Here is a 53,427-nt window from a genome sequence, read left to right on the forward strand (position 1 = left end):
GGAGGTCCCGCCCGTGGTGACGGAGAAGAGGTCAGCCGGGTTCGTGACGTTTTCGCGCGCGACAAGGTTCTGACGGCCCATCGCGTTGAGCGCCGCGACCGCTTCCAACTTCTGCGAGGTCGAGACGGCCGCTGCGGTCTCGGCCGCCGTCTTGAAGCCGCCAGCCTGCGAGGCGGACGTGGCGCTGGCGCCGGAGGCGGCCACGGAGTCCTGCTTGGCCGAAATGGCGTCCGCCTTCGCCAGGATCGCGTCCGCTCTCGCAGAAACCGCGCCGTCCTTGGCGATGATCGCATCCGCCTTGGCCTGGATCACCGCCGCCTTGTCAGCCGCGACCTGGGCCGCATTGGCCGCCGAACTGGCCGTGTCGCCGTAGACGGTTTCAAGGTCCGCCACCGCCGCCGCGTTCGCCGCGCTGACCTGCTCGACGCCTTGAAGGCGGTCGGTGATCTCCGTCACCGCGATCCGAACCGGGCTCTCGGGGGACAGGTCGCCGGCGATGATGGTGGACGTCGAAACGGTGATCCAGTTGGACGGCAGGACCGGCCGCGAGGGATCGCCGATCGGAACCAGACGGCACTCCAGCGCCTGATCGGGGCCGACGCCGTTGGTCACATTCGCCTGACCTCTGGCGGCATCATCGATGCGGGTCGGCGCGGCGTCAGTTTCGCCGACGCGGCGAACTTCGGCGCGGATCGCCGTCATCGCCGTATCGGCCGTCGTGACATCCCAGCTGAAACGGACCGCTGGAAGCGTGGACGTGTCGCCCGCTAGCGTGATCGCTTCCGCCTGGACGCCGAACAGCTGCAGGGCGTCGATCGGCGTAGGCGCCGGCGGCGGCAGGGTGCGATCCTCGACCGGGTCCGGCACGCCGTAGACGGACGATGCGATCTCTTCCAGCACAAGGCTGTTCTGCCATTCGGCGTTCAGCGAGAAGCTGACGATGCGGTAGCGAACGGTTGCGCCACCATGACGCCGATCGCTCTTCCAGGCGATCCAGTCGCCCTCTTCCAGCCCTGCAAAACGAGGCGGCAGCGTCACCGTCGCCCGTCGCTCTAGCGCGGCCTTGCGCAGGGCGATCGCACCATTGCCGTTGGCCTGTGACGCCCGGATCACCAGCGCCAGCGCCAGGGTCATCTCGCGCGGCCCGCCGTCGCCGATCGGCGCAGGCGCCATGCGCGACAGATCGCGGATCACGGGCGCCGCGTGATCGAGCCAGCCTTGCGTCGGTTCGACATAGCGCGGGACGATGGTGTTGATCCGTCCGCCGTCGGAATCCGGCAGGAAGGGCGTCGCGCCGATCGGTTTGCCGATGACCAGATCGCCATCGGTGATCGTGACAACCGCCGCCTTGGCCTGGCCCGGCTCGATCTCGACGCCGCCTTCGCGCTGCACGATCACGCCGGCCATCGCGGCGGCGAACAGTTCCTCGACTTCGATAAAGGCCTGGTTGGCCGCGATTACGCCGTCGGCCGTGTAGCGGATTTCGCCATCGACGGCTTCATCACAAAGGTTCGCCGCCGCGATGATCCGCGCGGGCGGCGCTTCCTCCGCCGACAAACCGCGCCCGATCAACAGGTGCTGCGGCTCGCCCTGATGGCCCGTCGCATAGATTCCGCGCGTGTAGGCGTAGCGCAGCAGGGCGGCGTTGCGGCTGAAGGTGTGCGTGGAAGTGTCCGCCCAGGTCTGGGGATCGGGTCCGGTATAGCCCAGCGCCGGATCGCGGCGAGGATCATAGACGCGCAGACCCCGGACAACGAACTTCAGGCGCGGATGCCCTTGGGTCCAGACCGCCTCGTCAAACCGCGTATCCACGACCACATGGGCGACGCCGGCCAGCACGTCGTTCGCGGTCCACCCGCCGTTCTGCTGCACATGCAGCGGCGGCACGTTGCCGCCTGCAAACCCGTTCTTGAACTCGATGCTCAGCTTGCCGTTGAAGCCCGGCTGAACGCCGTTGTTAGTCCAGTTGTAGAAGACGTCATCCACGTAGTAGCCGACGATCCCATCCAGCAGATGATCCGCCAGAGCGATCACGCGTGTGACCGTGTCGGTCCCGTATTTTCCGCCGAAGTTGAACGCGTCCAGCAGCGAGCCGCCGGTGCAGGCCATGCCAAGGATCGCCTCGCGCGGCACCTCGCCGAGCGACAGCTGGGTAACGCTGGCCTGACGTTCCTGGACCGACTGTTTGGACAGCCCCAGCGCCTTGGCGGCCTTGCTCAGGGCCACCGTCGCGGCGACCTGAAGCACCGTCTTGACGACGAACGCGGTCACCGCCTTGACGGTGATCGTTTTAGCCACCCAAGCGGCGGCGACGGCAACGACTTGAGGCATTACTCGGCACTCCAGGCGATCGCCAGTTCTTCACGCGGCAGCCGGCGCCAGCCGATTTCAGCTGGTCCGACTAGGGTCTCGCCTTCGATCAGGACCAGGGCGCCGTCACGCGTCAGACCGGCGTCGCCGCGCTGGGCCGCCGGCAGATCCACGCGGGTCATGACCGTGTCGACGGCGGCGGCCAGACCGCCATAGCGACGGATGACCCGAAGCGCGCCGCGCCGCGTGCTCCATTCGCTGGCGAAGCGATCCAGAGGGGCCTTTCCCGTCTGCGCCTTAATGCCGTCGCTCATGGCACGCGCGCAGTCGTGCGTGCTGGGCGTTTTTTCGTAACCGAACCGCCAGTCTTCCCGGCTTTCCAGAAACGCGATCAAGGCGGCGGCGTCGCGGCTCATCGGGCGACCATGGCGGCGGCGGCGATGAGCAGATTGCCGCGTGGGAAGGTCCCGCCCATCGCCGATCCGGCCGTCTGTGGCGGCTTGCCGCCCCAGTAGATGGCTTTCTCGCCAGCATAGGCGACGCGCCGCATGCCGCCGTCGTTCGGATTGATCAGGCGCTGATCGGCATCCGTCCGCATCCGTTCAGAACGACGGCCCAAGCCCCGCGCAGCACCCTCGACCACAAGCGTCAGACTGGCCGTGCCGCCCGGCGTCTCGCTGATCTGGACCTGATCGACCCGCCCGCGCAGATAGACGGCGGCGTGAAGCAGGCGCGAACCCGACCCGTCAAACACAAGGCGGCGGATGACGACCGGCGCACCGCGCAGCTGACGCAGGTCGGACTCCGGCAGCAGAGCGGATTCGACGCCGTCCAACGTGATCTGCGCCGGCGACTCCGCGCCGCCCAGTGATCCCGCCGAAACGGAGACTAGGCCGCGACTGCCGACGCCCTGATAGGCCTCGCCGTCGATCACCAGGGCGCCGTGACCGCCCCAAAGGCGGATGGGATCGGCCGTGCTGATCTGCACGGCTCCGGACACGATGACGTCGCCGCTGGCCAGGGCGGCCAGCGCCTCTGCGCTGAACGATTTCATGGGAGTGTCCTTGTTAGGGGAGCAGGACCTGGATCGCGGCGATTGTGCCGCCGATCCGAAGGGTCCGGGTCTTCTCGCCCAGTTTCGTCTCTTCCGAGATCTGCTTCATGACGCAGGTCGGTTCTTTCATGTCCGCGACCGCCGTGCCCGGCGTCAGCGTCGGCAACGGCGGCTCGACAATCACCGTCACCACGCCAGAGCCGTTGGCGATCGCGGGCCTGACGGCGCGGCACAACGCACGACGCTGGACCCCGCCCGTCACCCAGCGCCACATGATCAGGTCGCCGACGCTGACGACGAAGCCCGGCGGGAAGCCGTTGAGCGTCGGCTCATCTCGATCGGCGTTGACCGACCAGCTGGATGCCGAGCCATCGAAAGCGCCACCGCCCGCCCGCGTCAGTCCGGCGAACCCGGCGGGGGCCGATAGCGGATAACGCCGCCCCTGGTCATAACCCAGGAAGGTCCGCTGTTGGCCGCGCAGCACCGCCACGAACGCCCGCCATTCTTCCGAAGTCGCCCGGCTGATCGACTGGCCAAGCGTCCAGCGCGCCCGCCACAGAGGGAAGCCCAGCGTGACCCCGCCAACGGCGCCGTCCGTCGTCGGCGAGATCGCGTCCACCCGTTCGGGTTCGAAATACTCGCTCGCCACGCCCTGGGGCATGGCGATGGGAAAGACCAGACTGCTCACGAGGCGATCTGCCGGCGCGCGATGGCGTCGTTGACCGTCGCGATCGTGCGGCCTTCGAACTCGGCCCGGTCCTGGGCGAGCAGGCCTTCCAACCGTTCGGTGTCCACACCGCTGATCGTGTGAGACGGCGCATAGACCGCCTTGATCACAAGCGGCTGCGCGGTCCCTGTGGTCGCCCGTCGAACCATATCCATCGACCTCGCGCTTTCGATGACCCGCGACCCGCGCGGCAGATCGAGCAGTTCCGGACCTCGCTCGCCCACCCAGGTCGGCCCTCCGGTCCAGAAGTCCGTGCCCTCGGCGTTGCGCCCAAACAGGAAGTCCACGCCTTTTGAGATCCAGCTGCTGACGCCCTTTCCAGACCCGCCGCTGAAGTCGAAATCCAGGAAGCCGTCGATCAACTTGTTCAGCAGCCGATCCGCCGCGTTATCGAACTGGTTGGCTAGGGCGTCCCGGATGCCGCCGCTGCGTAGGTCGGCGATCATGCCCTTGATCCCATCGCGGAACGCCCCGGTCGTTTGAGCGCGCATCAGCTGGCCATATTCGGCAGCGGCCTGCTCTCGACCTTCCCCAGAATTTAGCGGGTTCAGAGGATTCTTCTCAATCTCTTCAGCTCGGCTCGCAATCCAACTCTCGCGATTCAAATCCCGCATCGCACCACGGTCGCCCGAGGCCTGAGCCAAGACGGCTTTCCATTCCCGTTCGCGAGCCTTCGCGCTGCGCTCAAGCGCTTGAGCCCGCGCCTCGTCGTAGTCTTTGATTTCTGACTCTACCAGGTTGCGCGCAGTCGCTGTGTCTAGGCCCTTCTTTTCGTAAGCCAGGATGCGGGCGGCGATATCCAGCGCCCGCTCCCGCGATTGGACAAACCGATCCTCACCGGCCAGACGCATGATCTCGATATCGCGCTGCTGACCCATGTCCCGAATCTCTCGGGTTTGTTGGTCAGCGCGGGCGTCGATCAAACGCTGTTGCTCCTCAAGCGCTTTCGTCCGCGCCGCCTCGGCGGCCGTGCCATCGTCGATCAACTGGCGTTCACGCATGCGAGCGGCGTTCGCATCCTCGATCCGCTGAACTTCCGGATAGTCCTGACGGGCGCGCGCCACCTCCAGGTCAAGGGTGCTGACGCGGTCTTCCTCGCGGCGGCTCCGTTGAAGCGCTTCCTTTCGCTCCCGCTCAGCCTCGCGAGCCTCGCGTGCGGCGGCGGCACGGGCTGACCGTGCGGCCGCCGCCCCCTTTTTCTCGCGAGCCTCCCGAGCGACACGATCTCGCTCGGCCTGCTGGTTTGCGGCCGCTTCCGAGGCCACACCGGCGTCCAGCATCTCGCGGATGCCCTTTTGGCGCTCTTCGACCCACAGCTGGCTTTCAAAGCGGCGCCGCGCCATTGGCGTCGCCGCCGCGCCAACTAGGGTTCGAAGATTTTGGATGCGCTCATCCTGCGTCGTGTGCAGGAACTCGTCCAGCATATCGATCGCATTGGAGATGGATCGCCCGATGTCGTTCCAGACGTCCGTGATCTCCCGAGCGCGGTCAGCATGGCCGGACACCGCGCTTGTCAGTTCGTTCATCAACATGATCTGAGCGCCGCGCAGGTTTCCCTGCTCAATCATGTTGTCGATATCGCGCAGTTGCGCTTGGTCGAGCAGCCCGAACTGCTCGGTCATGGCATGCGCGGCCTTCTTCGGGTCCTCCATGGCCTTTGCCAGGTTTTTTGTCGCTTGCTCAGCATCGACGCCGGTGAACGACGCATAATCTCGCGTCATCGAGATCAGGCCACCCAAAACCTCCTTACCTACCGCGCCGGTCGCCAAGTATTCCGTGGCCATTTCGCGGGCCGCCTTGCGCGAAATCTCACCGTTGTCAGCAGCGGCGACGCTCAGGTCTCTCAGCTGGCCAGCGGTTAGTCCCGCAGTCCGGCCGATGCCCGTGGCGGCGCTTTCGTACTCGGCCGCAGCCTGTTCGCCTTTGACCCAAGCTGCCCCCAAAAGGATGACGCCAGCTGCTGCGACCGAAAGCCCAGCGCCGATGGCGATCATTGAAGCGCTCGCCTTGAACCCGCTGGTCGCCAGGGCGTCCAGAATCTGCGGCCCCTGCTGAATCGCGATCATGGCGGGGTTCATGCCCATGGCGGCGGTCACGAACACGTCGGAGGCCTGACGGGTAAGGTTCAGTCGAGACGCCAACGCCAATCGGGTCAGGCCTTTTTCGTTGCGGGCGATGGCCGCTGTCGTCTCGTCGAACCGGACCCGCGCCTGACCCTGCAACTGCGCCAGTTCGCCGGTCGTGATCTTCCCGGCGTTGGCGAGGGTCTGATATTCCTTGAGTTCATGGTTCAGCTTGTTCTGGGCGGCCGTCAGGGGGTCGATCGACGCCCGCAGCGCTTCGACCCTGCGCAGGTCGGTGTCGTCCTGCATGAACACGCTGGCGGAGGCTGCCGCCGAGCCACGGGCGTCCCGGTTCAGGCCCGGCGCGTAGCCGGCGTTGACGGCGAACTGGGATCGCTGCGCCTGCGCCGAATCCTGCGCCGCCTGCGCCATGGCGCGATACTTCTTCTCCAGCCGATCGGCCGCTGCCGTCGCCTGCGCCGCGCCCTGTTCGGCGGCGGCGTAGGTTTCCTTGAAGCCCTGCGCCACCTCCTGCTGGTCGCGTCGCAGTTCGGTCTTACCCTCAGCCTTCAGGCGATAGGCGATCTGGCGCGTCGTCATTCGTCACTCTCCTTGCGCAAGCCCTTCAGCACCGCGCCCTCGATCTCAGGAAGGCAGGCTGACAACAGGTCGGCCGTGGCCGCATCCATCGGAGTCAATCCGGCAAAGGCGATCCAGGCCGGATAATCCAGCCCGATCACCCCGTTCATGCCGACCCTCAGTTGGCCGGCGCAGCTTTCGACGATCGACCAGACCTTTTGGCCGGCCGCGCTGCGCGGCTCGTTTTCGCGATAGGGGCATTCGGCGCAGTCGCCGCAGGCGTCGCAAAAGGCGGGACCTCCGTCGAAGTGCCAGTCGGCGAGCGCCCCGATCCTTTTTTTTCGGCGGCGGCGTCCACGATCGACTGGACGTAGGTTCGGTCCAGCTTGTCATAGACATCGGGACGCTGACGCAGCAGGGCGACGATATTGTCGGCCGTAAGATCCGCGACCCCGTCCCCGTCTGCGGCGCCGACGCCCTCCCATTCCACAAGACCCCAGATGACGCAGCCGGTGACGAAGGCGAACTCCGGATCGCTCCGATCGTCCTGCTCCATCACCATGCGCAGGTGGCGCCGAGCCGATACGATGGCTTCCGACGGGCCGTGGCGGAACAGCCCCCGGATGCCGGGGGCCAGGTCGATCCATTTCGGCGGGATCGACGCCGCGATCTGGAACATCAGGCGGCCGCCGGGACGACGTATTCGGCGACGTCGTTGTCCAGAACGAAGGTGACCAGGCGGCCGGTCGCGGGGTCCTGCGCGCCCTGCCAGTTGTAGTCGGCCTGGATGGCGCCCGGCCCCGTGATCGGACGTTTGGCCTTCGGCAGATAGACGGCGTGCGCGATGTGGCGCAGCGCAAAGGTCGAGCCGGGGATAGCCCAGCTGAACGCCAGTTCGCAGGCCTCTCCGTTCTCGGCCTGGGTCTGCATGTCCGTTGAATCGTAGCGGATGCCGACCGAGCCGGTCACGCCAGCCATGCCTTCATCCACCCCGCCGATCCGGCCGTCGCCGCGCCCAACCGTCGGCACCGGGTCCGCGCCGTTCGAATAGTTGAACTGACCGCTGACCAGGGACGGCCCGAACGGCATGCCGTTGCGACGGGCCGTGCCCGAGAAGGCCGAGAACTTGCGCATCACCAAGACGGTCGGATCGGCCTTGATCGTCTCCGCCGCCACCGGCGTCTCGCCTTGGGCGATGGCGCCGATGGTGGCGTTCAAGTTGCCGCTGCGCTGAAGCGGCACCCCGTAGGTGTTGGCCTTCAGTCCGTAGTTTTGCGTGAAGCTCGGCACTTCAGGCATGCCGACCTCGGCCGTCGCGGAAGGCGTCGTCAGGGACGTGGCGTCCACCTTCCAGGTGTGGCGATAGCCGCCCGTCGCGGCGCCGCCCGTCAGGGTCGCGCCGGACGCCGTCACGGCCGCAGAACTGGCGGCCAGGGCGAAGCTGTTACCGACGACGCCGACAGCATCGTGCAGCACATAGATTTTCCGAGCGGCGTCATCCCCCCAGTAGGAAGCCGCAGCGACGCCGGGAACCGCACTGGCGTTCAGCGCCCGCACGGCGTTCGCAATGGTCGCCTTCAACGTCGGCCCGATCTTGATCTGGTTCGCGCCGGCCGCGCCCGTGGTGAAGGTGAACACCTGACCGCCGACGGTGATCGTCCCGTTATTCGCGGGCTGGGCCGAGAAGGTCAGGTCGCCCGTCGCCGCGACACCCGCCGCAGTGGATGGCGCGCCGAACAGCAGGGTGTACCAAAGACCGATGTTGCGGGCGCACAGCGGCACGACGACGTCACCGGCGTTGTTGACCGCATCGCGGCCGGGTTTCTGCGGCATGCGGCCGAAGCCCAGAACGTCGCTTTCGACCAGACCCTGTTCGTCGCCGATATTGGCGCTGACGAACGGAACTTGGAACCAGGACAGAACGGACAGCAGCGCCCCATAGGACGCCTCCATGCCCAACAGGAAGCGCGCATTGGCGCCGCGAGCGCGACCACCAGCCATATCAGTTCTCCATGAAAAGGGGTCGCTGGGTCAGCCCAGGCGACGGGTTGTGGTGTACTCAGCCGTCAAGGTCAGGATCGCCGCCCTGACCGGCCCAGCCGAAGCAGAGGCGATGTCGTCCGGCGACGGAGCGTCGATCTCGGACCACATGCAAAGGCCGCCAAGACTGATGTCTTGGGTGTGGGTCTCGGACAGGGCGGTCAGCATCGCGTCCAGCGCCGCGAAGCGGTCCACGGCCCCCTCTGGGGCGAAAACCTCGATCGGGATGGTGTGCCGGTAAGTGAAGGCGTGGGGAGAGAAACATTCCTCCGGTTCGCCGGGCTCGCCGTCCTGAACGATTACCTTTCCGCCGCTGCCGACGCGCTCCGGCCATGGCGCGCCGCGCTCAGGCTTGGAGGCTGGCAGGGCCGCTACAGCCATGGCGACCACGGCCTGCACCACCATTTCGCCGTGACGGGCCATCCTACCTCCAGTGCTTGTTCAGCAGATTGGGGAAGCGCGCCTCCGACGCCGCGCGGATCGCGTCGAGATCCAGCAGCTTCTTCTTCTTCACCATCGGCACGAGGGTGAACATGATGACGAACTGGCGCGTGGTCTCGCGATAGGACCTATGGTCCTTATTCAGCTGGTTGGGCGTGGCATTGCGCCACCGACCGCTGGACTTGCGGATCACCAGGCCGTCGAAGCCCGCGTAAGCTACGCCGCGCTTCATGGCGGTCGTGGTGGTCTTCGTGCGCCAGTGACCGGGATTGATCACTACCATCTTCCGACCGAACCTGGCCTCGACCTCTCGGGGATCGAGAGCGCGGCCGTTGCGCTTCTTCGGCACTTCGTCCGTGGGAATCCACAAATAGCGGCCGCCGTTCGCAGGCCGGATGGTGGCCCCCAGCCCGTAGCTTTCGATAATGCCCGGCGCCTTGGTCCAGATCAGCGCCGCCGCGTCCAGACTGGTCTGGGCGCGGGGATAGACCTCATTTCGGATGGTCAGGGCCAACTTCTGGCCCAGACCGGCGTCCAATATCGCGTCGCGCCAATCTTCCTTCAGTTCCTCCGCACCATCCTTGATGGCGGCGGTCATGAAACCGGCGATCTCGTCTTCCAGGCCGCGCTCAAGCCCATCCAGACTGTCGCGGCCGCCGACGGAATGCCGCATCAGACCGTCAGCAGCTGCACGACGCAGCGCCACTCCAAGCCTTCGGGCTCCAGCCTCGGATCGGACAGGACGCGGTAGGAGAACAAGGCTCCGCTCGGGCGTGTCACCTCGACCAGATCACCTTGTCCAGGGTCGGTAGGTCTCTGCTCATCCGACGCGCGCCAGAACAGCACCTCGGAACGCATCAGAATTTCGCTCTGGCCAAGCCCGGCGACGTCATCTTGGGTCTGATAACGGACCACGGGCGTGGTGACCGGACCCGCAGCTGCCGGCGTCCAGAGGGCTTGCAGCCCATAGACCCGGTAGATGGCGTCCAGCATCCGCGCCTCGCGGTCCGCCATCGTCATTGGACGGTCGGGATCAGCTTGACCAGGGACACGGCGTCCCCCGAGGCCTTGCCCAGCGGTCCGCTGTGACCGCACTTCGTGTTGCTGGTCGCCGTGGTGGTGAACACCTTGGCGGTGTCATCCCAATACACGGTGACCAGGGCGCCCCAGGCCTGGCCGGTGGCGGCGGCGACGTTCCAGACGCCGGTCGTCTTGGCGGCGAAAACGGCGCCTTCGGGGGCCGACACCTGCGGCACCACGACCTGAGTGCCGATCTTGACCGGCTTGCCCGAGACGACGCCGCCCGCCGGGGCGATGCAGTCCAGGGTGTCGCCGTGCTGTTCGTAGTTCTTGGACATGATGATGATCCTTCAGAACGCCGCTGGCCGGGCGACGAAAAGGGACGGGGCCGCATCCGTGGACGCGGCCCCGTCAGGCCGGGAGGGATGGGATCAGTTACCCGCGTTGCGGTAACCGAAGCGGAAGTCCTGGGCGCCACAGCCGAAGTCATGCTCCAGCGAGATCTTGACGCCCTGCTGACCGAACACGTTCTCGACCCGCAGACGCGGAGCGGTGAATCCGTCCAGCAGGCCCCAGGTCCAGTTCGCCCCGAACGCCTGGTCGGCGTACAGTTCCCAGCTGTTGCCCGTCAGCTGACCCGCCACGACGGTCCGCAGCTTGCCTTCAAACGGGTTGTACTCACCGTTGGGGCGGGCGGCGACCGCCTTGTCGGCCTCGGTTTCCTTGTCAGGCGACACCAGCAGGATCGAGGGCGGCGTACCCATGACCGCGCCTGCCGGCGTCTTCTGCTTGCGGATCGCCGCGCGACCGGCGGACAGTGCGGCTTCGGTGATCGCCGTGCCCGTTCCGGCCTTGTTGTTGTGGTCAGCGTGGAAGACGGATTTGCCGTCTTCCAGCAGGTTCGGACCATCGCCCGAGTTGACGGCCTTCATGGCGAAGAAGGTCAACTCTTCGAACAGGGCGATCATATTGCCCTGGCTGGCCAGCACGCGGTCGATGGCGCCGATGTGGTCGTTGATCATCAGCTGACGCGACAGACCGAACTGGATGCCATAGGCGCCGACCGCAACGCGCTCGCGACCCTCGCCGAAGGTGCCGAACTTGATCTCGCCGGCTTCATTGACCGGCTTCAAGGTCGGGAAGTCTCCCGGACGCAGCACTTCGTGCGGACGGAAGTCCACGAAGGTCATTTGCTGTGCGATGCTGCGATAGATGGGCTGGGCGACCCGGTACTGTTCAGCCAAGCGCTGGTTGAGAGCGCCGGAAAGCAGGATCGGGAAGTCCGACGTGGTGTGGAACGCCCGCTCATACAGTTCGATACGCTCGGCCGTCGATCGGGGCGCGGTACGCTCGCCCAAGCAGACCATGGCAAGGTCCGACAGATTATGCCGCGCATACGGCTGGGCCTCGGCCGGCAGTTCGGCCTGACCGCCGTTCCCGGTGCGCAGGCCGTGCAGGATGGCGGCGCGAATGCCGCTACGCTGCGTGTCGACTTCGTCGGTCACGATCGAGGCGCGCGACCCGCCGGTCGGCAGGTTATGGGTATTGGCGGCCTGACGCGCGGCGGCGGCCTCAAGGATGGCGCGCGAGACCGACCCATAGTCCGCGCCCGTCGCTTCAAAGGCGGCGCGAACATTGCTCTCGACGCCCAGGCTGCGGGCCTGGTCCTGAAGCTGGAGCATTTCGGCAGGCGACAGGCTGCGGGCGGCCTCGGGGGCGGCCTGCGCGGCGGGAGCGACCGGGGCTGCGGGCGCCGGCGGGGTGGGAGCCGCCCGAGTTTCCGGCGGCGCCGGAGGCGTGGGTGCAGCAGGGGCGGCGGGCGCACCGCCACCCTGATCGGTGTTGGGTTGGAACAGGGCGCGCGCTGCGCCGAAGGCGGCCAGCATGCCGCCCGCCATAAGGGATCGTCTCATGTCATCCTCGGAAGGTTGGGGAGCGGCGGAACCGCTGGGATTGCCGGGGTTTAGGGACCGAACCCCGGCGTTCGGATCGGCTGGCACGGAGACGAGGGAGGCTTCCAGAAGCTCCCATTCCGTGGCCCGCCAGATTTCGTGGTCGTTCTCAAGGACCTCGACCAGCTTCCAGTTGCGAACCTGGTAGCCAATGGAGATCCCGGTCAGTTCGCTGCGCTGGACCATGCCCGCGAACTCGCGGCCGCGCGGCGTATCGGCGAACCGGATGACGGCGCACAAGGCGGCGCCTTCCATCCAAATCCGCTCGACGACGCCGATGACGTCGTTCGAGTTATGGTTGAACAGGAAGCGCACCTGGTTCTGGTTGACGCGGGCGAGGTCGATCGCCCCGGCGCCCATGTCCAGTTCCTCGGACCACCACAGCCGCTTAACCCGCGCGCCGGTTGCCAAGACGGCCTCGACCGTGCGGGTTTCGGCGTTGTAGCTGCCGCCCGTGAAGGCAACGTAGCGGCTTTGCTGGGCGGCTGGCGCGCCACCGCGACGTTCCTGGATCGGTACGGGTTCGTCGCGGACAAGGGTGCGCGGCCCGCCGACGCGGGATGCGAGAACATTGTGCATGTCGGGTTCCTCTCAGTCCTCGATCAGGCCGAGGGCTTGGCTCAACAGTGAGCGAAGGGCTTGGTCGCCGTCGCCCTTGGGTCTCAGATATCCGGCCGCCGGTTGCAGCGATCCGCTGCCATTCACGCGTCGGGGATCGGTGTCGATGGCGATGCCATACTTGTCGATCAGGGCGTTGATCTCGGCTTGGGCCTTCATGGCCCCCTCCATGTCCAGACCGTAGGCCGACAAGAGGCGCGCCATGGCGCCAGGGATGGCGCGGGCCTCGATCACCTTGGCCATGATCTCTTTCAACGGATCGGTCAGGGCGCGCGGCGGCGCCAGGACTTCGTATCGAACCTTGGCCAGTTCCGCGTCGCCCTCCAGCACGCCCAGTCGCATCACGCGCCGGAACGCCGGCCCGATGAACGACGGGTCCAGAGTGTGCTGGGTCCAGTCGTCGAGCCGCGCGTGATAGGCGATGTTTTCGCTGCGCATGCTGGTGAAGTTCGACTGGCTGTAGTCGCCGGTTCCCAGATGGTAGGGGACGCCGATCCCGGCGCAGACCTGCATGGCCTCCGTGCGCAGGAATCCATCACCATCGCCAGACGACGACGGAGCGATGGCCGTGGGCGCCTCTTCGCCCGGCTGACCGTAGATGATCATGCCGGGGCGCAGCTGCTCCTGATACTGGCCGCTGGCGCGCTTTTCCTGCTCGCCCCACGCAAACGCTTCGCCGCCATCGCCGGGTCGGCGGAACAGGGCCAGACAGGCCTCGATCCGCTTCTTGACGCGGATGGCGCGCTTTGTCTCCGACCGTTCGTGTTCGGTCTCGAGACTGGCGTGCATCAAAGGCACGCCGCGTGTCATGCCCGGCTCCAGCCGTTCATAGACCAGGTCCACATCGCGGGCATCGACCCGGCGGCGCTTGCCTGCATTGGCCATGATCAGGTCGCCGGGATGATCCTCCCAGATGTGATAGGCGACGACGCGGTTGCTGCGGTCGAACTCGACGCCCATGACGATCTTGGCCCCGCCATTCAGGGTCTGGGTCAGGGTGTGATCCAGATAGTCGCCCGAGATGACCATGACGCGCTGATCGGGCTTGCCGTCCTCCGGCATCCAAACCAGCAGGCAGTCGGCGTCGATCAGACCCGACGCGGCCTGGCGCTGGATTCCGTAGAAATCGTCTCGACCATCCAGCGGTCGGGCGCAAAACTCATCCCAACGACGTTGAGCCCTCTCCCGAACGGCCGGATCGTCGTGCAGCACCCGAACCGTGATCCCGTCGCCGATCAGGCCGACGATCAGGTTCCGCTTCAGCGCCGCCAGCAGCGGATTGCTGCGGACCATCCGGCGTTGCCGCCCGCGCATCAGACCCAGATCGCCCGAAATGGCGGCGTCCGGCGACCGGGCATCGCCGCGCCAATCGCGGTTCAACCGGCCTCGGTCGCCTGCGGCATAGGACCTCTGACGACGCAGATCATCTAGGCCGACCCGGTAGGCTTCCCGCTGGTAGCCAAGGCGCGGCGAGACGGCGGAGATTAGACGATCAAACATCAGTCGTCTCCGAAGGTGGCGACCGTGGCGCCATATCGACGCAGACCGGTGACGCCCGACGCCGCCTGCGCCCGTGTCAGGATCGCGATACGCTTCTCGATCTCTTCCGCCGTGTGGAAGGTTGTGTCCTTGTCACCGACCTTCACACGCAGCGTGTCATTGGCTAGGGCGGCGTAGAGGGCCGCGATCTCGGCCGAATAGTCGGTCATGCGATCCAGTCCTCTCCGGCGCCTATGCCGATCCAGTCGTTGTCGTCGCCGCCGCTGATCCCAGCCTCGGTGCTGGGTTGAGTAGGCGGATTGGCCGGTGCTTCCTCGGCGGTGCGAGCGGCGCTCGCGTCGGCGGAAGTCGTCGCCATCATCAGGTCTTCCAGGTCCAACTGACCGGTCTCGGGCGGACAATCCCGCTCGGCCTCTAGCTGATCCCAGGTCCGATCCGGCAGGCTGCGGACCCCCAAGCGGATTGCAGCGGCCTCGGCTTGAAGGTGTGTGTCTAGGCCTTCGTTCGCCTGCGAGGGGTCCTTGACCCATTGATACACGGTGAAGCCGTCGCGGCGCTTGATCGGCTTGCGCCGCTCGGCCGTCAGTTGACGGAAGAACTCGTCATCCAACCCTTTGGGCAGGCCGATAAACCCGCGCCCTTGCGGGTCCAGGCGGCTCAGGTTGCGATAGAGCGCCATCTTCAGCGTGGACGTGCCGAAGTTGTAGAACCGGCGGCTATACTTCAGCAGCTTGCCCGCCCGGTTCCGTTCCTTGCGAACCCGTTCCAGCAGCGGCGCATTCTCTGAGTTAGCGCCCCGCACCATGATGACGCGCCCCGCAGGGTGGCGTTTCGCGAAGCTCCAAACGTCCTCGGTCCAGGCGTTGCCGTCTATGGCCAGCAGATCAACCCCGAGACGCCGCCTGTGAGCGTTCAACCATGTCTGCTCCAGCAGGCCGTCCAGCAGCTTCTGGCACTTCGCGTCGCTGATGTGTCCGGGGAATACGCCCACATCCACGATCCAGCGGCGGAAGTCCCGTCCGAACGCCACCACCTGCCACTCGACCCGGTCGCCCTGGCAGTCCACCCCCACGGTGACCAGCAGCCCGCCGGCCGGTATCCGGCCGCGCACATAGTCGCTTTCGGATGCCCGGTCCCGCAGGACCTCCCAATCCACGGCTTCGTCGGCCGACCGATACGGCAGGCCGGCGACGTCGTTCATGAACACCTGTTCGCCAGCGGCGTCGCCCTTGGCGGCGAACCAGCGGCGCGCGATGCCTTCCCAGCTCTGAAGCGGAAAATAGGCGCACCACAGCCAGAACGACCGGTGCTGGCGCATCATGTGCGGCCGTCGCGCTACCCAGCGAACACGCGCCACCATGGCGGCGCGGTGATGCTCGTGAATCTCGCAGCCGCACTCGACGCAGGTGAAGTGCGCCTTCTCCGGCGCGGCCTCGTCCAGCTGGGCCAGCATATTGGCCCATTCCAGAACCTGATAGGCGTCACAGTGAGGGCAGGGCACCTCGGGATATTCCTGGCTCCCCGCCTCCAGGTTCTTCGTGATCCGGCACCCCGGCATCACCAGAGGCGTCGAGACCTTGAAGATCTTGGCGAACTCGAAGCCCCAGGACCGAGTGTCGCCCTGCGTCTCGGGATCGCCAGCCGAGTTCATCTCCCACTTGGCCAGATCGTCCTGCACCTGGCGGGGCATGGACACCTGCGACAGCCCGGCCGGGGAGTTGGCCCCGGCGATCTGGATGGCGCCCTTGCGGTCGATCCGTTCCTTGAACAGGACCGAGTTTGCGCCGTCGCGCGACTTCTCTGGAAACAACCGCCGCGCCGCCGCCAGCCCCCGGATCATCGGGGACAGCTTCATCTTCGACCAGCGCGACCCGTTCTCTTCGGTCGGGTGGATGTAGAGGAAATCGCCCGTGTCCAGGATCATCGATCCCAGCGTGAAGATGTTAGCCAGGACCGTTCCGCCGACTTGGGCCGACTTGGACAGGCTGACGATCCGGCAGGGGTCGTCGGGGCCGAATGCGCCCAAGATTGCGTCGAACAGTGGAAACTGCGCCCGGCTGTAGGGACCGGGCAGGGGGCTTTCCCGCTTGGAGAACACGATGTTCTCTTCCGCGAACGCCAAGTAGTCGATGACCGGCGGCGGCTCCAAGGCGTCGCCCATCGCCGTCCAGGCCAGCGCCGCCGTGTTGGCGACATGAATGTTCATCACGCCGCCTCGGCCGAGGCGCTGGCGTCGTCCTCGATCGCCGCCGGCAACTCCGACCCGGCCCGCCGTGCCGCCTGCGCCGCACTGGCGCGGACCTTGCGGAACTCGCCGCGCAGCAGATGCAGCACGTCGCGCTGCGGGACCTCGAAACGGGCGGCAATGGCTTGAGCGAAATCGGTCAGCGCGCCCTCGAACACGTTGACCATGCCCAAGGCGACCTGGTCGTACCCAACGCGGACGTCGATCGTGCGGCAATACTCGCCCCGGCTGGCCAGTTCCTTTTTCAGGGCCTCCCGGTTTTTGAACTCGATCTCGCGCAGCTTTTCGCGCTTGATTTGCTCTTCGACCGTATCGACCAGCGGCGCCATCGGAGCCTGCGTTGCCCCGGCGGGTTCGTTGGCGTGCCGCGCGAGCGGCGCTCGCAGCCGGGTCTTCAGTCCGTTGCCGAACCGCTGCCCGATATCGATCCGGGATCGCAGCTGGGCCTGGGCGATGTCGACTCGGACCCTGGCGCGCGGCCCGACGCCGTCCAGCGCCTCCTCGGTCATTTTTCCTTCCGAGATCCACTGGGACACGCGCCCCGGCGAAACTCCGCAAAGCGCCGCGAACTCGCCCTTAGAGACGGTTTCGGCGGCCGCCCCTTGAGCGTCGGTCAAAGCTAAACCTCCGTCCTTTAGGGTGGGCTTGAGTTTTAGGCTTTCGAAAGTGGCCCAGGCTGCTGAATGATTGCGCTCAGCCCCACCGCATAGGGGTGGCCCTGGGGAGGACCCGCGACCCCGACCCTAAGTCATTGATCGGGCACGAAAAACCCGCCGAGCCGGAAGGGCTGGCGGGTCAAGGGCGCAACATTGAGCGCATCCCTTTAATGCCTCAATCCGTGCCCGATTCGCAAGTGGGTCGGGGCTTGCGTTCGACGATAAGCACCGGCCGGGCCGCATCCAGCGCGACCACAAGGGCGGCCGCGTTGGCTTTGCGGGGGTTGCTCCCGGCCCCGAGGGAACGCAGCGTCCGACCCTCGCCAGCGACAGCCCGCAGCACCCGCAGCGCCCGCTGGGTCGGGTCGGCCTTCAACACCAGGGCCTCGGCCGTGGTCAATCGCACACCGGCATAGGCGCGGAACAGGCCACGGGCCGCAGCCCCGTCCGATGACGACGCCTTAATCGACGCCTCATTCACCCGTCCCAGCTGCGATCCCAGCTGCGACGCGCCAACGGTTTCGAACAGCAGGCGATAGGCCAGACCCGTGGCGGCCTGATCGTCGTTGATGTCCTCCGCCTGCTGGGCGGACCACAAGCCGTCACGCGATCCAAGCCGCAGCGCACCAGCGTCGTTGTAGGTGGCCACGTCCTCGCCGACGGCATGGGCCTGATCAATGATCTCATCCATCCCGGCCCGCAGTTCGCGGTTCACGGCGTCGGCGATGCGGCCTGCATCGATACGATCCTGGCGGCCCTCGACCGTGGCGCTGTGCGGCGCCTGGTGGCCACGAACGCAGAGGGCTGCGGCATGGCGCAGGCGTCGGCGTTGGCTGACATCGCAGCCGATCACATCGGCGTTTCGATAGAGGTGCAGGGCGAGTGGTTCGCCCTGTTCTCTTTCGATGAAGTTTTCTGGATTGTTTCTCATCTCACCAAATCCAAACCCAAAGGGATCACCACACCGACCCCGCAAATCCCGCTCACAACAGACGGACGATCGCTTACCCGTTCACGCCGCTCCGCCCGCACACCCGGCTTATGGAAGCCAACCCCGCCGCATCGTCCGTATCGTCCGTCATCGTCCGTTCTCCCCGCCACGACTGGCTTTGCGGGCCGGATGATCGACGGAGGGACAGAGGTTCGAAGGTCCGGCGAGGTCGCGCGCGGTGATCAGACCCGGACCCTGATCGTCCGTTCGTCCGTCATCGTCCGTCATCGTCGCCCTCCCAATCCGTCTCGGGGGGCAAGAACGCGCCGTCGTCCGGCTCGCTGGAGACGCCGCCAGATTCGTACCCGCCGGGGCCAGACCCGGTATCGGCCGCGCGCGCGGGCGAGGCCTCGACCGAACCGCCCGCCGGGGCATCCTGCGGCGTGCGCAGACGCGCGCCCATGCGGGTGATCTTGCCGTCGGTATCCTTGGACCCCAGCCCGATCTGAAGGTCGCTCAGCGTGCCCCCGAACGCCTTCTGGCTCATCGCCTTGTCGTGACCGTTCTCGGTCATCCACGCCTGGTAATCCTTGAACAGCACGGTCGCGCCGATGCGCGCGCCGTCCTCCCGGATCACCCGATCCTCGAACCACTGGACGAAGGGATTGGCCCCCTTGCGATAGTCCTCCAGCGCCTCTTTCAGGTCCGGTACGTCTTTCAGGCCCTCGCCCATCCAGGCCAGCACGCCCTCGATCAGCCAGTTCAGGATGCCGTCCGCTTCCCGCTTCAGCTTCTTCGGCAGGTCGTGGTCGATCTGATCTTCGGGCACGACCTTCAGCCAGCGCATGATCTTCAGGCGGCGCCAGATGCCGTTGTCGGTGTCGTTGATCGTCGGCTTGCGGTTGCACTCGATCACCACCTTGCCGACGGGTTCGAACTCGAACAGCGCCTCGCGCAGTTCCCGCGCCTTGATCTTCCCGCCGCCTGTGAACCGCTTGATCTCGCCGGTGGCCAGCTTGGACCCGCTGGGCGGCTCCCCGGCGCACAGCATGCGGCTGTCCCCGGCCAGGGCGGCGATATCGGGCGAGGCCTCGGACCCGCGCTTGACGCCCGTGTCCAGAAAGGTTTCGACCCCCACAGTCGTGGCGTAGGTGCCCAGGGCATGCGCCGTGGCGTTCACTACGGTCGATTTTCCGTCGCCGCCCTTGCCCTGGTACACGATGAAGACCTGCTCGCCGGTCTCGCCCGTGGCCATGTAGCCGTGCGCCTTCTGGATCCAGTGGCGGTTCTCGGCCTTCGGGATCGCGTACTTCAGCACCCCGTCGAACAACGGCCGCGCGGCCTCGGGGCGATAGGCCGCCTCGCACAGCCGCGTCATTCGATCGGCGGCGCGGTGCCCCTCGGTCCAGACCACATGAGGCCCGACCACATCATCACCCTTTGCGTTGCGATGCGGACCGTTGCGGAAGCGGATCACGCCGTTCTGGACGTTCAGCGCCAGCGGATCGGGATCGAAGGCGTCCATGTCGACGTCCATGTACGACGCCGCCAGGTTCAGCATATTGCCGATCCGGCTGGCGTTCCCGGCCGAAACGCCGAAGTCGCGCACCGCCTGGATCGATTTGGAGGCGTAGTTCTTGGCCTCCATTTCGGCCGCCCGGATCTCCATCTGGGCATGCATCGACCGGGCGACCTTGATGGCGTGCCGCTTGGCGCGGGCCTCGCCGGTCTCCAGATCCCAGAACGTGCCGTTGAAGACGATCCAGCCGCGCTTGCGCAGGTACAGCACCGTCGCCTCGCTCAGGTCGATCTCGCCGTCGGGCTGGATGATCCCCCCGGCCATGCGGATGAACCGCAGCGCATTGCCGTCGTCGTTCAGGTCGAACCGCGACATTTCATCGGTCGAAGGGGCCGCCGGCGCTGGACGTCCCCCGACGTCGTCGAAACCACTCACTGACGCACTCCATTGTCGGCCGCGCCGGAAACGCCCGCTGCGGCCCTCTGCTGTTGATCGTGGAAGCTGACGCCCATGGTCGCCGTCAGCGGCCTAAGCCGCAGCGACACGCCCTCGGGCAGCGCCAACCGCTCCCAGGCCTGGACGGTCAGGCTGGTGAAATAGGCGGCGGCTTCGTCACCCCTCAGACGCGTCTCTGCCGTGCCGCCGACAACGCCTCGGAACTTCAGCGGAGCGGTGATCAGGTCCCGGCGGACGGCGAACCCAACCTCGGTCACGCCCTGATCGAGAAAGGCGAGCGGAATGCGCCACGGCGCGCGCTCCGGGTCGGCCCGAGGCGACACGGGATCGACCCGTCCGAACCGATCCATCATCACCCCGCCGCTGAAGGCCGTCAGGTTCAGACAGGCGACGGCCCGCACGCGGCCGCTGCGGGCCATGCTGCTGGCCACCACCCAGGCGTCGGCGAAATCCAACCCCACGACGATCGGTCCCGGCCCGTCGAGCGCGGTCAGCGCCAGGGCGCGACCATGCAGGGCCTGACCCATGAAGCCGCAGACGCGCGTTTCGCGCTGCGTCAGATCGAACAGCGCCAGGACATCGACCGGCCCGCCGCCATCAACCGTCATCGGCGCCAGCAGCATGGGCTTCAGTTCGCCGTCGCGGTCCGGCGCCTCAGGGTGAAATCGCATCCGGCCAAGCGCGCCCGGTACGCCGTCCGGGTCCAACGCGAGATCACGCATCCAGCGCCGCACCATGGCCGTGTCGGCCGACGAAGCCTCCGCCCAATAGGCGGCGGCGTCCAAGGCGCGCTGCGCCGCATGATGGCCGCGCACCGGCAGGTCCGCTCGGCGCTCGCGCGTCTCGCCCGTTCGGCGCGAAGGGTCCGCCTTGCGGGGGTACTGCGCGCCCCAAGCCATGGCCCGATCCACCTGGCGGATCAGCTGCGCCTCGGTCATGGCGTCCGGCACATGCACCCGTCCGGCGTTCTCCAATGCCGCACGGCCATAGGCGTCCTCGATCTCGCCGCCGGCCACCAGCGCGCCGATGCCGACCGACTCGCGGAACAGCACCGTGTCCCGTGTTCCGACGCGGGCCGAGGCGATGGCGGCGCACACGCGGTCCAGGATGATTTCCCCGAACCGCGACGCGCGACCGGCCGCCGGCGCACGGGGCGTCATCGGTTTCACGGGCGCGGGCGGCGCGGGCTTCACCAGCAGGATCAGCCAGTCGGGGGCGACCGCGAAGGGCAGGTCCTCGGGCGAACGCCCCTCGGCCCAGCGATAGACATAGCCCGGCGCCACGCCCTTCTCGGCATCGCCGGGATGGATGCTGGGCGGGGCCAGGATGTAACCGTCCTGCCCGCGTACATCGACCGGCGCCTTGTCGAGACGCGACCGGTTGCGGATGATCGGTTCCGACGACGACTTGGGGCACCAGGCGAAGCACCGATGCTCGCCCCGCGCCGTCAACGACGTCGGCGTGATCGGTAGCGGTCCATGTTCGGCTTCTTTCGCCGCCAGCCAGGCCATGGCCTCCGGCCCATCCAGGTCCAGCACCCAAAAGCCCGCCGGGGCTCCGGTCGCGATGGCCACATTAGAATGCGCCCCGGCCGTCACGGGCCGCAACAGTTCGGCGTCCGTCGGCGTCCGCCCGCCCTTGCGGGCATCCTCTCGCAACGCCTCGATCGGCTTCAGTGGCAGCTGCGCCGTCCCGGCCCAGCGCGAGGCGGTCAGCACGGGATCGTGCGACGCCATGTGCAGCCCCACGGTGCGGCCATAGGGCGCCTTCGACTTCGCCCGCAGCGGAAACACCGCGATCTTCGCCTTGGCATAGGCCTGGGCGGCTGCGGTCAGGGACAGGCCGCGCACGGTCATGGGCGACGACCCAGCGCAACGACATTGTCGCCCGATTGCGCGGGCGTTTCCGCAACGGCTTCCATCGCCGGGAGATCCGCAATCTTCGGCAGCGGCCAGGGCATGACGTTGACGGCGTGATCGGCGGCGCCCAGCGACCAGAGGCGTGGCTTGCCAAGGTCCGGGTGCGGGTGACAGCTGGTCAAGAGGCGGTCGATCACCGCGCCCTTGGCCATATCCAGATTGAGCTTCGGCCCGACGATGATCTGACGCTTCAAGTTCTCGCAGAACTGGCGAATGAGCGCGGGCGACGCCTCACCCAGCGCCTCGGCCATCGTCTTCAGCGCCGCCGAGGGCAAGCCGAACGGGTCCAGATATCGTGCCAGGATACGTTCCCGCTCACCCTGACCGGGGAGGGTCAGGGTGATGTGCATGTCGAAACGCCGCCAGATCGCCGGGTCGATCTGGCGGCCATGGTTCGTGGCCGCGATCAGGAAGCCAGCGTGCTGCTCAATGCGCTGCAACAGGGTATTGACCTGCTGGTTCCGCTGATCGTCGGCGGCCTGGGTGGCGCTGCGGCGTTCGCCGGCCAGGGCGTCGATCTCGTCCATGAACAGGACGATCGGCACGACGCCGTTGTCGCCTTCCATCCCCGCCGCAGCCGCGTCGAACAGTTCACCGATCTGCTCGGTGGACTGGTTGACATACTTCGACAGAAGCCGGTCAGGCCGCACCGCCAGCATCGGCAGACCCAGACGCGCCGCGAGGTGATGCGCCAGAGTCGTTTTGCCCACGCCGGGCGGCCCGTCGAAGATCGCCCGGCGGCGCGGCTTCACGCCGACGGCCGCCAGTTCGTTTTCCGCGAAGATCTCGACCAGCCATTCGGTCAGCGCGCCCCGCACGGGTCGTGACAGGATCGGCTCGCTGGCCTCTTCAGGCATGAACAGGTCGCCCCACTGTTCGATGCCGCCCTGCTTGGACTTGGGTAAGCGTCGCATCAGTCGTCGCCGTTGTCCGGCCCCATGCCGTCGGTGCCGCTCTCGGCCCGCCAGCCGGCGTCCCAGCGCCCGCGACGGCTATCGCCGAACGGGAAGGGATTGCGGATAACGGGCTCATTCGCCTTGAAGGCTTCGCGCCCCAGCGCTTCCGCCCCGGCGTCGTCCGTCTCCGGGACCTCGGTCGATTTGGAGCCCGACCCTCTCTTGGGCGCCGGGGCGGCCGCCGGGCGAGCCCCAGAGGCATCGGGCCAAGGCGTCGCCAGATCCCGAGACGTCACCTCGCCATCGCCGTCGCGCGTCAGCTTTACGCCCTTTCCGCCGGCCTCGATGATGATCGAGCCATTCGAAGGCACGAATCGCTTCATCGCCTCCGCGACCTGGTCGCGGCTGGCGATATCCACGGCCATCTGGTTGACGTGCCGGAACAGCGGCGCCTCGGACTCTTCGCCGATCGCATGCATGTAGGTGGCGATGATCGCCTCGGACTCTTGCCGATCGTGCGGCTTCATCGCCCGTACCTTGATGACGTGGCGAATAGCCTTCGGCACGAAGCCTCGGAACTTGGCCTCCGCCAGAATCGCGGCGATGTCGTCGGACATCGTCTGTTTGGCGGCCATCACCGACTCAACCCGTTCGATGATCGAGATCAGCTCTTTGCCGACAGCCGTGTTGCGTCCCACGTTCATGACGCGGTTCCTTTCAGGTCAGAGGAGAGGGCAGGGAGACGCAGCGCAGCGCCGAAGCGGGCGGCGTCGTCGGGCCGGGTCAGACGCGCTTGCGTTCCCGGCGGAATGTCGAAGATGACCGCCCGGCGGCGACCCAGCACGACCGGCAAGCGCGGCCCGACGCCGGGCTTGCACCAGATGAACCAAGCATAGTCGGTGGCGGTCGTGCGGGTCGGGTCCCAGAACCCTCGGTGCATGGGCAGGCGTTCGCTGAACGGCGCGAACACCGTCAGCTGCATACCGTCGGGACCTTCGCCGTGCAGCAACCGATGGCGCGCCTGCCCCGACAGGCAGACCAGCCGCAACAGCATGGCCACGCCCCGCCGGGCACGCTTCCACGCTTGCTGGATGAAGACCTCGACGTCGTCGAACGGCGGGTTGCTGATGATCCAGTCGGCGGCGAACGGATCGGGATCGCCGGCCGTGAAATCGTGCGCGACCCAACCCCGTGCGGCATACAGCGCGGGGTCATAGATGCAGATGTCGGACCCGTGGACGACGGGGAAATAATCGTCCAGGCCGTGCGCCATCATGCCGACGCCGACCGCGCATTCCCATGCGCTGCGGGCGCGCGGGTCGATCTGGCGGATGATCTCGCCGCCCGCGCGCGATCCCCAGGGCCGCGTCGGGAAGAAATCGACGTCGTCGCCCGCTTCGGTCTCGCGCGTGTTCATCACCGCACGGGCGTTGGACGGCAGCATGTGGGGGGCGTTGCCGCGCGTCATCGCCCCCCCGATATCGGTTGGGGTGCGAGCGCCGCTCGCAAGATCACGGGCGACGTCATGCCGCCACTCCGAACAGATCGGTCGGGCCGCCTAGGCAATGCGGGCTGAACCACAGGCGTTCGCGCACCGCGTTGTCACGCCCCCGGCCTTCGCCCTGCGATCCGTACCCACCCCGCGCCTTCCACGCCTCAACCCACCATCCGGCGGCCTCCAGCACGTCATGCTCGCCAGCGTATCCCGCCAGCACGACCCGCAATGCCGGATCGGAGCCGTTGGCCAGGCACCACGCCCGAACCGCCCCGGCTACTTTCGACTCCATCGCATAGACATCCGCCCGCTCTCCCTGGTCATAGGGCGGGTCCAGAAACACGCCGCACACGCCACCTCCTGCGCGCAGGACCGAAGACCCGACGACTCGCGACCAGTCTCCACAACTTACCCGCACGCCCCTCAGCCGATCCGCCAGCGCATGGAACCACGCCTCCACGCCCTGCCCGGCGTTGCCCAGGTGCGGCAGCTGGCGGTTCACGCCCTGCCCGGCGTCGCCCATGTGCGGAAGCTGGCGGTTCACGCCCCGCCCGGCGTCGCCCAGGTGCGGAAGCTTGCGGTTCACGCCCCGCCCGGCGTCGCCCAGGTGCGGAAGCTTGCGGACATCCGTCATCCGCCCGTCGATCAACCGCCATGGGCCGTTGCCCGAGCACCAGCCCGATCCGATCCAAGCGCACAGTCCCCAAACCCACCATCCCGCAGCCTGAACATCGCACCAGTCCGGGTCGGACATCAGCGCCTCGGTCAGAGCCTCTCGGCGACCGACAAGCCAAAGATGCCGTGCATGAAGATCAGCCTCGTTCACGGGCCAGTCGGCGTGCGCCGCCACGGCGGTGGGATCGATCCGCACCGCCCGCCAGAAGTTGGCCAGCAGCCCGTCCGCATCATTGACCGTCTCAACCCCCGCCGCATGCGGCCGCCGCAGCAGCACCGCACCCGAGCCGAAGAACGGCTCGACATAATGATCGATCTTGCCCAGGCCGATCCACACCCGATCCGCCACGGCCTTCTTGCCGCCGAACCAGGGAAAGGGCGCGTCCACTCCCCTCAACGTCATGCCGCGCGCTCCACCCGCAACAGGGCTTCGGCCTCGCCGAACTCGACGTCGGCGAATGCGCGGAAGGCGTCGGCCCGCGCCTGGGCCATGGTGGCGTCTTGGCGCGTGATCGGGATGCCGCGCGGAATGCGCCGTGCGCAGAAGGCGGCCGTGGCGGACCGCAACTGTTCGTCGCGCGGCCTCATCCGAAGATATCCTTGCGCGGCTCGACCGGCCGCACGTCCGTGACGGGCGCGGTCTGGAACAGGGGACGGCATGTCTCGACCAGGCGCGGGATATCCCGCGCGGCGTCGCGCCGCTGATCCGGCGACTGCGTGGCGAAGGCCTTGCCCAGGCGGACCAGGGTGATCAGGTCCGCGCCGTTGTCGGTCTGGCTGGCGGGCAGGGGCTGTTTGCCCGCCTTGTGCGCGGCGCGCGCGAACGAGGCGCCATGCCCTTCGGGATCACGCGCGGCCTTCTCGGCATGACGCAGGAAGCGCAGCCAGCCGCCGACCTGATCCGGCGTCAGGGCGCGGTGACGGCGCGGACCGCGCGCGACGGCGAACGAAGCGGTCATCCGCGCTCTCCTTCGATCACGGCTCTGAGATTGCCGAAGTTTGCGACCAGACGGCTCGCGGCCGGATCGGTCAGCACCGCCAGCGGGCCGTCCATCCACGTCACGAACCGGGCGTCGAACCCGCCGAATACGGCTGACGCAGGCCTCGTCGGCGGCGCGGTTTCCCGCCCCGCCGACTCGCCTTCTCCTGCGGGTTCCACGCACGCAGGAGAAACTTGATGGCCGCTCGCGACATCGACGAACTGTTCCAGTTCGCCCTCACGTGCCCCGGCACGGCCGAGGTCAAGGTATTCCCGGAGGGTCGTCCGCCCCCGCGCGTCCCGCTCACACGCCGCGTCCGGGTACGCCATGTCCATGCCGACACGACCTTCGAGGCGAGCTTCGACATCCTGGCCACGCGCGGAGAGCCGAACGTGGACGTAGCCCGGCGCGCACTCGCCGGTCTGGAACTGTGCATTGGCCGCCTCAAAGGCAGTCGCGTCCTCGGATGACACGAGCGGCACCATGCGCAGACCGTCGCGCGGCGGCTCTGTCAGCCAGCGCGTGAACAGACGACCCACGACCGCGCCGCCGAAGGTCAGGTCCAGCGTCCGGCCCTCGGCGGTGAACCGCAGGGTGAAAGCCACGCCGTCCGTGGCGTACACAGTCTCGATGTCGGCGCTCTCGCGCGGCGCGGCGAGCGGGGCGGTCATTGAACGTCCTCACGCGCACGGACATGGTCTGCTCGATCCGACGGGATTTCGAAGAACCAGTCGGCGCTGAAGTCGGGATTGAGCCTTCGGCCTTCAGCGCGAACACGCTGCATGAAGTCAAACGGAGGGTCGCCTTCACCGTTTTCGTATCGAGAGACGCGTGGCCGGCTAACGCCGCCGATCTCAGCAAGCGTGTCTTGGGTGACACCAAAGACGGTCTTTCGGACCCAGCGGAGAGGCGAATCACTTTCCATGGCGCAGTTAGTGCGTGATTCGCACAAACTATGCATCTACTAAGTGCGTCTAATGAACGTGCACAACGCGCACATTTTGGGGATAGGCGTCGGGATGACTTCCCGTCCGCCCTCTCGTGCGCGCCCAGGCCGTCCTGATCTGCCCGTCGATGAAATGACGCCGGGCGGTCGGCTAAAGGCTTTGCGTCTAGGCGCAAAAATGGGTCAGGAAGATCTCGCCCAGGTTTTGGGTGTTCAGCGCCCGCAAGTCTCGCGTTACGAAAACAACGCCAACGACATGCCCGACTATGTCATTGAGCGCGCTTCACAGCACTTCGGCGTAACTGCAGCCTTCATCCGCTATGGCGACACAGACGCCAGCATGGCCAAGGTCGTCGGCATGGTCGGTGCCGGCGGTCATGTGGAAGCGGTCGAAGCTCCGCCTTGGCGCTACATCGAAGTCCCGGCCAGCTGGCACGACGCGATTGCGCTGGAAGTTTCTGGAACCTCCTGCTGGCCCATCTATGAGGACGGAGACACTCTGGCGATCCGAGGCGAGCGACGCTTGGATGAAGGCGAGATCCTCGGCCGCATGTGTGTAGTCGAGACCATGGATGGATTGGGCCTGGTCAAGCGGATACGCAAAGGCAGCGCGCCTGGCCTCTATACGCTGGAAAGCCCTAATGCCCCTCCGATTGAGGACGTGATGCTGGCCAGCGCCCGGCCGGTGAGGATGCACGTCAGTCGCTAAGGCGTGAGATCAACGCAAGACATATCCACGCGCCGGCATCGCTCGAATACGATCAGCGGGTCCGCTTCAACGCCGCCCGTCCTGATCATCGGACATGACAGAACGCGCGGTGGCCCGACCACCCGCACTTCCGGCGCAAAGATTGATGGGGTCCTGCCATCAGATACGCCCTGATCCATCGCTTTCAGCCACGCTATGTTGCAGGTCTGATTGCCTTCTAGCCCGGCTAATCGCATGGCCAGATTGTCACGTTCATAAAGAGCTTCACCGTTGTTTCGGGCAAGCACCAGGACAAGCGCGACCAGCCCGACCAAGATAATCCCGACGATAGCTCCGATTGGTCGGCGTCCGCCCGTGCGCTTGCGGACAGCACTCGACTGTCTCTGCCCGTCCGTTTCGGGCGATTCGAGCTTTGCAAGACGCGCCTTGAGTGCGGCCAATTCGTTTGGTTCGTCCGCCATGGGGCCTCCTGTTCCCTGGAAAAAGGTGCGATGCGCCGCACATTTACAAGACATTTCAACAACTAGAGCGCCGCTACATCACAAGTAAGTGCGCGATACGCACAAACTTCTTGACCGAAGACGTGCGTGATGCGCACTTATTCCTGACTGTCTTTCGGACACGCCAGGAACAGCCATGCTCTTTCACCCCTCTACGCCAGAATCGGTCGCCACGCCGCTTCGCGCGGGCGCTTCGATCCTTCCCTTCAAACGTCCGGCCCGGCCCGCTGATCCGGACGCCGTGGCCAGCGTCATTTTGGCGATGGAAGGCGGCCCGGCCGCACCGATCATCATGGCGGCCACGGGCCTCGACGGCGCCCATTATGTCGGGGTCTCGGTCGCCGCCCAAGCGCATCGGCTGACGCCTTCTGAGGCGTGCCTCGCGGCCGACTGTCTGATGTGCGACCCGTCCGTCCTGGGCTTCGCCGACATTGCCCAGCGGCTTCGCGACGCGGCCTACGCCGCCAGCCGCGCCTACCTGCGGAGCGGCCGCGGATGACTGGCGCGACCGCCCATGCGAGCGCCGCTCGCCCGGTTCCGGCGACCTTGCCCGACACCCTGTTCGAGATCGCCTATCGCCAGCCGAACCCCGTTCCGGCGGACTTCCCCCTGCGCCAGACCATGGCCGGCTACACCGAGACCCAGGCCGTTGCGGTCATGGTCGAAACCCTGGCGGTCAAGCCGGGCCTTCTGACCGCCCTAGAAGAGCCGGACGCCCGCCGCTGCTGGATCGCCCTCGCGCCGAACGGACGGCGCCTGGCGCGCTTCGCCGGCCTCGACGCCGCCGCCGTCAACCTCGCCCTCGCCAGCCTGGAGGCCAACGGCTTCCAAAGGATCGCCGCATGACCGCCGCCCTGACCTTGCCCCACGGCCTCAGCAACGCCGCCCTGAACGGCGAGGACCTGCTGCGCGCCCTGTCGGACCGCCCGATCGGATCACCCTTCGCCAACCAGACCGAGATCGCCAAGGCGACGAACCGGGCGCCCAAGAACATCGGGCGCGACCTGTCCCAGCTGGAGGCGGCGAAACTGATCCGAGCGCCTGGCGTGGACCATGGCGAATGGTCGGCCGCCGCCCTGACCGACGCCGGTTGGGACGCCCTGTCGGCGCTGGAGCGCGCCGCCGGCATGGCGGACGGCGGCGGCCTGATCTTTGAGTCGCCGGGCCAGCTGGACGACAATCCGCTGAACCCGCGCAAGACCTATGACGCGGACTCGCTGGCGACCCTGGCGGACACGATCGAGGCGGATGGCCAGATCATCGAACCGTTGTCGGTGTCGCCGGTCCGCGCGAATGGCCGTCGGGTCGTCTGGGCTGGTCACCGCCGCAAGCGCGCCGCCCTGATCGTGGAAGCCCGCTTCGCCGCACGGGGCGAGACCCTGCCGCCTGGACTGGTCCGGGGCGTGCCCTGCGTCGAACGCGACGCCACCCCGGCCGAAAGCCTGTTCATCGCCGTGGTCGAGAACAGCCAGCGCGAAAACCTTCCGCCTTGGGAAGACGCCCAGGCGCTGGCCGCCCTGGCCAGCGAGACGGGCTGGTCCGGCCGCGAACTGGCCCGACGCACGGGGCGCGCGCCCAAGCTGGACCAGGGCGACGAAGAGGGCGTCCGCGACGTCCAGGAAAAGATCAAGGTGGTGAAGACCGCGCCGGCCGAACTGGTCGAGGCGCACGAAGCCGGGGCCATCACCTGGGAACAGCTGCGGGGCGCCATGCGCAACGGCGGCCTGCCGACTCCAGCCCGGTCCGCCACGCCGGCCGACGACGTCTTTCCGCCCTCGGCTGGCGAACTGCGACAGGACGCTGACTCCACGCCCCATGACCAGACATCCGGCCCTGCGACTGGCGCTCCGACGCCCGAGCCCGCGCCTGAACCGACCATCGAACTGGACGCCGTTCAGCGCCTGACCCTGCTGGAGATCCTTCATGCGGTCCGCCACGCCCCCGATCGGCTGGTCGTGGGAGACGAGGACGACGGCGTCGCCTATGCGCCGACCGGCAAATATTGGCTCGATCTGGTCGCCTCGACGCTCCAGACGCTGCGGCTGATCGACTTCAAACACCACGGCCGACCCTATGTCCGGGCGACCCCTGCCGGCCACCGCTGGCTTGAAGACGTCTATGGCCCCGAAATCCACAGCGCCGACCCTGAGACGGCCTTCCACGCCCTGGTCAAGGCGCTGGCGGAAACCTACGCCGTGTTCAACGACGCGGCCTGGGCGCTGGCCCAGGCGCACGCCGTCTTCAACGAGACCCCTTCCGAGCGTCCGGCCTATTCCACGGACTGGCTGAACCCGCCCGCCCAGCCGGAACCGGCCGCCCAGCCGACCCCTCCCGCTACGACGGACGATGCGCACCAGGTGGACGTCGAAGACGCCGTCGCCGCCCAGCTGCTGATCGACGCCCGTGCCCTGGTCGATCTCGAAGAACCGGGATCGACCTCGGTCCGCAACATCCTGGCGCGCGCGGGCCTTTGCGGCCCCTTCACGGCTTCGGACGCCGACCCCGGCGTGGTCGTGGACGGCGACGGCGCCACGACCCTGGTCACGGACGTGGACAACCAGCTGACCGACGACGTGGCCAAGGCCCGCGCCCTGGTCATGGCCGCCGCCCTCAATCGCTTCTGCGCCATCGACCCCAAGGAGGTCCTGTGATGCCGACGCCATCCCCCGACGATTACGCCGCCGCCGTCCAGATCGTGACGACGGAGGCCAATGCTTCGGTCAGCTTTCTCCAGCGTCGCATGGGCATCAGCTATTCCGAGGCCGCTTCGCTGATCACGCGCATGGAACGGTCCGGCGTGGTCAGTCCCCGCCCGGCGACCCGGCCGCGCGAGATCCTGACGCCGCCCGCACCGCGCACGCCGGAAGACGGCCGCACCATTCAGACACCCGAGGACGGCCGCCCCGTCCACACTCGCTGAGGATCACCGCCATGCTGCAAACCGCAACCGCAACGTCCCATAAGCCCAGCCCCTCAGAAGGCACCACATTCGTGGCGTATGACGCACTCGACGTCATGGTGGACCTTGAAACCCTGGGGCAGGGACCGGGCTGCGCGATCCTGTCGATTGGCGCAACCGCCTTCGATCTGAAGACTGGCTTCATCGGCTCTGACTTCTATCGCGTCGTCTCGACGCCGTCCTGCCGGGCACTTGGCCTGCGGGAGGACATCAGCACCGTCGAATGGTGGGGCAAGCAATCGCCCGAGGCTAAGCAGGTCCTGTCCGACGCCGAGGCCTCGCCTCACACGGTTTCGAACGCCCTCGACGCCTTCGCCGACTATCTGGAGGGGCACGGCGGACCGCGTATCGTCCGCGTATGGGGCAACGGCGCCGACTTCGACAACGCCATTCTGGCCAGCTTGTACCAGCGGCTCGATAAGGCGCAGCCTTGGGCCTTCTGGAACAGCCGGTGCTTTCGGACTCTCAAGAACCTTCGCCGGGTACCTGAGCCGCCCCGCGCAGGCGTCCACCACAACGCCCTGGACGATGCTCGCCACCAAGCGGCGCACGCGATCCTGATCCATCAGGCGCTCCAAGCGGGCGTGTCGTGAACCGCCCCTGGTTCGAAGCCGTCCCCGCCCTCGCGGCCGCTGGCGTCCCCGACGACCGCATCCCCGTCACCCCTATGAAGGCCAACCTGATGTCCGCCGACTACGCCCTGTTGCCCCGCATCGACACGGTCGCCAAGCCCCGCGTGTTCCCCGACCTCGCCGCGCTCGCCGCCTCGATCGAGCGCCAGCGCCAGGGGCAAGGCCTGATCCTTGAAGAGGTCCAGGACCTCCAGCCGCTCGGCTCTCCGGACCAAGTCCGCGCCGTCAAGGTCTGGACCACGGACTTCGACGGCCGCCAGGACCGCATGATCGGCTTCGCCTACCTCAAGGGGGCGGGGCGTGAACTGCTGGAATGGGCGCTGCGCCTCGCACGCCGGCCGGCCGCCGCCTGATGACCCTTCTCCGTCTGCATCGGCTGGTTCTCTGGCTGATCGGCCGGAAACGCCTGCTCTGACCACCTACCAACCGAAAGCCTGACCTTCATGACCCTCGACCTGTCCACCGCCATCGACCCGACCGACCTGGCGATCGGCGCACGCATCCGCAGCCGCCGCGAGGCCCTGCGGATCACCCAGGCCCAGCTGGCCGCCGGCTCCGCCGTCACCTTCCAGCAGATCCAGAAGTACGAACGCGGCGTCAACCGCGTCTCGGCCGCCCGCCTGCTCCAGATCGCGACCGTCCTGAAGACGACCGGCGCGGACCTGCTGGGAGAACTGGAGACCGGCGCCGACGACCTGGCGCTGGCCACCCCCGGCGCTGTTGCTCTGCTGACGGCCTTCCGCCGGATCGAGAGCGGCGAGACCCGCGATGCGGTGCTGGCCATCGTTCAATCGCTCGCCGCCGCCGATGCGCCCGCGCTCGGCCGCATCCCGTTCGATGACGGCCGCAACTTCGAACGCATGGTCGCCAACTGATGCGCGCGCCCGATCACCTGCGTCTGGAAAACCAGACCCGCGACGCCGCCGCCCGCCTTCACCGGACCACGAGCCTTCCGGCTCTGACGGCGACCCTGCGCGAGGTCGAAGGCGACGGCGTCGGCTGCGCCTGGGCGGCCGAGAACATGACCCTAGGCCAGATCGAGTTCATCGCCTTCGTCCTGTTGGATCAGCTGACCGGCAAGCTCGCCGAAGGCGCGGCGGGCGGCTGCGAGAACTGCGCCGCAGGCCACGAACGCGTAACCGCCGCCGTCGCCATCCTGCGGCCCGGCCTGCGCCCTGGCGGCGACGTGGCGGGGCACTGCTGATGCCCAAAGTCGCAACCATCAACTACGGATGGGGCATCGCCCAGCTCTGGGGAGACTTCACCGCGCAGACCGTCGAAAAGGTTTTCTACGAACACGCCAATCAGTGCTTTGGCATTCGGAAATCCATCACAGGCTGCATCGTCACCTCGATCAAGGATGAAGAGTTTCCGAAGGTGTTCGGCGTCAAGCCCGACCGCATCGCCGTCGTGCTGATGCATAGCGGCGATACGATCGTCTGGGGCCGCAGCGGCAAGAAGATCAAGTCGGAGTTCGACTGATGGTCGCCTATTCCTTCAAAGGCCGGTTCGAGCCCCGCATCCAGGCCCGCACGAAGCAACAGACGATCCGCGAAGTCGGCAGGAAGCGTCACACCCGGCCGGGCGAGCGCATGACCCTGACGACGGGCGACCGCTACCACCCCCGCCTGATCGGCGAGGCAGTCTGCCAATCGGTCGTTCCGATCCAGATGGACCTCGCCGTCGGGTCGGTCATGCTGGACACGGCCTTCGCACATCCGCCGCGCCTGATCACGGCCGCTGTCGATCTTGACGCCTTCGCCGTCCTGGACGGTTTCGACGACTGGACCGATCTGGTCGCGTTCTGGAAACAGACGCATCCGACCGCGCATCACAGCTTCGCCGGCCTGTGCATTAGCTGGGGCGAAACCTTCAAGGTGGCGTCATGATCGCCCTATCGACCCATCCAGTCATGCGGGCCGGTTCGCCGCCGCGTGGGAGCAGGAACGCGGGGCCGATCCTCCGGGATCTCATTCACCATCTGATGCAGGCGGGGTCCAGTCGCGGTCAGGCTCATCATGTACAGCTGCTTGCAATTGTCGCATTTGCCGTAGTGGGCGACGTATCCGCGCATGTCGCGGGTCTCGGTCACCCCGACGCGACCCTTGCCGCAGGCCGGGCAACGCGGCCGGACATCGCTGTCCAGCCATTTGCGAACGGCCTTCGTGAGGCCCCCCCAGGCTGTGCGGACGGGGTTGAACAGGGATGTGGGCTCCATAGACCTGACGTTGCCATAACGGCGGCAGTCGCGCCATGACCCAGCAGGATCGAACGACAACGCGCGGCGCCTATGACCGCATGGTCAGGGCCTGGTCCCCGCCCAAGGCCAAGCGCGCCTGCGCCCGCGACCCCAAGGCCGGACCGGGCTCATGCGGCTACTGGTGGGAAGGATGCCCCAAGGCCGAAAAGCGCGGGTGTTTCCTCGCCCATATGAAGGCCTGGGCCGCCGGTCCACGTCGAGGTGCGGCATCATGAGTAAGATCGAATGGACCGAACGGTCCTGGAACCCAATCATCGGCTGCGCCATCGTCTCGCCGGGCTGCACTAACTGCTACGCCATGCGGATGGCGCATCGTCTCGGTCAGAATCCGATGACGCCGGACTACGCCGGCCTGACCCGCGTCGTGAACGACAAGCCCGTCTGGACGGGCGAGGTCCGCCTCGCAGGCCATGACGCCCTCACGGCGCCGATGAAGCGCAGGACGCCGACCATTTGGTTCGTCAACTCCATGTCCGACCTATTCGCGGACGCCGTCGAGGACGCCTGGATTGACGCCGTCTTCGCCGTCATGGCCCTGACCCCCCAGCACACCTATCAGGTCCTGACCAAGCGGCCCGACAGGATGCGGGACTATGCCTCGCACGTCAGCTTGGAGCGGCTGGCCACGGCCTTTGGGCAGGGCGCGCTGCCGATCACGCGGAACGACGTCTACCGGGCCTTTGGCATGGCCGAAAAGTTCTCTTACGATCCGCCGACCCCGCGCCTGCCGCTGCGCAACGTTTGGCTGGGCGTGTCCGCCGAAGACCAGCGGCGCGCGGATGAACGCATTCCGATCCTGCTGGACACCCCCGCCCAGACCCGGTTCGTCTCGATCGAGCCGATGCTGGGGCGGATCAGCCTGGTCAGCGACCTCGGCGGCATCCAGTGGATGGGAGGGCAACGCGGCTGCGGGGGAACGCACGTCGGCACGGGCGCGACAGGCTGCCCGCGAACCCCGCATCATCATCACGACGCCCGCTGCCGACCCGGTCTCGACTGGGTCATCGTGGGCGGCGAGAGCGGACCAGGCGCGCGGCCTATGCACCCGGACTGGGCGCGTCAGCTTCGAAACGAATGCTCCGCCGCCGGCGTGCCCTTCTTCTTCAAACAGTGGGGCGAATGGGAACCGCGCGGAACATGGGAGCCTGGGCCGCGCCGCCAGCGCGCGATCATGCTCGACGGCGCACCCGTGCCGGATGACATTACGCCCCAGGACGTCGGCGGACATCGCTTTGTCCGCACCGGCAAAAAAGCCGCTGGCCGCCTTCTGGACGGCGTTCAGCACGACTGCATGCCGGGATGACAAGCCGCGTCGCCTTCACCGCAGCGGACATCAAACGCGCCATGGGCGTGATGGAGAAGTGCGGCCATCAGGTCGCCGCCGTTGACTTCCCAAAGGAAGGCGGCTTTCGCTTGGTGTTGGGCGACAGGATGGAGGTCGCCGCAGCAAAGGCGACCGGGCGGAACGAGTGGGATGACGTTCTGCCCCAATGAACGACATGGCGACCATCGATCTGGCCTATGTCCAGCGGTTCAAGGATCGCCATGGACGCATCCGCCACTACTACCGGCGCAAGGGGTACGCGACCGTCGGCTTGCCCGGCGATCCAGGCTCGGCCGAGTTCATGGCCGCCTATGCCCAGGCTCACGGCCGCGCGCCCAAGGCTGATCCCGCGACGAAGGTCCAGCCGCGTTCCATCAACCACCTGATGGTCGAATACTATCGCTCGGCCGATTTCCTTGATCTGGAGCCCCAGACCCAGAAGACCTATCGCCAGATCCTGGATCGCTTCCGAGCCGGGGCCTGGGGCGGCCGCTCCGCCGTCTCGATCGAGCCGCAACACCTGAACGGCATCTTTCACCAGATGGCCGACAGACCCGGCGCCCAGCGCAATCTGCGCAAGCGCCTGATGAAGGCCTTCGCCGTCGCCGTCGAACTGGGCTGGCGCAAGGATAACCCCGTGCGCGAGACCAAGGCCAGGAAGCGGAAGTCCAAGGGGTTCATCCCGTGGTCCGAGGCCGAAATCGCGGCGTTCGAAGCCAAGTGGGGAGAGGGCACGCGCGAACGCCTGGCGCTCTATCTGCTGCTTTACACCGGCGTGCGTCGGTCCGACGTCGTCGGCATGGGCCAGCAGCACGTCAAGAACGGCCGGATCGCCGTGACCCAGGACAAGACGGATGTGCCGATCTGGATTCCGGTCCATCCGCGCCTGAAAGCCGAGATCGCCCGCCATGGCGCCGGGATGACCTTTATCCTGACCCAGTACGGCAAACCCTTTTCCCCCGCCGGCTTCACCAGCTGGTTCGTGGAGCGAGCGGCGCTCGCAGGCGTGCAGGGCCGAACCCCTCACGGCCTGCGAAAGGCGGCGGGCCGTCGGCTGGCCGAGGCAGGCGCAACAACGAAGGAAATCGCCGCCGTTCTGGGTCACACCAGCCTGGATGAGGTCGAAACCTACACCCGCTCGGCCGACCAGGCGAAGCTGGCCGACACGGCTATCGCCAAACTCGAAAAGGCCGAAAAGAGAACACCCCGTGTCAAACCCTGAGTGTCAAACCTTCTAAACCCCTTGTTTTCATTGTCGAAAACGTAGGGGGTGGTAGGCCCGGAGGGACTCGAACCCCCAACCAGACCGTTATGAGCGGTCGGCTCTAACCATTGAGCTACGGGCCCCCAGGGCGCGCCTCGGCGGACAGGCGTTCGCCTAGCAGGCGCGGGCGCGCCTTGCCAAGCGGGGTCGGACCAGAAGGCGATCTTTCGTCGATTTCACAAAGATGAACGGAAACTGCCAGGGGGGTGCGGGCGTTCGTTCAGGCGAGAACGGCCAAGGTCGTTGCAACGGATCGACGACGCCCGTCGCTCCTGGATCGAATACGGAGACGAACCGCATGACCCGCACCCTGACGGCCCCCGCCCAGCGCCTGAAGACCCCGGCCTTGAAGACCCTGGCCCTGGGGGGCGCGGTGGCCGCCGCCGCCTTCATGGCCGCCGCAACCCCGCGCGCCATGGCCCAGACGCCTGAACCCTCCATGGGAGCCATGCACATGATGCAGCCTGCGCCGTCGCTGAACCTGTCGGCCTATGGCGAGGTCAAGGCCGCGCCCGACATGGCCACCATCACCTTCGGCGTCCAGACCGAGGCCTCCGCCGCCCAGGCGGCTATGCGCGACAATGCGGCCCAGATGACGCGCGTGGTCGCGGCCCTGCGTCGCGCCGGGGTGGCCGAGCGCGACATCCAGACCTCGGGTCTGAACCTGTCGGCCCAATACGACTATCAGCAGAACGAACCGCCCAAGCTGCGCGGCTATCAGGCGGTCAACCGCGTCACCGTGGTCATCAACGACCTGACCAAGGTCGGCGCGACCGCCGACGCCGTGGTCGCCGCCGGCGTCAACCAGATCGACGGCATCGGCTTCGGCCTCAAAGACCCGACCGCCGCCGAGAACCAGGCGCGTCAGCTGGCCGTGCGCAACCTGCAGGCCAAGGCCCAGCTGTACGCCCAGTCGCTGAACGTCCAGCTGTCGGGCATCCGCACCCTGAGCGAAGGCGGCGGCTATGCGCCCCAGCCGCCGACGCCGATGTTCGCCGCCCGCGCCATGGCCGTGCGCGAGGACAGCACCCCGGTCGCGGCCGGAGAACTGACGGTGCGGATCGACATCACCGGCGTCTACGACATCGCCCGCTGATCCCGCCCGGCGTAACGAAGAAAGGCCCGCCGTCGCCGGCGGGCCTTTTTTCGACGGCTCTGCAGCTATCGATCAGACGTGTTTGATCGCGTTGGCGTCGTCCAGCAGCACCACGTTCGGCGTCCACTGGCGGGCTTCCTCCTGAGGCATCTGGCCGTAGGTGACGACGATGACCTTGTCGTTCTTCTGCACCAGGCGGGCGGCGGCGCCGTTGACGCCGATCACGCGCGAGCCGCGCGGGGCCTGGATGGCGTAGGTGGTGAAGCGCGCGCCGTTGGTGATGTTCAGCACATCGACCTGTTCGTGCGGATAGATGCCCGCGGCGTCCAGCAGGTCCATGTCGATCGCGATCGACCCCTCGTAGTCGAGGTCGGCCTGAGTCACCGTGGCCCGGTGCAGCTTGGACTTCATCAGGGTGACCAGCATCGCCCGGTCTCCTCGTAATAGACGCGCGTTTCGATCCGCGCCGACAGGCGGCTCATATAGGGATTTCCGCCGTCGGCATCAATCGCCGCCGCTGCATCGCAACATTTGACGGCGGCGGCGCGCCCCCTATGCTGGCCCGGCCATTTTCGGCCTGCGAACGCGCGTTTTCCTTCCCATGAAGCAATTCTTCCTGACGGTCCTTGGTGTCTTCACCGGGTTGATCCTGTTCGTCGTGGTGATTCCGGTGGTGTTGTTGACGGTCGCCGTCGCCTCCACGGCCAAGCCGACGACCCCGGCCAATACGGTGCTGGAGCTGGACCTGCGCGACGGGATCAGCGACCAGCCTTCGACCAATCCGTTCGCCGCCTTCGGCGGATCGGGCCTGGCCCTGACCCAGGTGGTCGACGGCCTGCACCAGGCGCAAGGGGACGCCAGCGTCAAGGCCGTGCTGATCCGCCTGCCCGAAGGGGGAATGACCCCCGCCGTCGCCGACGAACTGCGCCAGGCCGTCCATCGCTTCCGCGCCTCGGGCAAGCCGGTCTTCGCCCACAGCCAGGGCTTCGCGCCCACGGGGGCGGTGATGTCCACCTATATGGTCGGGGCTTCGGCGTCCGAACTGTGGATGCAGAACACCGCCGGCTTCCAGGCCACCGGCTTCTCGGCCGACAGCCTGTTCCTGGGCCGCGCCTTCCAGAAATACGGCGTGAAGGCCGATTTCGAGCAGCGTTACGAATACAAGAACGCCGTCAACGAATACACCCAAAGCGACTACACCGGCCCGCACCGCGAGGCCATGACGGCCTGGATGAGCTCCATCTACGACAGCGCCCTGGGCCAGGCCGCGCGGGATCGAAAGACCACGGCCCCGGCGCTGAGGAGCCTGATCGAGGCCGGTCCCTATACGGCCGAACAGGCCCTGGCCAACCGCCTGATCGACAAGGTCGGCCAGGTCGAGGAGGCCGAGACCGCCGCCAAGTCCCGCGCCGGCAAGGGCGCCGAGATCGTCGAGTTCGGCGAATATCTGAGCCAGAAGGGCGAACGCACCGGATCGGGACGCAGCGCCATCGCCATCGTGGGCGGAGAGGGGGCCATCGTCACCGGCCGCGGTGGGGCCGGAAGCTTCGGCGGCGGCTCCTCCATCCACTCTGACGACACGGCCGAGGCCATCTACGACGCCATCGAGGACAGGGACGTGAAGGCCATCGTCTTCCGCGTCTCCTCGCCCGGCGGCTCGCCCGAGGCGTCCGAACAGATTCTGGCCGCCGTGCGGGCGGCCCGCGCGGCGGGCAAGCCGGTGGTGGTGTCGATGGGCGCCTATGCGGCCTCGGGCGGCTATTGGGTCAGTTCGCAGGCCGACTGGATCGTGGCCCAGCCCACCACCCTGACCGGCTCCATCGGCGTGTTCGGCGGCAAGTTCGTGCTGGCCGACGCCCTGGGGCGGTTCGGCGTGGACATGCGCGGCCTGACGGTGGGCGGGGAATACGCCGACGCCTTCTCGCCCAGCCAGAGCTTCACCCCGGCCCAGCGCGCGGCCTTCGCCGGTTCGATGGACCGCATCTACGACGACTTCATCGGCCGCGTGGCGACGGGGCGGAAACTGCCGGTCGAACGGGTGCGCGAGATCGCCAGGGGCCGCGTCTGGACTGGCGCCCAGGCCCTGCCGCTGGGCCTGGTCGACCAGCTTGGCGGCCTTACCGAGGCCGTGGCCAAGGCCAGGGAACTGGCCAGGATTCCGGCCGACCAGTCCGTGCGCTTCAAGCGTTTCCCCAAGGAGAAGTCCCCCTGGGAGGCGATCTCCGAAATGTTCGGCGTCCAGACGGAGGCCGCCAGGACCCTGATCATGCTGGGCGGGGTCATGGCCGATCCTCAGGCGCAGGCGGTGATGCAGCGGGTGAACGGCGAGCGGATGCGCAGCCAGGGCGCCGTCGTCCTGGCCGATCAGCCGATGTTCTGAACAGGATGTGAGCGCGGCGGTGCGCCGCAGTCCATTGACCCCAGGACCCGATGGTCCGACATTGCGGTTCGGGCGTTCCTCGGATCGCCTGAAAGGATGACCCATGTTCCAGCCTGATCGTCTCGCCACCATCGGCATCGCCGCCCGCCGCCGTCCCAACGGCCTGGTCGCCTCGGCGATGTGGCTCGCCGGCATGATCGCGGCCGTCGCGGCCATGGCCGTCGGCGCGGTTCTGGCGGTCTTCACCGCCGCCGCGGTGGCGGTGATCGCCCTTTTCGCTGGGGTGCTGGTCTTTCTGGTCGGCCTGGTCATGCGGACGCGTCGCAGCATGACGCCGCGACGCCGCGCCGGCGACCCCGAGCTGATCGAGGCGCATAAGGTGGACGGCGCCTGGGTCGCCTATGGCTGGGAACGCAACGGCCGCTGAGCCGCCCGGCCTCCATGATCGCCCTCATCGACGCGCCTTCGCCCAATTTCGACGCGCGCCGTGCGCCGCCGGACATGCTGGTGCTGCACTACACCGGGATGCGGACGGGAGAGGCCGCCCTGGCGCGTCTGCGCGATCCCGACGCCAAGGTCTCGGCCCATTATCTGGTCGAGGAAGACGGCCGCGTCTTTCATCTGGTCCCTGAGGAACGCCGCGCCTGGCACGCCGGTCGCGGCGTCTGGCAAGGACAGGACGACTGCAACGCCGCTTCCATCGGCATAGAGATCGTCAATCCGGGCCATGAGTTCGGCTATCGCGCCTTTCCCGACGCCCAGGTCGCGGCCGTCATCGCCTTGATCGGCGACATCCGCGCCCGCTGGACCGTCCCCGACAGCCGTGTCATCGGCCATTCAGACCTGGCGCCCGCGCGCAAAGACGACCCCGGCGAGCTTTTCCCCTGGAAGCGGCTGGCCGAGGCGGGTCACGGACTGTGGTTCGAGCCCGGGCCCGAGCGCATCCGGGCCCTGGGCGGCCTGCTGCAAAAAGGCGACCAGGGCGTCGGCGTCATCGTCCTGCGCGCGGGCCTGCACCGGCTGGGTTACGGCCTGAAGCCCGGCGGCGATTATGACGCGGAGACGGAAGCCACGGTCCGCGCCTTTCAGCGTCACTGGCGTCCCGGCCGTATCGACGGCGTCGCCGATGGCGAAACCCGCGCCCGCCTGATCGGCGTGCTCCAGCGGGCCAGCGTCGAGAGCGTGACGGGCGTGCTGGACTGACGCTCAGGGACGAACGCCCAGCTCCTCGACCAGATGGTCCATGCCATAGACGTCGCGCAAGGCGACGGTGACGGCCTGGGTCGTCACGATCACGCTGCGGTTCACGGCGCGGTCGTAGCCATAGGCGTTGCGCTGGGTCAGGACGGTGGAATCGAAATTGGCCCCGATGATCTCGCCCCGGGCGTTGACGGCGGGCGAGCCGGAGGAACCGCCGATAGTGTCGGTGGACACGGCCATGTCCATCACCGCGTTCGGGTCGATCCGGTCCTTTGCGGCCATCAGCTTGGGCGCGACCTTGAACGGCTCGGCGCCGGTGGCGCGGTCCCACAGGCCGGCGAAGGTGGTGAAGGCTCCGAAACGCTGGCCCGGAACATCCGATCCCTCGACCCGGCCGTAGGTCAGGCGCAGGGTGCCCGTCGCATCGGGATAGACCGCGTCGCCATAGGCGGCGAAGCGGGCGGCGGCCAGTTGTTCCGAGGCGCGGTCGGTCGGCGCCTTGACCTTGTTCTCCCATTCCGTGCGAACGGCGCGGGCGTCCGCGTCGATCGACAGCACATACTGGATCATCGGATCGTCCGACGCCTGGACCGCCGCCAGACCTCCGGTCCACAGGGCGCGGCGTACGGCCGGGTCGGCCAGTTTGGTTCCCGCCACGACGCGGGCCGACAGCTCTTCTGGGCTTTCCTTGCCCAGCAGGGTGCGGACATAGGGGCTGTCGACCGTCAGCCATTCGCGCGTCTTGGACAGCCACCATTCCAGCCGGATCTGTTCCAGCTCGGGATAGGTGGGCCGCTCGGCGAACAGGCCGGATTCGACGCCCGGCAGGCGGCTGTCGGCGAACTCGGCCAGACGCTGATCGGACGGCTTGGCCCGCTCCTGGGCGCCGCGCACGATGGCCTTGGCCCATTGGAACAACTGCGATCCGCCCGCGACCGAGGTCGTGCCCAGGGCCGTGCCGCCTTCCAGCAGGGCGGTGGGGGCGTACAGTTCGCGGGCCAGCGGTTGGACCGCCTTCAGCGTCGCCCACGGATCGGGACCGTTTCCATTGGTGGCGGCGTAGCGCTGCATGAAGTCGGCCTCGGCCGCCGCCTTGGTCGCCATGAAATTGGCGTCGGTCAAGGCGCGCATCCGGCCCAGGCCGCGCTTATAGGTGTTCTCCACGCCCACGATGGGGTCCATCGCGATGAAGGCCTGGTCTTCGCCCTCTTCCGAATAGCGGATCAGCCGGCCGCGCAATTCGGAGGCGATAAGCTGGTCCAGCGGCAGGACCACGTCGCGGATGGTCGCAAGCTGGTCAATGGTCAGCAGGCGCTGGGTCGCGCCGGGGTTGCCGGTGATGAAGACGGCCTCGCCCTCGGTCGGCTTGTCGGCGTTCCAGGTGAAGTGGATCGGCGTCTCGACCGGCTTGCCGTCCTCGTACAGGCGGATGAAGGCCGCATCGACGGCGAAGCGGGGGAAGGAGAAGTTGTCCAGATCGCCGCCGAAGGTCGCGGCGCGGTCTTCCGGCGCCCAGGCCAGGCGGATGTCGCTGTATTTGCGGTATCTGTAGAGCTTGAACTGCCCGCCCCGATACAGGCTGACGACCTGGCAGCGGATCTTGGGGTCGCCGCCGCAGGCTTCGGTCTCGATCCGACCGGCCTCGGCCTCGCGCGCCAGGGTGAAGGCCTGGCCGTCCAGTCCTGCTCCGGTCTTGTGCATCCGGTCGGTCACGTCGGAAATGTCGGTCAGGATTTCGGCCGTCGCGCCGGGGCATTTGCGCTCTTCCTCGCGGGTGCGGGGCGTGAAGCCGGTCTCGCCGTACTGCTGCTGGGGCGTGGACAGGTTGGCGACGCAGGTGGCGACGCAGTGATTGTTGGTCATCACCAGACCCTGGCCCGACACCACCCCCGCCGAACAGCCGCCGAACTTCACCGACGACAGCCGCACCCGATCCAGGAAGGCCTGATCGATATGGGTCCCCAGGGTCTGGTTGGCGCGGGCGATGGGGAAGTTGTCGTAGGTCCACATGCCCTCTTCCGCGCTGGCCGAGGAGGCGGCGGCGGCGACGGCGAGGACGGCGGCGGAGGCGAGGAGAAGAGGGCGCATTGGCGTGTCCTTGAAGTCTCCTCCCTGTCCGCGAAGCGGATGGGGAGGTGGCGCGGCGCGTCTTCAGCGCCGTGACGGAGGGGCTCTGCGATACATGACAGGCGCCGGCGCAGTGGTGAAGAGCCCCTCCACCACCGGCTTCGCCGGAGGTCCCCCTCCCCGCGCAGCGGGGAGGAGACTTCTTCGTTGTCGTTTTAGCGACGCACGCCCAGTTCGCGCAGCAGGCGCGGCTGGTTGTAGACGTTGCGCAGCGCCTCGGTGATGGCGGCGGTCGAGACCGTCACCGTGCGGTTCAGTTCGGGATCGTAGCCGAAGCTGCCGCCCAGGGAGTGGATGTTGCCGTCGAAGGCCGCGCCGATGACCTCGCCCTTGGCGTTGATCACGGGCGAGCCCGAGTTGCCGCCGATGATGTCGTTGGTCGAGACGAAGTCGTAGACGGTCGACTTGTTCACCTTGCCCTCGGCCGCCAGCCAGTCCTCGGCCGCGTTGAACGGCTCGGCGCCGGTGTTGCGCTCGTATAGGCCGCCGATGTGAGTGAAGGGCTCCACCGTCACGCCGCGATAGGTCCAGCCCTTGACCTGGCCGTAGGACAGGCGAAGCGAGAAGGTCGCGTCGGGATACAGATTGGTTCCGTAAACCGCGAACCGGGCCTGGGCGATCTTTTCGCCCGCGCGGCTGGTCGGACCGGATACGGCCGATTCCCACTGGGTGCGAACGGCCTGGGCCGCGTCGTCATTGGCCAGGACGAACTGGATCAGCGGGTCGCCCGAGGCGGCCAGTTGCTCCGGCGTCATGGCCAGGGCCTGGGCGCGGAAGGCGGGATCGGCCAGGCGCGTGCCGTCGACCAGACGTTCGGCGATCTGCTCGGGGCTTTCCTTGCCGAGCAGCGCCTTCACGTTCGCATTGTCGACCGTCAGATATTCGCGCGTCTTGGACAGCCAGAAGTCGAGGAAGATCTTCTCCAGATCGGTCGAGATCGGCGTCTCGGTCGCCAGGCGGCGGCCCAGGGCGGCGATGTCGGCGTCCGAATAGCCGGCGCGGCGTTCGGCGACCGGCTTGGCGCGTTCCTTGGACGCGCGGACGATGGCCTTGGCGTAGCTGTAGAGTTGCGACCGCTGGCCCGCCGCCGATTCCAGCTGACGATAGGGCAGATACAGGTCGCGCTGGGCGGCCGAGACACGCTCCAGATCGGCCCAGGGGTCGCCGATGCGCTGGGCCAGGGCCGGGTCGGCGGCGACGCGCTGGCGCAGTTCCTGCTCCTCGCGGCGCTTGGTCGCCATGAAGGCCGGATCGGTCAAGGCGCCCTGCTGGCCGTAATAAACCTTGAAGCTGTTCTCCAGGCCGAACAGCGGGTCGACGCTGACGCGCTTGGCCTCGTCGTCCTTCGTCGAATATTCCAGCAGCCGCCCGCGCAGTTCCGACGACTGGATCAGGGTCAGGGGCATCTGCTGGTCGCGCAGGGTCTCCAACTGCGACATCGTCAGCAGCCGCTGGGTCGTGCCGGGGTTGCCGGCCACGAAGGTGACGTCGCCGTCCTTGGGCGCGTTCGGGTTCCAGGTCAGGTGGTTCGGCGTCGCGACCGGCTTGCCGTCCTCGTAGAGGCGCAGGAAACCGGCGTCCAAAGCATAGCGCGGGAAGTTGAAGTTGTCCGGGTCGCCGCCGAAGAAGGCCGCCTGGAACTCGGGCGCGAAGACCAGTCGCACGTCATCATACTTGCGGAACTTGTAGAGCTTGTACTGGCCGCCGCGGTAGAAGCTGATGACCTGGCAGGTCAGCTTCTGGTCGTCGCCGCAGGTCTCCTTCTGGATCTTGTCGATCTCGGCGGCGCGGGCCTGGACGAAGGCGGCGCCGTCGGTGATGTCGGTCAGGATTTCGGCCGTCTGGCCGGGGCATTTCTTCTCTTCCTCGCGCGTCGCCGGCATCCAGCCGTTCTTGACGTAGTCGTTCTGGGCCGTGGACAGGTCCTGCACGCAGGAGACGACGCAGTGGTGGTTGGTCAGCACCAGCCCCTCGCCGGACACCAGCGAGGCCGAGCAGCCCTGCAGACGCACGGCGGCGTTGCGCACCCGGTCGAGCCACGCCTGGTCGATGTTGGCGCCGTATTTCTCGTTCACCGTGGCGATGGGGAAGTTGTCGAAGGTCCACATCCCCTCGTCGGCCTTGGCCGGGGCGGCGGGGGCGGACAGGACGGCGGTGGCGGCGCCGAGCGCGGCCAGCGAGGCGGTGAGGCGAAGCGAGGGCAGGGACATGAAAGGGTTTCTCCCGAAGCACGGGACGGCCTGCCCCGACTGTTATGGTGTAACTAGCCCCGATGCGCGGCCGGCGCCAAGAGCCGATGGCCGCCTTAAGCCCCCGGTCATCCAGGCGCAACCGGATGCGCGGTCCGCACCCGGCCCTGCCTTACTGCGATTTAACTTGGCGGTGCGAGGGCTCGCGGTCAGATAGAACCCAGTTCGGGGGAACCGCCGGTTCATGTCGCTTGCACTTTCAACGCTGCTGTACGAATGGCGCCGCTACATGGCCGCTATCGTGGCCCTGGCCTTTTCCGGCCTGCTGGTCCTGGCCCAGGTCGGGATGTTCATGGGCATCGGCAAGGCGTTCACGGCCCAGATCGACCGCGCGCGCGCCGACATCATGATCCTCAGCCCCGGCGCCACGGCCCTGTTCAACGGCGGCCCGTCGGGCGTTCCGCGCCGCATCATGCCGGTGGTCTATCAGCACCCGGAAGTGGTCGCCGTCGCCGACCTGGATGGGTCGGGGGGGCGCTGGCAGAACATCGTCAAGGACCAGGATACGCAGGGGAAGGCGTCGCAGGGCGCCAAGAAGATGGAGTTCGTCAACGTCACCACCATCGACGCCGTGCCCGGCGCGGTGACGGTGCCGGTCGACTATTCCGACGACCTGGTCGAGGCGCTGCGCCAGCCCTACGCCGTGGCCATCGACCAGACGGCCCTGGGGCGGCTGGGCGTCAAACTGGGCGACCAGGCGTCCTATAACGGCAAGACCGTTCGCGTCGCCGCCGTGACCCAGGGCTATCCCAACATGATGCAGGCCACCGTCGTCATGTCGCGCGACACCCTGCGGATGCTGGGCGAGGCCAACACCGGCGAGCGGGTCGGACCGCTGATGGTCCAGATCAAGAACCCCGCCCGCGCGCCCATCGTCGTGGCCCAGCTGAACGCGGCCGCCAACGGCCAATTCAAGGCCTGGACCCGCCAGGACCTGGCCAAGGCCAACGAGGGCGCGATGATGAAGGAAAGCTTCATCGCCATCATGCTGGGCTTCTCCCTGTTCCTTGGCGTCCTGATCGGCGTGGCCATCACCTGGCAGACGCTGCGCGGCGCCATCATGGCCAACATCAAGGAGTTTGCGTCGCTGCGGGCGCTGGGCGTGTCGATGGGATCGCTGCGCCGGATCGTGCTGGAGCTCAGCTTCTGGGTCGGCATCGCCGGGGTGCTGGCGTCGTTCGTCCTGACCTGGCTGGTCAGCCTGCTGGCGGCCGGAACCGGCCTGACGATGGCCTTCCCGCCGACGATGGTGCTGATGGTTTCGGCCATGCTGGTGCTGATCGCCCTGGGGTCCGGCTTCCTGTCGCTGGGCGTCCTGAAGAAGAGCCAGCCTGCGGATCTGCTGCGATGAACAGTCATACGAAAGTCCACGGCAAGCACGGCGACTTCGCCATCGAGGCCAAGGGCCTGGTCAAGCGGTTCAAGACCGGCCGGAGTTGGGTCGAGGTGCTGAAGGGCGTGGACTTCGACGCGCGGCACGGCGACCTGACAATGGTCATGGGGCCGTCCGGCTCGGGCAAGTCGACCCTGATCGCCAATCTGTCGGGCCTGCTGAAGCCCGAGGAGGGCCGGGTCGACATCCTGGACGTCGACGACCTGTGGAAATACGGTTCGGGCCGGATCGACAAGTTCCGGCTGGACCACTGCGGCTTCATCTTCCAGGGCTTCAACCTGTTCCCGTCGCTGACGGCGCTGCAGCAGGTGATGACGGTCCTGAAATACCAGGGCCTGTCCAAGTCCGAGGCCAGGAAGCGCGCCGCCACGGCCCTGGAGGAGGTCGGGCTGGGCCACCGCCTGAACCAGCGGCCCAGCGCCCTGTCCGGCGGCGAGAAGCAGCGCGTCGCCATCGCCCGGGCCCTGGCCAAGAACCCGCAGATCCTGTTCGCCGACGAACCGACCTCGGCCTTGGACGGCGAGAACGGCCAGGTGGTCATCCGCCTGTTGCGCCGCGCCGCCACCGAGTACGGCGCCGCCGTCATCTGCGTGACCCACGACCCGCGCCTTGAGGCCTGGGCCGACCGGGTCATCCATATCGAGGACGGCAAGATCCTCGACGATCAACGCCGCACGCCCGATCCCGACGCCCAGCTGGCGTCCCACTAAGCCCTCTCTCGAACGGACTACCGTCATGCCCGCCTTCCTCAAGAACAAATGGCTCTGGATCGGCCTGGTCCTGATCGTCCTGCTGGTCGGGGGCTTCGTCGCCTTCTCCAAGGCCGGCGCCGCCAAGAAGGCGCAGGTCGAGAAGGAGGCCGCCCAGAAGATCGAAAGCCCCTACGCCGCCATCGCCAACGGCAAGGCCGACGTGGAGGGCGGGGTCATCAAGGTCGCCGCCCGTCGCGGCGGCATCGTGAGCCAGGTCTATGTCAACGAGGGCGACCGCGTGGTCGCCGGCCAGGTTCTGGCCCGCCAGGAGGACGACGAAACCCGTCTGGCTGCCCAGAGCGCCGCCGCCGCCGTCGCCGAGGCGCGCGCTCAGCTGGGCCTGTCGCGTGTCGAACTGACCACGGCGCGGCGCGAATACGACCGCCTGTCGAAACTGGCCGCCACCAACAATGTCGCCGCCCAGCGGCTGGACCAGGCCCGCGACCAGATCGCCCAGGCCGAGGCGCGCATCGCCTCCCAGGACGCCGCCATCCAGACCGCCCAGTCGCGTCTGGCCGAGGCGCGCTACAATCAGGAACTGACCGTCATCCGCGCCCCGATGGACGGCCGGATCGCCCGCCGCTACGCTCAGCCCGGCGCCGGCGCCTCGACCCTGAACGTGACGGCCATGTTCGATCTGGAGCCGGACACAGCCCGAATCGTGCGCGCCGAGATCGTCGAGGCCGACATCCCCAACGTCGCGGTCGGCCAGGAGGTCGAACTGACCCCCGAGGGCGATCCCACCAAGATCACCGTGGGCCGCGTCCTGCGCCGCGCCGCCGTCTTCGGCGCCCGCCAGCTGCAGTCTGAAGACCCGTCGGCCCGCACCGACGAACGGGTGGTCGAGGTGGTGGTCTCGGCAGACGACACCCCATTCCTGATCGGTCAGCGGGTGCTGGTGAAATTCATGAAGCCCGGCCAGAAGGCCGGCGTCGCCCGCCCGGTGCAGGCCGGCGTCGGTCCCAGCCAGGCCATGCGCCCGGCCGGCCAGAAGTAACGGCGTCCACGGCGTCGAGGACGGGAAGGGGCGCTGCGGCGGTCCCTTTCTCGTTTTGGGCGTCAACGGCCGGTGAAGTCGCCCGGCCGTTTTTCCAGCACGGCGGCGACGCCTTCCTGGTGATCCTCGGTCAGGTGGGCCAAGGCCTGCATGGCCGCCGACATCTCCAGCATCTGGTCGAAGTTCATGTCGCGGCCCTGGCGCAGCAGGGCCTTGGCCATGCGCAGCGCCTGGGGCGGCTGGGCCGCGATCTGGGCGGCCGTGGCGAGGGCCTCGTCCAGCAGGGCGTCGTGAGGGACCACGCGGTTGACCAGGCCCCAGCGCTCGGCCGTCTCGGCGTCGATGGACCGGGCGGTGAACAGCATTTCGGCGGCGCGGGCGTAGCCGATGTTGCGCGGCAGCAGCCACGATCCTCCGTCGCCGGGAATGATCCCCAGCTTCAGAAAGGGCACGCCGAAGCTGGCGCGATCCGAGGCGATGCGGATGTCGGCCAGGCCCGCAATGTCGCAGCCCAGTCCCATGGCGGGGCCGTTGACGGCGGCGATCAAGGGCACCTCCAGCCCGTACAGCGACCGGACGATCCGGTGGACCACCCGGCGATAGCGTTCGCGTATGGCCGCGCCCGATCCCTCGAACAGGTCGCGCCGGTCGCGCATGGCCGTCAGGTCGCCGCCGGCGGAGAACGCCCGCCCGGCCCCGGTCAGCACGACGCAGCGGACGCTGGCGTCGGCGTTCGCCCGCTCGCACGCCGCCGCGATCTCGTCGCCATCGGCCAGATCGGGCAAGGCGTTCAGTCGCGCCTCGCGGTCCAGCGTCCAGATCAGGACGGCGCCGCGGCGCTCTTCGGCGATCAGGCTCATTGGCGGTCTCCCTCTGTCGTCGGCCCTCATCGACCGGGAAGGTCGCGTCAGGCAAGACCGGAATTGAAAAAGCCCCGGCGAGGCCAGGGCTTTCGGGGGCTTTGGGCGATCTGAGCGCCGTCAGCGTTTCTTGATCGCATAGGGCGTGAAGTTGGACGGATGGCTGACCGTCCGGCCCGAGTTCGACGGCATCTGCCGACTGTTGACCAGCATCCCGCCCCACAGGGCGAAGGACATCATGGCGTGTTGGAGGTTACGCTCCTTATCGTTCATCTTGGCGTCTCCTTTCCCAGAACGATGAAAAGAGACACGTCGTACCAATGGGATTCCACCCTCAGTCGTTTCGCGTCAGCGGGCAATATAAGACAGTTTGGTGAATTTGCAAATTTATTCGTCAGGAGTCGGAGTTATTTTAGCTGTGGTGTCACAATGACCGGCCCCTCCGGGCCGCCAAGGGCCGTCGCCACGCCGTGCGTCATGGTCTGCGCCGTCGACGGCGAAAGCGGCCTGTGCCTGGGCTGTTTCCGCACCTTGAAAGAGATCGCCGGCTGGCGCGGGCTGACCGACGCCGAGCGTGCGGCGGTGATGGCCGACCTGCCGGGGCGACGTGACCGGATCGACCCGGCCAAGCTGGGTTAGCCGGTTTTGGGGCTTAAGCTTTCGTCAGCCACGTCGTTTCACCGCATCCAAAGATCGGCCCGCTAAACCGAGGCCATGATCCGCATCGACCCTCAGTCCGTCATCGTGTTCGGCGTCGCCCTGGCGGCCTCCCTCGCCACGGCCCTGATGATCGGTCGCCTTGACGGCGGCGAGGCGGCCCAGGCCGCGACCGGACCCGTCGCCCTCGTCGCCCCGGCGGGTGGACGCGCGGCATACGCAGCCGCCACGGGGGCCGCCGCCCAGGTGGCCAGGGGCGCGGACGGCCATTACTGGGCCCAGGCCAAGATCGACGGGCGGGCGGTGCGGGTGCTGGTGGACACCGGCGCCAGCGTCGTGGCCCTGACGCGGGCGGATGCGGCGCGTCTGGGCGTCGACCCGGAGCCGGGCGCCTTCACCGGCCAGGTCCAGACCGCCTCGGGCGTCGTTCGCGCCGCGCCGGTGCGTCTGGCCGCCGTCTCGGTCGCAGGAGCACGGGTCGATGAAGTGGAGGCCCTGGTGGTCGAACAGGGGCTGGAATATTCCCTGCTGGGAATGAGCTATCTGGGCCGGCTGTCGTCGTTCGAGGCCACGCCGGCGGGGCTGACTCTCAGGCCTTAAAGATCCTTCATCTGGCGGCGCGCTTCGCGGAAATACTGCCAGCCGGTCCACAGGGTGATGATGGCGGCGAACCAGATCAGGAAGATGGCGAAGGATTCGAACGCCGGCTGCCAGCCGAGCGGCGAGCCGTCCTCGTTCTGAAGACCCAGGGCGCCCCATAGCAAGGTCAGCTGAAGCGCGGCCAAGGCCACCATCTGCACCGTGGTCTTCCACTTGGCCGCCAGGGTGACGGGCAGCTCGATCCGCCCCGCCATCGTCTCGCGCAGCGCCGAGACCGCGAATTCGCGGAACAGGATCAGGCCGCAGGGCAGGGCGATGCCGGGCAGGGAACCGGAGGCCAGAACACCGAGGATGGCGCCCGTGACCAGCACCTTGTCGGCGATCGGGTCCAGGATGGCGCCCCAGCGCGTCGTGGAATTCCAGCGCCGGGCCAGAAAGCCGTCGACCCAATCGGTCGAGGCGGCGATGACGAATATCCAGAAGGCCCAGACGCTGAACCGGCCCTGGATCTCTGGCGACAGCCAGGCTTCCAGCGCGCCCGGCGCCGCGCCGGCCATCATGGCGAACATGACCACCCCGGCCGCCAAACGGACGCCCGTCAGGATGTTGGGAACGGGATTGGCGCGGTGGGCGGTCATGGCGGTGTCTCCAGCAGGGACGCGAGCAGGGGGTGCGGCGTCTCCGCGAACGGATTGGCGACGGTCACGCCTCGATAGACGAAGCCGTCCTGCATGTCTTCGGAAAGCAGGAGCGCGCATCCGGCTTCGGCGGCGGCGGAAAGGATGATGGCGTCCCAGATTTGATGTGGATGGGCGTTGATCAGATCGCAGGCGGCCGTCAGCGTCGTCTCGTCGCTGGGGGCGATGTGCGCAAGTCGCCGCCAGCTGTGCGCGGCCTCCGCCGCCAGAGCGCTCGGCATCTTCGCCTTTCCGGTCAGGACGCGGTGAAGTTCACCCAACGTTTGAACGGCGATGACGAACTCGTGCAGAAGGTGAAGTTGATCCACGATCCGGCGGGCAGCGTCGCGACGCTCAGGGCCGTTCACGCCCTCGGCATAGACGAGAAGGTTGGTGTCTAGGGCGATCCTCAATCGTAAAGCTCGTCTCGCGTCCACGGACCGATGTCGATCGTCGGCATGGCGGCCCATCGATCCAGCATGGCCTGCAAAGCGGCCTCGCGACGTGCGCGTTCGATCTCAAGCCGGCGATCTTCTTCCAGTCGCGCAGCTTCGGCGCTGCGCCTCGCGATTTCCTGATCCTGAAGCAGGCGCAGACCTTCCCGCACCACTTCGCTGACATTGTTGTAGCGGCCGGAACTCACCCGATCACGGGCAAACTTTTCAAGCTCTGCGGTAAGATGGACGTTGGTTCCCATACGCTTATCATATCAATCCTTGATATTCACGCCAAGGGTTCGAACCGGGGCTTGTCGGTCAGGGCGGTCAGGGCGCCCTCGGCGATGCCGAAATGAAGGCCGCTGAGGTGCAGTTCGCCCTTGGCCTCGCGCTCGGCGATCCAGGGGAAGGTGCGCAGGTTTCGGATCGACAGGCGGACAATGGCCTCCTCGGCGGCGCGCTCCACCTCGTCGGCCGCGACAGTCTCGGCGACATGCCGGACGACCGGCGTGCCTTGAGCCACCCAGGGGGCCACGAAGTCGGCGCAGCTGTCGGGCGCGCCGTGCAGCATGGCGTTGACCCCGCCGCAGTGGGCGTGGCCCATGACGACGATCCGCTTGACCCCCAGCACCTTGACCCCGAACTCCAGCGCCGCCGACACCCCGTGCAGCTTGCCGTCCGGTTCATAGGGCGGGACCAGATTGGCGACGTTGCGCACCACGAACAGCTCGCCCGGCTTGGCGTCGAAGATCAGGGCCGGATCGGCGCGGCTGTCCGAACAGGCAACGATCAGGGTGTGCGGCTTCTGGCCCTTGGTCGCCAGGGTCTCGTATTCGGCGCGCGCGGTCGGCCAGTGGTCGGCGCGGAAGCGGCGATAGCCGGCGGTCAGTTCGTCATCGGTGTCGCTCATGACGGCGCTGTAGCGCTTTGAGCCGCATCGATAAATGGTGTATACGTGTCTATACGAAGGAGGCCGTCATGCCCGTCACCAGTCGAACTTTCCGAAGCGGCAACAGCGACGCCGTGCGCCTGCCCAAGGAAATCTCGTTCGGGCCGGGCGTCGAGGTCGAGATCGAGCGCAAGGGCGACGTGGTGACTCTGACGCCGAAAAGACCTTCGGTGCGAGAGATGCTCGCGAAGCTGGATGCGCTGCCCAAACCCTCCAGCATCGGCAAGCGGCCGCCGTTCATCGCACCCATTCGAAAGGGGCTTTGACATTTGTTGATGCTGGACACCAGCATCGCCATCCACTTGCGGGATAGCGACCCGACCATACGGACGCGGATCGAAGACGCTGACGATACGCTGACTTTCTCCATCATTACAGTGGTC

General features: G+C 67.3%; 64 protein-coding genes and 1 tRNA gene (1 of these 65 only partly in view). 25 read left to right on the forward strand and 40 right to left on the reverse strand.

Annotated elements, in window-relative coordinates:
- The 28 genes from DI624_RS01225 to DI624_RS16060 all read right to left on the reverse strand — a co-directional run.
- Window positions 1-2,331: hypothetical protein (locus DI624_RS01225; protein WP_291535549.1), on the reverse strand; the 2,331-nt coding region annotated here is incomplete at its 3' end.
- Window positions 2,331-2,624: a hypothetical protein gene (locus tag DI624_RS01230; RefSeq protein WP_291535550.1), complete on the reverse strand. Its 294-nt coding sequence runs from the start codon at window positions 2,622-2,624 to the stop codon at window positions 2,331-2,333. The genes DI624_RS01225 and DI624_RS01230, both read right to left, overlap by 1 nt.
- Window positions 2,625-2,722: 98 nt before the next feature.
- Complete coding sequence (locus DI624_RS01235) at window positions 2,723-3,364, reverse strand: hypothetical protein (protein ID WP_291535551.1); 642 nt, start codon at window positions 3,362-3,364, stop codon at window positions 2,723-2,725.
- Window positions 3,365-3,377: 13 nt separating this feature from the next.
- Window positions 3,378-4,052 (reverse strand): hypothetical protein, encoded by a 675-nt coding sequence (locus DI624_RS01240; RefSeq protein ID WP_291535552.1) that lies wholly within the window; start codon window positions 4,050-4,052, stop codon window positions 3,378-3,380.
- Entirely contained in the window at window positions 4,049-6,754 is a 2,706-nt protein-coding gene (locus DI624_RS01245) for a phage tail length tape measure family protein (protein WP_291535553.1), read from the reverse strand. Before DI624_RS01245 ends, DI624_RS01240 begins: the two co-directional genes overlap by 4 nt.
- Window positions 6,751-6,903, reverse strand: a complete 153-nt coding sequence (locus tag DI624_RS01250; protein WP_230307519.1) for a hypothetical protein — start codon at window positions 6,901-6,903, stop codon at window positions 6,751-6,753. The genes DI624_RS01245 and DI624_RS01250 overlap by 4 nt, the downstream gene beginning before the upstream one ends.
- Window positions 6,904-6,911: 8 nt before the next feature.
- Window positions 6,912-7,412 (reverse strand): hypothetical protein, encoded by a 501-nt coding sequence (locus DI624_RS01255; RefSeq protein ID WP_291535554.1) that lies wholly within the window; start codon window positions 7,410-7,412, stop codon window positions 6,912-6,914.
- Entirely contained in the window at window positions 7,412-8,734 is a 1,323-nt protein-coding gene (locus tag DI624_RS01260) for a phage tail tube protein (RefSeq protein ID WP_291535555.1), read from the reverse strand. The genes DI624_RS01255 and DI624_RS01260 overlap by 1 nt, the downstream gene beginning before the upstream one ends.
- 30 nt (window positions 8,735-8,764) lie before the next feature.
- Window positions 8,765-9,196 carry a hypothetical protein gene (locus tag DI624_RS01265; RefSeq protein WP_291535556.1) on the reverse strand — a complete coding sequence of 144 codons (432 nt, stop codon included), beginning with the start codon at window positions 9,194-9,196 and terminating at the stop codon, window positions 8,765-8,767.
- 1 nt (window position 9,197) lies between these two features.
- On the reverse strand, window positions 9,198-9,887 hold the full coding sequence (locus tag DI624_RS01270) for a DUF6441 family protein (protein WP_291535557.1): 690 nt from the start codon (window positions 9,885-9,887) through the stop codon (window positions 9,198-9,200).
- Window positions 9,887-10,234 (reverse strand): hypothetical protein, encoded by a 348-nt coding sequence (locus DI624_RS01275; RefSeq protein WP_291535558.1) that lies wholly within the window; start codon window positions 10,232-10,234, stop codon window positions 9,887-9,889. Before DI624_RS01275 ends, DI624_RS01270 begins: the two co-directional genes overlap by 1 nt.
- The gene (locus tag DI624_RS01280; protein WP_291535559.1) at window positions 10,231-10,572 is read right to left on the reverse strand and encodes a DUF2190 family protein; all 342 of its coding nucleotides are present in this window, start codon (window positions 10,570-10,572) and stop codon (window positions 10,231-10,233) included. The genes DI624_RS01275 and DI624_RS01280 overlap by 4 nt, the downstream gene beginning before the upstream one ends.
- Before the next feature lie 93 nt (window positions 10,573-10,665).
- Entirely contained in the window at window positions 10,666-12,765 is a 2,100-nt protein-coding gene (locus DI624_RS01285; RefSeq protein WP_291535560.1) for an HK97 family phage prohead protease, read from the reverse strand.
- 12 nt (window positions 12,766-12,777) lie between these two features.
- Complete coding sequence (locus DI624_RS01290; protein WP_291535561.1) at window positions 12,778-14,304, reverse strand: phage portal protein; 1,527 nt, start codon at window positions 14,302-14,304, stop codon at window positions 12,778-12,780.
- Entirely contained in the window at window positions 14,304-14,513 is a 210-nt protein-coding gene (locus DI624_RS01295; protein WP_219353323.1) for a hypothetical protein, read from the reverse strand. The genes DI624_RS01290 and DI624_RS01295 overlap by 1 nt, the downstream gene beginning before the upstream one ends.
- On the reverse strand, window positions 14,510-16,510 hold the full coding sequence (locus DI624_RS01300; protein WP_291535562.1) for a terminase gpA endonuclease subunit: 2,001 nt from the start codon (window positions 16,508-16,510) through the stop codon (window positions 14,510-14,512). Before DI624_RS01300 ends, DI624_RS01295 begins: the two co-directional genes overlap by 4 nt.
- Window positions 16,510-17,166 carry a hypothetical protein gene (locus DI624_RS01305; RefSeq protein WP_291535563.1) on the reverse strand — a complete coding sequence of 219 codons (657 nt, stop codon included), beginning with the start codon at window positions 17,164-17,166 and terminating at the stop codon, window positions 16,510-16,512. Before DI624_RS01305 ends, DI624_RS01300 begins: the two co-directional genes overlap by 1 nt.
- 214 nt (window positions 17,167-17,380) lie before the next feature.
- Entirely contained in the window at window positions 17,381-18,058 is a 678-nt protein-coding gene (locus tag DI624_RS01310; RefSeq protein WP_291535564.1) for a hypothetical protein, read from the reverse strand.
- 352 nt (window positions 18,059-18,410) lie between these two features.
- Window positions 18,411-20,030, reverse strand: coding sequence for a phage/plasmid primase, P4 family (locus DI624_RS01315; RefSeq protein ID WP_291535565.1), 1,620 nt, complete (start codon window positions 20,028-20,030; stop codon window positions 18,411-18,413).
- A gap of 56 nt (window positions 20,031-20,086) precedes the next feature.
- On the reverse strand, window positions 20,087-21,967 hold the full coding sequence (locus DI624_RS01320; RefSeq protein WP_291535566.1) for a bifunctional DNA primase/polymerase: 1,881 nt from the start codon (window positions 21,965-21,967) through the stop codon (window positions 20,087-20,089).
- Window positions 21,964-22,848, reverse strand: a complete 885-nt coding sequence (locus tag DI624_RS01325) for an AAA family ATPase (protein WP_291535567.1) — start codon at window positions 22,846-22,848, stop codon at window positions 21,964-21,966. Before DI624_RS01325 ends, DI624_RS01320 begins: the two co-directional genes overlap by 4 nt.
- Window positions 22,849-22,943: 95 nt before the next feature.
- Complete coding sequence (locus DI624_RS01330; protein ID WP_291535568.1) at window positions 22,944-23,630, reverse strand: DUF2312 domain-containing protein; 687 nt, start codon at window positions 23,628-23,630, stop codon at window positions 22,944-22,946.
- The gene (locus DI624_RS01335) at window positions 23,627-24,394 is read right to left on the reverse strand and encodes a hypothetical protein (protein WP_291535569.1); all 768 of its coding nucleotides are present in this window, start codon (window positions 24,392-24,394) and stop codon (window positions 23,627-23,629) included. The genes DI624_RS01330 and DI624_RS01335 overlap by 4 nt, the downstream gene beginning before the upstream one ends.
- A 55-nt stretch (window positions 24,395-24,449) precedes the next feature.
- A complete protein-coding gene (locus DI624_RS01340; RefSeq protein WP_291535570.1) occupies window positions 24,450-25,499 on the reverse strand; it encodes a DNA adenine methylase in 1,050 nt (349 codons plus the stop codon).
- The gene (locus DI624_RS01345; protein WP_291535571.1) at window positions 25,496-25,684 is read right to left on the reverse strand and encodes a hypothetical protein; all 189 of its coding nucleotides are present in this window, start codon (window positions 25,682-25,684) and stop codon (window positions 25,496-25,498) included. Before DI624_RS01345 ends, DI624_RS01340 begins: the two co-directional genes overlap by 4 nt.
- Window positions 25,681-26,055, reverse strand: a complete 375-nt coding sequence (locus DI624_RS01350; protein ID WP_291535572.1) for a hypothetical protein — start codon at window positions 26,053-26,055, stop codon at window positions 25,681-25,683. The genes DI624_RS01345 and DI624_RS01350 overlap by 4 nt, the downstream gene beginning before the upstream one ends.
- Entirely contained in the window at window positions 26,052-26,747 is a 696-nt protein-coding gene (locus tag DI624_RS01355) for a hypothetical protein (RefSeq protein WP_291535573.1), read from the reverse strand. Before DI624_RS01355 ends, DI624_RS01350 begins: the two co-directional genes overlap by 4 nt.
- A complete protein-coding gene (locus DI624_RS16060; protein ID WP_367142066.1) occupies window positions 26,744-27,037 on the reverse strand; it encodes a helix-turn-helix domain-containing protein in 294 nt (97 codons plus the stop codon). The genes DI624_RS01355 and DI624_RS16060 overlap by 4 nt, the downstream gene beginning before the upstream one ends.
- Window positions 27,038-27,053: 16 nt before the next feature.
- On the opposite strand from DI624_RS16060, the gene DI624_RS01360 reads away from it, so the two are divergent.
- Window positions 27,054-27,731: a helix-turn-helix domain-containing protein gene (locus DI624_RS01360; RefSeq protein WP_291535574.1), complete on the forward strand. Its 678-nt coding sequence runs from the start codon at window positions 27,054-27,056 to the stop codon at window positions 27,729-27,731.
- Here the strand turns inward: DI624_RS01360 and DI624_RS01365 are convergent.
- Window positions 27,728-28,192: a hypothetical protein gene (locus DI624_RS01365; RefSeq protein ID WP_291535575.1), complete on the reverse strand. Its 465-nt coding sequence runs from the start codon at window positions 28,190-28,192 to the stop codon at window positions 27,728-27,730. The genes DI624_RS01360 and DI624_RS01365 overlap by 4 nt on opposite strands.
- A 175-nt stretch (window positions 28,193-28,367) precedes the next feature.
- Here DI624_RS01365 and DI624_RS01370 point away from each other — a divergent pair, with 175 nt between their 5' ends.
- The 10 genes from DI624_RS01370 to DI624_RS01415 all read left to right on the forward strand — a co-directional run bounded on the left by DI624_RS01370 (window position 28,368) and on the right by DI624_RS01415 (window position 33,711).
- Window positions 28,368-28,730 (forward strand): hypothetical protein, encoded by a 363-nt coding sequence (locus tag DI624_RS01370; protein ID WP_291535576.1) that lies wholly within the window; start codon window positions 28,368-28,370, stop codon window positions 28,728-28,730.
- Window positions 28,727-29,077: a hypothetical protein gene (locus DI624_RS01375; protein WP_291535577.1), complete on the forward strand. Its 351-nt coding sequence runs from the start codon at window positions 28,727-28,729 to the stop codon at window positions 29,075-29,077. Before DI624_RS01370 ends, DI624_RS01375 begins: the two co-directional genes overlap by 4 nt.
- Window positions 29,074-30,882, forward strand: coding sequence for a ParB N-terminal domain-containing protein (locus DI624_RS01380; protein WP_291535578.1), 1,809 nt, complete (start codon window positions 29,074-29,076; stop codon window positions 30,880-30,882). Before DI624_RS01375 ends, DI624_RS01380 begins: the two co-directional genes overlap by 4 nt.
- Window positions 30,882-31,151 carry a DNA translocase FtsK gene (locus tag DI624_RS01385; protein WP_291535579.1) on the forward strand — a complete coding sequence of 90 codons (270 nt, stop codon included), beginning with the start codon at window positions 30,882-30,884 and terminating at the stop codon, window positions 31,149-31,151. The genes DI624_RS01380 and DI624_RS01385 overlap by 1 nt, the downstream gene beginning before the upstream one ends.
- An 11-nt stretch (window positions 31,152-31,162) precedes the next feature.
- Window positions 31,163-31,783: a 3'-5' exonuclease gene (locus DI624_RS01390; RefSeq protein WP_291535580.1), complete on the forward strand. Its 621-nt coding sequence runs from the start codon at window positions 31,163-31,165 to the stop codon at window positions 31,781-31,783.
- Window positions 31,780-32,175 carry a hypothetical protein gene (locus tag DI624_RS01395; RefSeq protein WP_291535581.1) on the forward strand — a complete coding sequence of 132 codons (396 nt, stop codon included), beginning with the start codon at window positions 31,780-31,782 and terminating at the stop codon, window positions 32,173-32,175. The genes DI624_RS01390 and DI624_RS01395 overlap by 4 nt, the downstream gene beginning before the upstream one ends.
- A gap of 90 nt (window positions 32,176-32,265) precedes the next feature.
- On the forward strand, window positions 32,266-32,697 hold the full coding sequence (locus tag DI624_RS01400) for a helix-turn-helix transcriptional regulator (protein WP_291535582.1): 432 nt from the start codon (window positions 32,266-32,268) through the stop codon (window positions 32,695-32,697).
- Entirely contained in the window at window positions 32,697-33,026 is a 330-nt protein-coding gene (locus DI624_RS01405) for a hypothetical protein (protein ID WP_291535583.1), read from the forward strand. The genes DI624_RS01400 and DI624_RS01405 overlap by 1 nt, the downstream gene beginning before the upstream one ends.
- Window positions 33,026-33,304 carry a hypothetical protein gene (locus DI624_RS01410; RefSeq protein ID WP_291535584.1) on the forward strand — a complete coding sequence of 93 codons (279 nt, stop codon included), beginning with the start codon at window positions 33,026-33,028 and terminating at the stop codon, window positions 33,302-33,304. The genes DI624_RS01405 and DI624_RS01410 overlap by 1 nt, the downstream gene beginning before the upstream one ends.
- Complete coding sequence (locus DI624_RS01415; RefSeq protein WP_291535585.1) at window positions 33,304-33,711, forward strand: hypothetical protein; 408 nt, start codon at window positions 33,304-33,306, stop codon at window positions 33,709-33,711. Before DI624_RS01410 ends, DI624_RS01415 begins: the two co-directional genes overlap by 1 nt.
- Window positions 33,712-33,716: 5 nt before the next feature.
- Here DI624_RS01415 and DI624_RS01420 read toward each other — a convergent pair whose 3' ends face one another.
- Window positions 33,717-34,040, reverse strand: a complete 324-nt coding sequence (locus tag DI624_RS01420; protein WP_291535586.1) for a hypothetical protein — start codon at window positions 34,038-34,040, stop codon at window positions 33,717-33,719.
- A 253-nt stretch (window positions 34,041-34,293) separates the two neighbouring features.
- On the opposite strand from DI624_RS01420, the gene DI624_RS01425 reads away from it, so the two are divergent.
- From DI624_RS01425 to DI624_RS01435, 3 genes are read left to right on the forward strand one after another with little or no spacing between them, the layout of a single operon-like run.
- Complete coding sequence (locus DI624_RS01425; RefSeq protein WP_291535587.1) at window positions 34,294-35,385, forward strand: phage Gp37/Gp68 family protein; 1,092 nt, start codon at window positions 34,294-34,296, stop codon at window positions 35,383-35,385.
- Window positions 35,382-35,576: a hypothetical protein gene (locus DI624_RS01430; RefSeq protein ID WP_291535588.1), complete on the forward strand. Its 195-nt coding sequence runs from the start codon at window positions 35,382-35,384 to the stop codon at window positions 35,574-35,576. The genes DI624_RS01425 and DI624_RS01430 overlap by 4 nt, the downstream gene beginning before the upstream one ends.
- Before the next feature lie 5 nt (window positions 35,577-35,581).
- On the forward strand, window positions 35,582-36,628 hold the full coding sequence (locus DI624_RS01435) for a tyrosine-type recombinase/integrase (protein WP_291535589.1): 1,047 nt from the start codon (window positions 35,582-35,584) through the stop codon (window positions 36,626-36,628).
- A gap of 49 nt (window positions 36,629-36,677) precedes the next feature.
- Here the strand turns inward: DI624_RS01435 and DI624_RS01440 are convergent.
- A tRNA-Ile gene (locus DI624_RS01440) sits at window positions 36,678-36,753 on the reverse strand.
- 215 nt (window positions 36,754-36,968) lie between these two features.
- Between DI624_RS01440 and DI624_RS01445 the strand changes: the two genes are divergently transcribed.
- Window positions 36,969-37,766, forward strand: a complete 798-nt coding sequence (locus DI624_RS01445; protein ID WP_291535590.1) for an SIMPL domain-containing protein — start codon at window positions 36,969-36,971, stop codon at window positions 37,764-37,766.
- Window positions 37,767-37,838: 72 nt separating this feature from the next.
- Here DI624_RS01445 and panD read toward each other — a convergent pair whose 3' ends face one another.
- A complete protein-coding gene (gene panD, locus DI624_RS01450) occupies window positions 37,839-38,192 on the reverse strand; it encodes an aspartate 1-decarboxylase (protein ID WP_291535591.1) in 354 nt (117 codons plus the stop codon).
- A gap of 175 nt (window positions 38,193-38,367) precedes the next feature.
- Here panD and sppA point away from each other — a divergent pair, with 175 nt between their 5' ends.
- The 3 genes from sppA to DI624_RS01465 all read left to right on the forward strand — a co-directional run bounded on the left by sppA (window position 38,368) and on the right by DI624_RS01465 (window position 41,349).
- Entirely contained in the window at window positions 38,368-40,146 is a 1,779-nt protein-coding gene (gene sppA, locus DI624_RS01455; RefSeq protein ID WP_291535592.1) for a signal peptide peptidase SppA, read from the forward strand.
- Between the two features lie 103 nt (window positions 40,147-40,249).
- Window positions 40,250-40,573 carry a hypothetical protein gene (locus DI624_RS01460; protein ID WP_291535593.1) on the forward strand — a complete coding sequence of 108 codons (324 nt, stop codon included), beginning with the start codon at window positions 40,250-40,252 and terminating at the stop codon, window positions 40,571-40,573.
- A gap of 14 nt (window positions 40,574-40,587) precedes the next feature.
- Window positions 40,588-41,349, forward strand: a complete 762-nt coding sequence (locus tag DI624_RS01465; RefSeq protein WP_291535594.1) for an N-acetylmuramoyl-L-alanine amidase — start codon at window positions 40,588-40,590, stop codon at window positions 41,347-41,349.
- 3 nt (window positions 41,350-41,352) lie between these two features.
- Here the strand turns inward: DI624_RS01465 and DI624_RS01470 are convergent, their stop codons facing one another.
- Both DI624_RS01470 and DI624_RS01475 read right to left on the reverse strand, forming a co-directional pair.
- A complete protein-coding gene (locus DI624_RS01470) occupies window positions 41,353-43,434 on the reverse strand; it encodes a S46 family peptidase (RefSeq protein WP_291535595.1) in 2,082 nt (693 codons plus the stop codon).
- A 194-nt stretch (window positions 43,435-43,628) separates the two neighbouring features.
- Window positions 43,629-45,683 carry a S46 family peptidase gene (locus DI624_RS01475; RefSeq protein ID WP_291535596.1) on the reverse strand — a complete coding sequence of 685 codons (2,055 nt, stop codon included), beginning with the start codon at window positions 45,681-45,683 and terminating at the stop codon, window positions 43,629-43,631.
- A gap of 223 nt (window positions 45,684-45,906) precedes the next feature.
- On the opposite strand from DI624_RS01475, the gene DI624_RS01480 reads away from it, so the two are divergent.
- Genes DI624_RS01480 through DI624_RS01490 form a run of 3 tightly spaced genes read left to right on the forward strand, consistent with a single transcriptional unit; the run spans window position 45,907 to window position 48,864 of the window.
- Window positions 45,907-47,073, forward strand: coding sequence for an ABC transporter permease (locus DI624_RS01480; RefSeq protein WP_291535597.1), 1,167 nt, complete (start codon window positions 45,907-45,909; stop codon window positions 47,071-47,073).
- Window positions 47,070-47,825: an ABC transporter ATP-binding protein gene (locus tag DI624_RS01485; protein WP_291535598.1), complete on the forward strand. Its 756-nt coding sequence runs from the start codon at window positions 47,070-47,072 to the stop codon at window positions 47,823-47,825. The genes DI624_RS01480 and DI624_RS01485 overlap by 4 nt, the downstream gene beginning before the upstream one ends.
- Window positions 47,826-47,850: 25 nt before the next feature.
- Window positions 47,851-48,864 carry an HlyD family efflux transporter periplasmic adaptor subunit gene (locus tag DI624_RS01490; protein ID WP_291535599.1) on the forward strand — a complete coding sequence of 338 codons (1,014 nt, stop codon included), beginning with the start codon at window positions 47,851-47,853 and terminating at the stop codon, window positions 48,862-48,864.
- 62 nt (window positions 48,865-48,926) lie between these two features.
- Here the strand turns inward: DI624_RS01490 and DI624_RS01495 are convergent, their stop codons facing one another.
- Window positions 48,927-49,724: a crotonase/enoyl-CoA hydratase family protein gene (locus DI624_RS01495; RefSeq protein ID WP_291535600.1), complete on the reverse strand. Its 798-nt coding sequence runs from the start codon at window positions 49,722-49,724 to the stop codon at window positions 48,927-48,929.
- A 120-nt stretch (window positions 49,725-49,844) separates the two neighbouring features.
- Complete coding sequence (locus DI624_RS01500) at window positions 49,845-49,997, reverse strand: hypothetical protein (protein WP_291535601.1); 153 nt, start codon at window positions 49,995-49,997, stop codon at window positions 49,845-49,847.
- 156 nt (window positions 49,998-50,153) lie between these two features.
- Here DI624_RS01500 and DI624_RS01505 point away from each other — a divergent pair, with 156 nt between their 5' ends.
- On the forward strand, window positions 50,154-50,363 hold the full coding sequence (locus tag DI624_RS01505) for a DUF1289 domain-containing protein (protein WP_291535602.1): 210 nt from the start codon (window positions 50,154-50,156) through the stop codon (window positions 50,361-50,363).
- A gap of 75 nt (window positions 50,364-50,438) precedes the next feature.
- Complete coding sequence (locus DI624_RS01510) at window positions 50,439-50,981, forward strand: TIGR02281 family clan AA aspartic protease (RefSeq protein WP_291535603.1); 543 nt, start codon at window positions 50,439-50,441, stop codon at window positions 50,979-50,981.
- Here DI624_RS01510 and pgsA read toward each other — a convergent pair.
- The 4 genes from pgsA to DI624_RS01530 are packed head-to-tail and all read right to left on the reverse strand — an operon-like array spanning window position 50,978 to window position 53,005.
- Complete coding sequence (gene pgsA / locus DI624_RS01515) at window positions 50,978-51,619, reverse strand: CDP-diacylglycerol--glycerol-3-phosphate 3-phosphatidyltransferase (protein ID WP_291535604.1); 642 nt, start codon at window positions 51,617-51,619, stop codon at window positions 50,978-50,980. The two genes, DI624_RS01510 and pgsA, sit on opposite strands and share 4 nt — an antisense overlap.
- Window positions 51,616-52,128 carry a PIN domain-containing protein gene (locus DI624_RS01520; protein ID WP_291535605.1) on the reverse strand — a complete coding sequence of 171 codons (513 nt, stop codon included), beginning with the start codon at window positions 52,126-52,128 and terminating at the stop codon, window positions 51,616-51,618. The genes pgsA and DI624_RS01520 overlap by 4 nt, the downstream gene beginning before the upstream one ends.
- On the reverse strand, window positions 52,068-52,355 hold the full coding sequence (locus tag DI624_RS01525; RefSeq protein ID WP_291535606.1) for a type II toxin-antitoxin system ParD family antitoxin: 288 nt from the start codon (window positions 52,353-52,355) through the stop codon (window positions 52,068-52,070). Before DI624_RS01525 ends, DI624_RS01520 begins: the two co-directional genes overlap by 61 nt.
- Window positions 52,356-52,381: 26 nt before the next feature.
- Window positions 52,382-53,005, reverse strand: a complete 624-nt coding sequence (locus tag DI624_RS01530; RefSeq protein ID WP_291535607.1) for a carbonic anhydrase — start codon at window positions 53,003-53,005, stop codon at window positions 52,382-52,384.
- A 68-nt stretch (window positions 53,006-53,073) separates the two neighbouring features.
- On the opposite strand from DI624_RS01530, the gene DI624_RS01535 reads away from it, so the two are divergent.
- Both DI624_RS01535 and DI624_RS01540 read left to right on the forward strand, forming a co-directional pair.
- Window positions 53,074-53,310, forward strand: a complete 237-nt coding sequence (locus DI624_RS01535; RefSeq protein ID WP_291535608.1) for an AbrB/MazE/SpoVT family DNA-binding domain-containing protein — start codon at window positions 53,074-53,076, stop codon at window positions 53,308-53,310.
- A 9-nt stretch (window positions 53,311-53,319) separates the two neighbouring features.
- Window positions 53,320-53,427: the beginning of a PIN domain-containing protein gene (locus tag DI624_RS01540; RefSeq protein ID WP_291535609.1), read on the forward strand. The gene runs 264 nt beyond the window's last position; the window shows 108 of its 372 coding nt (coding positions 1-108); it begins with the start codon at window positions 53,320-53,322; its stop codon lies off the right edge, out of view.

The sequence above is a fragment of the Brevundimonas sp. genome (assembly GCF_003248455.1).
Taxonomy (GTDB): Bacteria; Pseudomonadota; Alphaproteobacteria; order Caulobacterales; family Caulobacteraceae; genus Brevundimonas.

Excerpts from the sequence above, each read along its gene's own strand:
- DI624_RS01230 (WP_291535550.1), bottom strand. The coding sequence starts at position 2,624 with ATGAGCGACGGCATTAAGGCGCAGACGGGAAAGGCCCCTCTGGATCGC.
- DI624_RS01235 (WP_291535551.1), bottom strand. The coding sequence starts at position 3,364 with ATGAAATCGTTCAGCGCAGAGGCGCTGGCCGCCCTGGCCAGCGGCGAC.
- DI624_RS01245 (WP_291535553.1), bottom strand. The coding sequence starts at position 6,754 with ATGACGACGCGCCAGATCGCCTATCGCCTGAAGGCTGAGGGTAAGACC.
- DI624_RS01250 (WP_230307519.1), bottom strand. The coding sequence starts at position 6,903 with ATGAACGGGGTGATCGGGCTGGATTATCCGGCCTGGATCGCCTTTGCC.
- DI624_RS01255 (WP_291535554.1), bottom strand. The coding sequence starts at position 7,412 with ATGTTCCAGATCGCGGCGTCGATCCCGCCGAAATGGATCGACCTGGCC.
- DI624_RS01260 (WP_291535555.1), bottom strand. The coding sequence starts at position 8,734 with ATGGCTGGTGGTCGCGCTCGCGGCGCCAATGCGCGCTTCCTGTTGGGC.
- DI624_RS01265 (WP_291535556.1), bottom strand. The coding sequence starts at position 9,196 with ATGGCCCGTCACGGCGAAATGGTGGTGCAGGCCGTGGTCGCCATGGCT.
- DI624_RS01270 (WP_291535557.1), bottom strand. The coding sequence starts at position 9,887 with ATGCGGCATTCCGTCGGCGGCCGCGACAGTCTGGATGGGCTTGAGCGC.
- DI624_RS01275 (WP_291535558.1), bottom strand. The coding sequence starts at position 10,234 with ATGACGATGGCGGACCGCGAGGCGCGGATGCTGGACGCCATCTACCGG.
- DI624_RS01280 (WP_291535559.1), bottom strand. The coding sequence starts at position 10,572 with ATGTCCAAGAACTACGAACAGCACGGCGACACCCTGGACTGCATCGCC.
- DI624_RS01285 (WP_291535560.1), bottom strand. The coding sequence starts at position 12,765 with ATGCACAATGTTCTCGCATCCCGCGTCGGCGGGCCGCGCACCCTTGTC.
- DI624_RS01290 (WP_291535561.1), bottom strand. The coding sequence starts at position 14,304 with ATGTTTGATCGTCTAATCTCCGCCGTCTCGCCGCGCCTTGGCTACCAG.
- DI624_RS01295 (WP_219353323.1), bottom strand. The coding sequence starts at position 14,513 with ATGACCGACTATTCGGCCGAGATCGCGGCCCTCTACGCCGCCCTAGCC.
- DI624_RS01300 (WP_291535562.1), bottom strand. The coding sequence starts at position 16,510 with ATGAACATTCATGTCGCCAACACGGCGGCGCTGGCCTGGACGGCGATG.
- DI624_RS01315 (WP_291535565.1), bottom strand. The coding sequence starts at position 20,030 with ATGTCGCGGTTCGACCTGAACGACGACGGCAATGCGCTGCGGTTCATC.
- DI624_RS01320 (WP_291535566.1), bottom strand. The coding sequence starts at position 21,967 with ATGACCGTGCGCGGCCTGTCCCTGACCGCAGCCGCCCAGGCCTATGCC.
- DI624_RS01330 (WP_291535568.1), bottom strand. The coding sequence starts at position 23,630 with ATGAACGTGGGACGCAACACGGCTGTCGGCAAAGAGCTGATCTCGATC.
- DI624_RS01335 (WP_291535569.1), bottom strand. The coding sequence starts at position 24,394 with ATGACGCGCGGCAACGCCCCCCACATGCTGCCGTCCAACGCCCGTGCG.
- DI624_RS01340 (WP_291535570.1), bottom strand. The coding sequence starts at position 25,499 with ATGACGTTGAGGGGAGTGGACGCGCCCTTTCCCTGGTTCGGCGGCAAG.
- DI624_RS01345 (WP_291535571.1), bottom strand. The coding sequence starts at position 25,684 with ATGAGGCCGCGCGACGAACAGTTGCGGTCCGCCACGGCCGCCTTCTGC.
- DI624_RS01350 (WP_291535572.1), bottom strand. The coding sequence starts at position 26,055 with ATGACCGCTTCGTTCGCCGTCGCGCGCGGTCCGCGCCGTCACCGCGCC.
- DI624_RS01355 (WP_291535573.1), bottom strand. The coding sequence starts at position 26,747 with ATGACCGCCCCGCTCGCCGCGCCGCGCGAGAGCGCCGACATCGAGACT.
- DI624_RS16060 (WP_367142066.1), bottom strand. The coding sequence starts at position 27,037 with ATGCATAGTTTGTGCGAATCACGCACTAACTGCGCCATGGAAAGTGAT.
- DI624_RS01360 (WP_291535574.1), top strand. The coding sequence starts at position 27,054 with ATGAACGTGCACAACGCGCACATTTTGGGGATAGGCGTCGGGATGACT.
- DI624_RS01365 (WP_291535575.1), bottom strand. The coding sequence starts at position 28,192 with ATGGCGGACGAACCAAACGAATTGGCCGCACTCAAGGCGCGTCTTGCA.
- DI624_RS01370 (WP_291535576.1), top strand. The coding sequence starts at position 28,368 with ATGCTCTTTCACCCCTCTACGCCAGAATCGGTCGCCACGCCGCTTCGC.
- DI624_RS01375 (WP_291535577.1), top strand. The coding sequence starts at position 28,727 with ATGACTGGCGCGACCGCCCATGCGAGCGCCGCTCGCCCGGTTCCGGCG.
- DI624_RS01380 (WP_291535578.1), top strand. The coding sequence starts at position 29,074 with ATGACCGCCGCCCTGACCTTGCCCCACGGCCTCAGCAACGCCGCCCTG.
- DI624_RS01385 (WP_291535579.1), top strand. The coding sequence starts at position 30,882 with ATGCCGACGCCATCCCCCGACGATTACGCCGCCGCCGTCCAGATCGTG.
- DI624_RS01390 (WP_291535580.1), top strand. The coding sequence starts at position 31,163 with ATGCTGCAAACCGCAACCGCAACGTCCCATAAGCCCAGCCCCTCAGAA.
- DI624_RS01400 (WP_291535582.1), top strand. The coding sequence starts at position 32,266 with ATGACCCTCGACCTGTCCACCGCCATCGACCCGACCGACCTGGCGATC.
- DI624_RS01405 (WP_291535583.1), top strand. The coding sequence starts at position 32,697 with ATGCGCGCGCCCGATCACCTGCGTCTGGAAAACCAGACCCGCGACGCC.
- DI624_RS01410 (WP_291535584.1), top strand. The coding sequence starts at position 33,026 with ATGCCCAAAGTCGCAACCATCAACTACGGATGGGGCATCGCCCAGCTC.
- DI624_RS01415 (WP_291535585.1), top strand. The coding sequence starts at position 33,304 with ATGGTCGCCTATTCCTTCAAAGGCCGGTTCGAGCCCCGCATCCAGGCC.
- DI624_RS01420 (WP_291535586.1), bottom strand. The coding sequence starts at position 34,040 with ATGGAGCCCACATCCCTGTTCAACCCCGTCCGCACAGCCTGGGGGGGC.
- DI624_RS01425 (WP_291535587.1), top strand. The coding sequence starts at position 34,294 with ATGAGTAAGATCGAATGGACCGAACGGTCCTGGAACCCAATCATCGGC.
- DI624_RS01430 (WP_291535588.1), top strand. The coding sequence starts at position 35,382 with ATGACAAGCCGCGTCGCCTTCACCGCAGCGGACATCAAACGCGCCATG.
- DI624_RS01435 (WP_291535589.1), top strand. The coding sequence starts at position 35,582 with ATGGCGACCATCGATCTGGCCTATGTCCAGCGGTTCAAGGATCGCCAT.
- DI624_RS01445 (WP_291535590.1), top strand. The coding sequence starts at position 36,969 with ATGACCCGCACCCTGACGGCCCCCGCCCAGCGCCTGAAGACCCCGGCC.
- panD (WP_291535591.1), bottom strand. The coding sequence starts at position 38,192 with ATGCTGGTCACCCTGATGAAGTCCAAGCTGCACCGGGCCACGGTGACT.
- sppA (WP_291535592.1), top strand. The coding sequence starts at position 38,368 with ATGAAGCAATTCTTCCTGACGGTCCTTGGTGTCTTCACCGGGTTGATC.
- DI624_RS01460 (WP_291535593.1), top strand. The coding sequence starts at position 40,250 with ATGTTCCAGCCTGATCGTCTCGCCACCATCGGCATCGCCGCCCGCCGC.
- DI624_RS01465 (WP_291535594.1), top strand. The coding sequence starts at position 40,588 with ATGATCGCCCTCATCGACGCGCCTTCGCCCAATTTCGACGCGCGCCGT.
- DI624_RS01470 (WP_291535595.1), bottom strand. The coding sequence starts at position 43,434 with ATGCGCCCTCTTCTCCTCGCCTCCGCCGCCGTCCTCGCCGTCGCCGCC.
- DI624_RS01475 (WP_291535596.1), bottom strand. The coding sequence starts at position 45,683 with ATGTCCCTGCCCTCGCTTCGCCTCACCGCCTCGCTGGCCGCGCTCGGC.
- DI624_RS01480 (WP_291535597.1), top strand. The coding sequence starts at position 45,907 with ATGTCGCTTGCACTTTCAACGCTGCTGTACGAATGGCGCCGCTACATG.
- DI624_RS01485 (WP_291535598.1), top strand. The coding sequence starts at position 47,070 with ATGAACAGTCATACGAAAGTCCACGGCAAGCACGGCGACTTCGCCATC.
- DI624_RS01490 (WP_291535599.1), top strand. The coding sequence starts at position 47,851 with ATGCCCGCCTTCCTCAAGAACAAATGGCTCTGGATCGGCCTGGTCCTG.
- DI624_RS01495 (WP_291535600.1), bottom strand. The coding sequence starts at position 49,724 with ATGAGCCTGATCGCCGAAGAGCGCCGCGGCGCCGTCCTGATCTGGACG.
- DI624_RS01500 (WP_291535601.1), bottom strand. The coding sequence starts at position 49,997 with ATGAACGATAAGGAGCGTAACCTCCAACACGCCATGATGTCCTTCGCC.
- DI624_RS01505 (WP_291535602.1), top strand. The coding sequence starts at position 50,154 with ATGACCGGCCCCTCCGGGCCGCCAAGGGCCGTCGCCACGCCGTGCGTC.
- DI624_RS01510 (WP_291535603.1), top strand. The coding sequence starts at position 50,439 with ATGATCCGCATCGACCCTCAGTCCGTCATCGTGTTCGGCGTCGCCCTG.
- pgsA (WP_291535604.1), bottom strand. The coding sequence starts at position 51,619 with ATGACCGCCCACCGCGCCAATCCCGTTCCCAACATCCTGACGGGCGTC.
- DI624_RS01520 (WP_291535605.1), bottom strand. The coding sequence starts at position 52,128 with ATGGGCCGCCATGCCGACGATCGACATCGGTCCGTGGACGCGAGACGA.
- DI624_RS01525 (WP_291535606.1), bottom strand. The coding sequence starts at position 52,355 with ATGGGAACCAACGTCCATCTTACCGCAGAGCTTGAAAAGTTTGCCCGT.
- DI624_RS01530 (WP_291535607.1), bottom strand. The coding sequence starts at position 53,005 with ATGAGCGACACCGATGACGAACTGACCGCCGGCTATCGCCGCTTCCGC.
- DI624_RS01535 (WP_291535608.1), top strand. The coding sequence starts at position 53,074 with ATGCCCGTCACCAGTCGAACTTTCCGAAGCGGCAACAGCGACGCCGTG.